The following is a 56,348-nucleotide window of genomic DNA, read 5'->3' as shown; positions in this document are numbered from 1 at the left end:
GCGGCAATCTCTCGAATCTTGCCCTGATTGTGGCTGGCGATGATCAGCCGGCCAGGTTCTAATTTTCTCATTTGCGCGGTCTTCTTCTCAATGGTTTTGGCAATCCTGAGTGGACAAGATGACCCTTGATCGCGTGGATCGTTTGATCGCTTATTGATGCTTTCACAATGGGGATGAAAATAGCCCGATTCGCATAAAGGACGATCAGACGAGGCGTTTCATCCCACATGATGAAGTCCTTCCACGAAGAGCGATAGGAACCCGATTGTTGAACCAGCTCGATGCCATCGCGCGTGACCGTCATCACACGCTCTTCCCGCATTGAGCGCTGCTCACGATAGATGCTTCGCGCAGAATGAGGGATAACAAGGAAGAATATCGTCGCGGCAAGCAACAGTCCGGCACCCAAACCGCAAAGCCCTGAAAAAAGACCGCCCTGTCCGCCCAAGAGCGAAAAGACCGCCGCAATCACAACAGCAAAGATAAGGCCGATGAGGAGGCCACGCACACAACGGCGTTGATTATACGCGACATAGTCTTCGATTGAGAGCGCGTATTTTTCCTGATCCACCTTTAGCGTCCGGTCGCCCTATCCTGAGCCGCGAAGATGTCCGTGCAGCCGATGCGCGCGAGACGGAGCAGCCGCAGCAGCCCCTCCTCGTCATAACATTCGCCTTCGGCCGTCACCTGAGCCTCGATAATGTTGTTATCGTCGGTCAGCACGAAATTGCCGTCCGCGCCGGCCGTTGAATCCTCATCATAATCGAGGTCGAGGACGGCGGTTCCGTCGTGGATGCCGCAGGAAACCGCCGCGACCTTCCGCGTGATCGGATCGTTCGCGATCAGCCCCTGCGCCATCAGCTTGTCGACCGCGATGCGCAATGCCACCCAGGCCCCGGAAATGGACGCGGTGCGTGTGCCGCCATCGGCCTGGATGACGTCGCAATCCAAAGTGATCTGCCGCTCACCGAGCTTCTGAAGGTCCACCGCCGCGCGGAGCGACCGGCCGATCAGCCGCTGGATCTCCTGCGTCCGGCCCGATTGCTTGCCCTTGGCCGCCTCCCGGCTCCCGCGCGTATGGGTCGCCCGCGGCAGCATGCCATATTCCGCCGTGACCCAGCCCTGGCCCTTGCCGCGCAGGAAGGGCGGCACCTTCTCCTCGACCGACGCGGTGCACAGCACCTTGGTGTCGCCAAAGCTCACCAGCACGCTGCCCTCGGCATGGCGGGTGAAATTGGGTTCGATGGAGATGGCCCGCATCTGATCGGGCGCGCGTCCTGAAGGGCGCATTGGGTTCCTTTCGTTTGTGTGGGAGCGCCTTAACCCAACCCCTCTCCGTCATTCCAGCGAAAGTTCCTGGGCCTGGCCAGCTTCCTCCCCTCTGCGGTCCGGTTCCATAAGATTGCAGATCCCGCCCCCATAAGATTGCCCTCTCCAATCCTCCTCATTCCGGGGCAAGGATCGCCTTATAAGAGCTCCTAATAAGGAACCCTTATAAGGTGAGATCGCGTTCGCTTTGCCTGGCAGCCCTCATCCTCGAGGGGCTCAGAGGTTAGGTCAGGATGATTGGGTTGCCCCCGGTTCCTGTCCCCGCCTGCTGCTTGCACGCCTAGGTGCATCAACTAAATAACCCCCATGACCACACCGCCCGTCTCCGAACTCACCGCGCGCGCGCGCGACGTGTTCCGGCTGGTGGTTGAGGGCTATCTTGATTCCGGCCAGCCTGTGGGATCGCGGACCATTTCGCGTATTTCCGCGCTCAACCTGTCCCCCGCCTCGATCCGCAACGTCATGCAAGATCTGGAGGAAGCGGGCCTCCTCGCCGCGCCCCATACTTCGGCGGGGCGGGTTCCGACCGAAACGGGGCTGCGCCTCTTCGTCGACGGCATGATGCAGGCCGCCCAGCCGAGCGCCGAGGAGCAGGCGCAGATCGAAGCGCGTCTCACCCACGGGCGTGGTCCGATCGAGGACGCGCTCGCTGCCGCCACCGCTGCCCTTTCCGGCCTGTCCGCCTGTGCCGGCATCGTGCTGGTGCCCAAACGCGAGCCGGTGCTGCGGCAGCTTGGCTTCGTCCAGCTTTCCGCGACCCAGGCGCTCGCGGTCATGGTCGGCAATGATGGCTCGGTCGAGAATAGGGTGATCGATCTGCCCTCCGGCGTCACCGCTTCGCAGCTGGGTGAAGTCGGCAATTATGTCAGCGCCCGCCTCGCCGGTCTTACCCTGGCGCAGGCCCAAACCCGTCTCGCCGAGGAAATTCGCGCGGGGCAGGCCGCCCTCGACGACGCCGCGCAGGAACTGATCCAGCGCGGTCTCGCCCTCTGGTCGGAAGACGGCGCCCACCGCCCGGTCCTCATCGTGCGCGGCCAGGCCAACCTCATCGACCAGGCCGCCGCCGCCGATCTGGAACGCGTCCGTCAGCTTCTGGACGAGCTGGAAGGCAAGGAGGAAATCGCCCGCCTCCTCGACAGCGCACGCGCCGGACAAGGCATGAAAATTTTCATTGGGTCCGAAAACAAGCTCTTCGCGTTATCGGGCTCGTCGGTTATCGCCGCGCCTTACCGGAGCGGCGACGGCCGGGTGGTCGGCGTGGTGGGCGTGATCGGCCCCACCCGCTTGAACTATGCGCGCGTCGTCCCAATGGTAGATTTCACTGCACAGGCACTTTCGAGATTGATGGCATGACGAACGAACAGAATCTGCACGACGAAGCCGAAGAGATCCGCGCGGACACTGCGGCGGAAGCCCCCGAGCTTCAGGAGCATGACGCGATCGCACGGCTTCAGGATGAGCTTGCCGAAGCCCGGCAGCAGACCCTCTACGCCCAGGCCGAGACCCAGAATGTCCGCCGCCGCCTGGAAAAGGACGCAGCCGACGCCCGCGCTTATGCCGCCACCGCCTTCGCCCGCGATATCTTGTCGGTGAAGGACAATCTCGACCGCGCCCTCGCCGCCATTCCCGCCGAGCTGCGCGAGGACGAAAAAATGAAGGGCCTCGTCACCGGCCTCGAAGCCACGGGCCGCGAACTCGACACCGTGTTCCAGCGCAACGGCATTACCCGCGTCGAAGCGATGGGCCAGCCGCTCGATCCCAACAAACACCAAGCGATGATCGAGATTGAGAGCCAGGACGTGGAGCCCGGCACCATCGTCCAGGAAATGCAAGCGGGCTACATGATCAAGGACCGCTTGCTGCGCCCAGCCCTGGTCGGGGTCGCGAAAAAGGGCTGATCCGAAGCTGCAAAAGGCTTCGACAAATCTGAACGGCGATTAAACCCGCCGTTCAGCTTATCGTCATTGCCGCTCGTCTTAGTCTCACTCCCAGACAAAGAATGGGGGACAAGGATGAAGCGGGCTTTCACCGTTATGACATGCGCGGCGGCGTTGGCCGCGTGCAGCGCCGATATTTCCGAAAAGTCCCGGATGCGGCTGCCGAAGACGCCGGAAGCCGAGATGGAGCAGCTGGACATTACCGGCATCGGCTTCGGCCAGCGCGGCTCGTTCCGTATCTTTAACCCAGCAACCGGCAGCGATGAGGCTGGCGGCAATTACGTGCGCAGCGCGGGCCGCGCCGAATTGTTCGACTTCGGCGGCAATGTCGGACGGGTCGAATTCACCCTGAACGGCGACCGGATCGATGGCAGGCTCGCCGCTTTCTGCGAATATGACGAGGCCGACACCGCTTTGTCCGAAGCCATCGAGATGACGATCAAGCCCTTTTCCTACCGCTGCAAGATGGAGCGCGACGGCTTTCCCATCGACGCCGGCCTGGAAATCCACGCGCGCGGCATCGGCGGCAACGAGCGGCGCGGCGAGATCGTGTTCGAAGGCGAGCGGCTGGAGCTGCGTTCGGTTCATAAGATGAAGGGCGGCGGCCTCCCGAGCGGAACGCCGGTCGGCTACGTCTTCATGAAGGACGGCCGCGAGATTGGCGGCGTCGACACGAACGGCATCCGGACCAACCGCATCTACTTGCCACGCGATCCCGGCCTGCAGGAAGCCGCGATGATGGCGAGCCTTGCCCTCGCCATCGTCTGGGATCCGCAGGACACGCTCGAAGATTGAGGGGGGAAATAACTGTGGGCGATGCGAGTCAGAGCGTACAATGTTCAGCCATCAAACCGAAGTCCGACCATCTGCATCAGAAGCAACCATCCGTCGCTCAAAACTGCCGCATCTTATAAGGAAGGTGGAATCGCCTTTTTGGACTATCCAGGTTCCAGGTAAGTGGTTTCCCCAATTGCTCTAAAGCAAGATCAGCCGATCCTCTGACCCGTCTTTTCCCAATCCGCGAGGAAGGCCTTGAGGCCGTTCTCGGTGAGCGGGTGCTTGAAGAGCTGGTGGATGACGGCGGGCGGTGCGGTCATCACGTCGGCGCCGAGCTTGGCCGCGTCGTGGATGTGGATAGGGTTGCGCACGCTCGCGACCAGGATCTGGGTCGCGAAATCGTAATTGTCGTAAATCTCGCGGATGTCGGCGATCAATTCCATGCCGGGATAGCCGACATCGTCATGCCGCCCGACGAAGGGCGAGATGTAGGTCGCGCCCGCCTTCGCCGCGAGCAGGGCCTGGTTGGCGGAGAAGCAGAGGGTGACGTTCACCGCCGTCCCCTCGCCGGTCAACGCCTTGCAGGTCTTGAGGCCGTCGACGGTAAGGGGCACCTTCACCGCGATATTGTCGGCGATCTTGCGGAGGATTTCGGCCTCCCGCATCATTTCCTGATGATCGAGGGCGACGACTTCCGCCGACACGGGGCCGTCGACGATCCCGGCAATCTCCTTCACCACGTCCAGGAAATCGCGGCCCGATTTGTGGATCAGCGAGGGGTTGGTCGTGACGCCGTCCAGCAGGCCGGTTTCGGCCAGCTCGCGAATGTCGTTAATGTCTGCGGTATCGACGAAGAATTTCATGTGCGCGGCCCCGAATCGTGAAGATGAGTCGCGGGCCGCTATAGCGTCATTATCGCAGCACGCCGAACACTCCGGACAGCAAGGGATCGTTGGCCGACGCCGGATTGGCGCGGATCGCCGCTTCTTCCCGCCCGATGGCGCGATAGATGCCCGTGGCCGCCTTCGCCGCGACATCCCTTTGCAAATTAGAGAGATCGAAACCCGTCGCCGCCTACAATGCCTGCCCCAGGATCGGGCTGTTCGCCACGCGCAGGGCATTGCCGACGCCGGGGAAAAGCGCGTTGAAGAGCGCGTCGCCCATCCGCCCCTGCAGATAGTCGGCCGCCGCCGTCGGCCCGCCGCGCACGATGGAGAGCGCGTCCAGGATGCTCATCGTGCGGATACTGTCATAGACGATCGGCGCGGCGGCGTCGGCCGCCTCCTCCGCCGCATCGTTGACTAGGCGCAGCAGCTGGTTCTGCACAGTGGACGTGCGCAGCAGCGCCGAAAGGATCGAGGTGGCACCGGGGCCGCCAAGCTGCGGTGGCACGGTGATCCGCGCGACATCGTCGCTGAAAAAACCATTGTCCTGAAGCAGGGTCGTGAACGCCCGCTGCGAGGAGATGGTGAGCAATCGCCGGATCGCCTCTTCGAAGCTGAAGCCGCCAAGGCCGGTGGCGCAGCCCGGCAGCGCGGCGAACGGGAGGAGGAAGCCGGCGCCGATCAGGGAGCGGCGGGACAAGAGACTGGACATGGAACACCTCGTTTCGCGACAGGATCGGGCCATGAACGCGACGACGGGCATCGGTTTCCCGATATGGCCATAAGCGCGGGTTTCACAGGCCTCCCACTTGCGATAGAGGGAGGCCGGGAAAGGGGCATCGAATGACATCCTTTATTGGCGGCCGCCCGTCCATCGTCGGCGATCGCGCGCCGATTTTCTGGACCGGCTGCCTCGCTATCGCGGTGGGAGTCGCGCTGCATCTGCCGATGTTCGCCGACAGCATCGCCATGGGCGGCCACATGTCCCACATGCCGATGGATCCGTGGATGGTCGTCGGCATGGCGCTGATCGGCATCGGCGCCCCGCTCGCCTGCTACGGCGCCTTGCCAAAGCACCGGAGCCGCCATTCCGCGACCGCCGGCACGCTGTACGAAGCGCCCGACAGCACGCCCTTCACCCGCAGCCATGCGGCCGTCCTGCTCGTCCTCTTCTTCGGCCTCGTCATCGACACGATGAAGCCCGCGACATTGGGCTTCGTCCTGCCCGGCATGGCGCGCGAATATGGCATCCCCCGCGCGACGGCCGCCTATCTGCCCTTCGTCGCGTTGATCGGCACTACGGTCGGCTCCTTCCTCTGGGGCTGGCTTGCCGACGTCTACGGGCGCCGCGTATCGATCCTGCTGTCGACCATCCTCTTCGTCGCCACCTCCATCTGCGGCGCCATGCCGGAATTCCGCTGGAACCTCGTCATGTGCTTCCTGATGGGTGCGTCGGCGGGCGGCATGATGCCGGTGGTCTACACGCTTCTCGCCGAAATCATGCCGCCGAAGAGCCGCTCCTGGGTGCTGGTCCTGATCGGCGGCACCGGCCTCGTCGGCGGCTATCTCGCCGCCAGCGCCGCCGCGAGCGTGCTGGAGCCGGGCCTCGGCTGGCGGAGCCTGTGGCTGCAGGGTTTCCCGACCGGCATCCTCCTCCTCGCCCTCGCCCGGTTCCTCCCGGAATCCCCCCGCTTCCTCGCCGAACAGGGCCGGGACGCGGAGCTGGAGGAAATGGCCCGCAAATACGGCATCGTCCGCCGCGAAGCCGTGGAGGCGCCCGTCGCTCCGGCCGAAATCGCGGGGCGCCATCGCGGCCTTACCACAGCCCTCGTCGTTGCGGCCCTATCCTGGAGCTTCGTCAATTTCGGCCTGCTCCTCTGGCTCCCCTCCGACCTTCAGGAACAGGGCTACAGCGCCGAGCTTGCCAGCCGCATCATTGCCAGCTCGGCCCTCCTCGCTCTCCCGACCATTGCCTTTGCGGCCTGGCTCTATAGCCGGTGGAGCAGCAAATGGACCTTGGTCGGCACCATCATCCTCACTCTTGCCGGGCTTGGCGGCGCACTGCTTCTTGACAGCACCCTTTCCTCGCGCTTCGTCATGATCCTGGTCATCGCCGTGCTGATCGTCGGCGTGAACGGCATGATCGCCGTGCTCCTCCCCTATGCCGCCGAAAATTACCCCTTGGGCAAGCGCGGCCGCGCCACAGGCCTCGTCGCGGGCAGCTCCAAGGTCGGGGGCGTCGCGGTGCAGGGCTTCGCGCTCGTCGGGCTCATCCCGACCCTGGGAGGAGCGGCGGCCACCCTCCTTCTCCCCATGGCGGCTTCCGCCGCCCTCGTCGCAATCGCCGGACGGGAAACGCGCGGCCGGAGCCTCCGGGAGCTGGAATCAAGCTAAGGCTCCACAGATCCCCCGGCTTCTCAACCTGTCATTGATCTTCAAACCCGTCATTCCAGCGAAAGCTGGAATCTCCTTTGTTTGATGGATGCGAGAAAAGTGAGATTCCAGCTTCCACTGGAATGACGGCTGAGAGGATGGCGGCAAGGTGAATATCGATCCGCTCAGAGCGCCCCGTTCCTTCCCAACAGATCGGCGTGGTAACGGTAGCGGAGGAAGATGACCCCGCTGACGAAGCCGTTCGATACGCTCTCACTCGCGCCGTCGCGGACGATCCGCCCCTTGTCGTGAAGGTAGCTCACTTCAGCCCCGACCACGAAGCGCGGAACCGGCGAATATTCGACCGCTGTCTGCGCCAATAGGCCCCGCGTCTTCCACCGGAACCGGTCGGCATCCAGACTCGTGCGATAGCCCGATAGCGTCAAAACCGTCCGTATCCTGTTCGGCCACGTGTTGGCGACCGAGGCGACAACCGCCTGCCCGCCCGTCAGCCGCATGTCCCCGTCCGCCAGCAAGGCGAAGTCGGATGGATATTCGGTGGCGTTGATATAGCCGAGCGCGCCCTTCGAAGCGCCCAGGTTGAACAGGATTTCGGTGCTCCCGATCCCGGTTTCGAACCAGCCCTCCACGCCCGCCAGCACCGCCCAGCCCGTCCCCTCGCCCCGCGCCGGGGCACAGCAGTCGAGATCGGCCTCGCCTTTGATCGGATGCACAGCCCCGGCGATCTGGATCGTACCCCAGTCCAGTCGCTTGCGCAGCATGGCGACCGGATCGATGCTCGTCTTGGTGCGATATTCGCCCCAGGCGAAATCCTCGACCCGGCGCGGCTCGCTATCCTCGAGCGACACGGTCAGATCTAGGTCACCGCCCAGCCCCGCCGTATAGGAAACGAGTGTCGTATTGATCTCCGACGCATAAGCGGTCGTGTAACTGAGGCTCGGCGTGAAGGTGAAGGCGGACGGCATATAGCCCGCCGTCAGTCCGCCCAGGCTGACCCCCGCGCGTTCGAGCAGCACCCGATGTCCCGTGCGTTCGAAGCGGCTGCGCGGCGCATCCTTTCGCCGGGGCGGCGTTTCGATCTGTCCCTTGACGCCCAGAGAAGCGAAGAGATCGCCGATATCCGTGCCCCGGATATAGTTGAGAAACAGGCGCCCTTCAAACAATGCGCGCGATGTCGGGCGCTCGCCGGGCAATGCGTCCGGGTAAAGAATGAGGTCCGGTCCAATCTCATCCCGCGCGGTTTCGGCGACGATGATGTCGCGCGTCGACCGGGCACGGTAATCGGCGCGCACGTCCGCCGTGAAGCCCAGGCATTCCGTCCCCTCCGCGAAGGCCTTGCGCGGCGCGAAAGGGCGCATGCAGGGGGTACGGGCAATATCGACGGGATGAGCCTGAACGGTGGCGTCCGGCCCTGTAGCTTGAATGCCGCCGCCGGTAGCTCCTGGAGGGAGGGGCTCGTTCGCTTCCGCCTCAGCCTCGGCTTCGGCTTCGGCTTCGGCTTCGGCTTCGGCTTCGGCTTCGGCTTCGGCTTCGGCTTCGGCTTCGGCAGCCTGATCCGTCCCGTCTTGCATCATGGCAAGAGCGGGTGTCGCGAGCGCAAGGGTCAGCAGACCGCCGCCTGCCAGAAACAGAGGCCGCCGATCAGGCATGGGCGGCCATCTGCCGCGCCGTCGGCGCTATCGCACCGGACGGCTCCTCGGCGTGCCGCTTGGCATAAGCCAGGCGCAGCCGCAGAAATTGGAGCCCTGCGAAAATCGCGATCAGCACGAACAGGCTGCCGATGGTGAGGCCGGGGGTCAGCAGGTCGGCGGGCGTCGCGTTGCCGTCGACCAGCTTTTGGAAAGCGTGAGAATCCATGAACCAGGCGATGACGCCCGCCTGCGCGCTCAAGGCCACGAGGATGAGGGCGAGGAGAAAGGCGAAATGCGCGATCGACCGCCATCGCGCCAGCCGTCCGGCGCCGCACAAGGTGTACCAGCCCTCGCGCAGGATGATCCAAAGGATGAGGAGAGCGTAAAAGAGGCCGCCGAGGCCGGTGCCGGGAAGTCCAACCATTTCAATGCCCTTTTTCGTAAACGAGGAGGGTCTTGCCGAGCACATATTCGCTCCAGACCGCGCACAGGATGAAGTAGGAATTGACCAGCCTGACGATCAGGAAGCAGGGTAGGCTGAGGAGCGCGCGTCCGAATTCGCGCCGTTGCCAGGCCTTGACCAGCACCGGGATGGCGACCGCGGGCAGATCGATGACATAAGCCACGGCCATCACCGGATGGACGATCAGCATCAGCAGCGGGATGAGGATGAGATAGGCGATTGAGGAAATGATCGCGTCCCAATAGCCGACCGCCAGGATTGAGCGCAGATAAGGCTGCGGCACCACCTCCCGCCAATGCAGGCGGACATTCTGGACGAAGCCGTGCGACCAGCGCCGCAACTGCTTGGACAGGAAATTGAAGTCGTGCGGCTCGATCGGATAGCAGAGCGCGTCGCCGACGAAGCGCACCTGGTGCCCGCGATGGTAGAGCGTCCAGGTGAGGTCCATGTCCTCCGCCATGGTGCGCGTCGACCATCCGCCGACGCTGCGCAGGATCGCGGTGCGATAGGCCGAGAAGCAGCCGGACGAGATGAGCGGCCGCCCCAGAAAATCCTGGATCGGCTTGTAGAAATTGAAGGCGAAGAGATATTCGATATAGCGCCCGCGCTCCCAGACCGACCGGACGTAGCGCGGCAGCACGAAGCCGCAGACGGCGGCGACGCCGGGTGGATTGAGCGCCGCGACCAACTTTTCCACTGCATCGGGCGCAAGTTCGGTATCGGCGTCGATCGCCATGCAATATTCGGTCGCGACGAACGGCATGGCGAAATTCTGCGCGCCCGCCTTCGATCCGGTATTCTTTGGCGGGGTGAGCACCGTGACGCCCAGCCGCCGCGCGACCGCTGCCGTGTCGTCCGTCGAACAATCGTCGACGACGATAATCTCGGCGACCGGATAGGTCTGGGCGCGTAGGCTCAGGACGGTTTCGGTGATGCTCTCCGCTTCGTCATAAGCGGGCACGATCGCGGTGATGCCGGGCATGGGCGCGGCGTCGGCGGGATCATGCGTGAATTGCGCCGGAAGCGTGGGGCGCGCCGCCGGCGCTTCGGAAATGATCTGCCGCTGGTCCAGCAGAAGCGCTGCCTCGACGGGCCGCCCCGGACTGCGGTTGATAAAATCCTCGGCCTCGATTGCCACCTGACACTCCTTCCAACGATGGAGAAACGATAGGGGAGGCATGAACGGGCGGTTTTGCGATTTCGCATTCAACCACCGATGCGCGTCGGGAAATATTTCCTATCCGCCTGTTTACACAGGGAAAAAGAAGTTACGTTTCCGGAATAAGTTTGTTTTTCAATGCCTTGTGGGAGGACAAGGATTACCCCTGCGGAACGTTTCCGGGGGCTTGTCGTTTTTTCCCTGCCAAAACCGAGGGTCGCGCCGGTCTCCCCCGCCGGGTTTTCGCCGCCCCGGTCGCACCAAGAGGGAGAAGCAACATGAAGAAGTCAGTAGTCGCATTATTCGCCGCCAGCGCCCTGTCGCTCGGCGCCTGCAGCACCACCGAATCTCAAGACGAAATGCTCGCCAGCGCGGGCACGGGCGCGGCAATCGGTGCTGCCGCCGGTGCGGGTGTCGGTGCGGTCGTCGGCGGCCTCAGCCCGATCGAAGGCGCGGCAATCGGCGCCGCCGTCGGCGGTCTGGCCGGCGCCATCTGGGCCGACCGTGACAATGACGGCCAGGCCGACGGCTATTATCAGAATGGTACCTATTATGAAGGCCGTCCGCCGGCATCCGCGACCCAGCCGGCTCCGGTCTATCAACAGCCCGCTCCGACCATGACCCAGGCCGGCGAACGCGGCTGATCGTCAGACAAAGACCGATGTATTCCCCAACTCAACGCGCTGGCCGGACCGCCCGGCCAGCGCGCCTCTTCCTGACCGCTGGCCTCGCCGCCGCTCTGGCATTCGGATCGTCCGGCGCCCAGGCACAGGCCGCCAGTCCGTCCGCGATCAGTACCGCCATCAAGGATGAAGGCGGCAAGAAGGATATCCGCGCCTTCTATAAGGCGCGCGACTATCGCCCGCTCTGGATTCGCGGCGGCGCGCTTCGTCCGGAAGCCGCGCAGCTGCTGGAAATCATCCGCAACGCCGATCTCGACGGCCTCGACCCCACCGATTACAAGCCGCGCGCGATCGCCAGTCTGATCGAAGACGCCCGCGGCGGATCGCCCGGCGCCCTCGCGGAGGCCGAAATCCGCCTGTCCCAGGCGCTGGCCGATTATGCCCGCGACGCCGCGCGTCCGGCCAGGGTCGACGTTCATTATGTCGACGCCAATCTGGCGCCGGTCCGCCCCAGCCGCCGCGACATCCTCGACGGCGCCGCCGCCGCGCCATCGCTCAAGGCCCATCTCGACACGATCGGGTGGATGCATCCGCTTTACGGCAAGCTCCGCGCCGCGCTCGCGCATGGCGGCCTCAACGGCGCGCAGCGCCGCGTCCTCCGCCTCAATCTGGAGCGCGCACGGGCCCTCCCGGCGCGGCAGGATCGCTACGTGCTCGTCGATGCCGCCGCTCAGCGCCTCTATCTCTATGAAAATGGCCGCGAGCGCGATTCGATGCGCGTCATCGTCGGCAAGGAAAGCCAGCAGACCCCGATGATGGCGGGCTATATCCGCTACACGATGGTCAATCCTTATTGGAACGTCCCGCCCGATCTCGTCGCGGAGCGGATCGCGCCGCACGTCCTGAGCGACGGCCTCTCCTATCTCGATTCGCGCGGCTATGAGATCCTGTCCGACTGGTCCGCAGCGCCGCGCGTCGTCGATCCCGCGACCATCGACTGGCGCGCGGTCTCGAACGGCGGGGTACAGCTCCGCGTGCGGCAGAAGCCGGGGCCCTACAATGCGATGGGGCGCATGAAGTTCATGTTCCCGAACGACCTCGGCGTCTATCTGCACGACACGCCGGACAAGGATATTTTCGGCAATAGCGACCGCCGCGCCAGCGCCGGCTGCGTGCGGCTGGAGGATGCCCCGCGTCTCGCCCGCTGGCTGTTCGGCAAGCCCCTCACCGTTCCGCGCGGCGGCACGGAGCAGCAGGTGAACCTGCCACGGCCGGTGCCCGTCTACATCACTTACATGACGGCGGGCCCGGAAAAGGATCGCATCGCCTTCCGCAAGGATATTTACGGGCGGGACGGCGTCGCCATGGCGGGCGTGCCCGGGTCGGGCGTCAGGGCGCGTTAAGGCGGCTTCGACGGTTTCCAATTCCGTCCCCGCCCCCTAGATGGGATGCGTGAGCCGGGCCCGCGTCGTCATCCTCAATTCCGCCCTCGGCCCGCTCGATTATCGCGTGCCGGGCGGCATGGCGGTCGAGCCGGGCTCGATCGTCGTCGCGCCGCTGGGCCCGCGCCAGCTTGCCGGCGTGGTCTGGGAACCGGACCGGCTGGCCACCGAGGAAGTCGGCGACAACCGCCTCCGCCCGCTTCTCACCTGCTATGACGCCCCCCCGCTTAAGGGGCCGCTCCGCCGCCTGATCGAATGGACGGCCGATTATTATCTCGCCCCGCTCGCCTCGGTCCTCCGCATGGCGCTCGCGTCGATGAGCGCGCTCGAAGGCGCCCGCACCGTCACCGAATATCGCCCGACCGGCATCGTGCCCGATCGCCTGACCCCGCAGCGCGCCCAGGCGCTGGAGCGGATCGCCGGACGGCAAGGCCTGATCCGCGAACTCGCCCTCGCCGCCGACGTGTCGGACGGCGTGATCCGCGGCCTTGTCAAGGCGGGCGCGGTCGAGGCCGTGGAGGTCGACATCGACGCCCCCTTCCCGCTCCCCGATCCCGACCACGCGCCGCCCGCTCTCGAACCCCAGCAGCGCGACGCCGCCGCCCTGTTCGTCGATGCCGTCCGGGCGCGGGAATTCGCCCCCTTCCTCCTCGACGGCGTCACCGGCTCCGGCAAGACCGAGGTCTATTTCGAAGCCGTCGCCGAAGCGCTTCGCCAAGGCCGCCAGACCCTCGTCCTCCTCCCCGAAATCGCGCTCACCGAACCCTTCCTGAAGCGCTTCGCCGCACGGTTCGGAGTCGAGCCCGTCGCCTGGCATTCGGGCCTCCGCCAATCCCAGCGCCGCCGGGCCTGGCGGGCCATCTCAACGGGTCAGGCGAAGGTGGTGGTCGGCGCCCGCTCCGCCCTCTTCCTTCCTTATGCCGATCTCGGCCTCATCGTCGTCGACGAGGCGCATGAGGTGAGCTTCAAGCAGGAAGACGGCGTCCAATATCACGCCCGCGACGTCGCGGTGATGCGCGCCAAGCTCGAAGCCATCCCCATCGTCCTCGCCTCCGCCACCCCCGCCATCGAGACCCGCCAGATGGCCGAGATCGGCGTCTACAAGGAAGTGAAGCTGGAAGGCCGCTACGGCGCCGCCGAAATGCCGCAGATCGAGGCGATCGACCTCATCGCCGATCCTCCGATGCGCGGCCGCTGGCTCGCCCCCCGTCTTGTCCGCGAAATCGAGGACAATCTCGAAAAAGGCGAGCAGACCCTCCTCTTCCTCAACCGCCGTGGCTATGCGCCGCTCACCCTCTGCCGCACCTGCGGGCATCGCTTCCAATGCCCCAATTGCACCGCCTGGATGGTCGAGCACCGGCTGATGCACCGCCTCGCCTGCCACCATTGCGGCCACGTCATGCCCCCGCCGCGCCTCTGCCCCGAATGCCAGGAGGAGGACAGCCTCGTTGCCTGCGGTCCCGGAGTCGAGCGCATCGCGGATGAGGTCGCGGCCCTCTGGCCCGACGCCCGCACCGCCATCGTCACCTCCGACACCATCTGGTCGCCCGCCAAGGCCGCCGAATTCGTCAGCCGCATGGAGCGGGGCGAGATCGACATCGTCGTCGGCACCCAGCTCGTCACCAAGGGCTATCATTTCCCCAACCTCACTCTCGTCGGCGTGGTGGACGCGGATCTCGGCCTCCAGGGCGGCGATCTCCGCGCCGCGGAGCGCAGCTTCCAGCAGATCATGCAGGTGTCAGGCCGCGCGGGACGCGGCGAGAAGCCGGGCCGCGTCTTCGTCCAGACCCACGAGCCCTTGGCGCCCGTCATCAGCGCTCTCGTCAGCGGCGACGTTGAAGGCTTCTACGCCGCCGAAACCGACGCGCGGCGCAGTGCCGCCATGCCGCCATTCGGCCGTCTCGCGGGCATCATCGTTTCCTCGGAGGATTTAAGCGAGGCCACCGAAACCGCCCGCCTCATCGGCAAGACCGCGCCCCACGTCGAAAACATGGCCGTCTTCGGCCCCGCCCCGGCACCGCTCGCCATGCTGCGCGGGCGCCACCGCCAGCGTCTCCTCGTCCATGCCGCTCGCTCGCTCGACGTACAGGACATCATCCGGGATTGGCTCGGCAAGATCGATTGGCCGCGCGGCGTGCGCGTCGCCGTGGATGTCGACCCCTACAGCTTTCTCTAATCCGCAGGAGCACGATGATGCTCACTGCCCGTTCGTCGCGCCCGTGCCCGTCGCATCGCTGTCGGCGGACGGCAGCGGCCGTTCGGTGTTCGTGCTCTCATCCACCGCATAACCGCAGCTCCGCACCGTCATGACGAGGATCACGAGAATGAAGATCGCGCCAACGATCCAGGCGAAGGTGTTGCGATGCCCCCCGGCCCGGTCGCCTGTTGTGCCGCCCGCATTCCGGCCCGGGGAAACGGGCCCATCCCCTGCCGCTTCCCACCGCTCGCGCGCAGTGGCGGCGGTCACGTTCAGGTGCACATGCTCGTCGACGCGCTCGATCCACTGGGCGGGGATATAATAATGACCGGCAGGCGCGGCCGTGGAATGCAGCCGCAGGCGGTTCTCCTCGATGGAATCCACCCGCCCGATCATCCCGCCGTCGGAGCCCAGAACCTGAAGCCCGTCCCTGACACCGTGCATCCCGACCATCTGCCTCTCCCTAAAGAGTGACGCCAGTGGCGCCCTTCGGCAGAAGCAATGTCCGGTCAGGACTATTGTTCCGGAGCCGCCCGGTCGATCCGTGCCACGAAACAGCCAGGCTTGGCGCTATGGACGTGAAGATAGGCGATATCCGGATCGGCGAACATGCGCTGGATCAGCGGCTCCAATTCAGAGCCTTCGATGCAATCGGCGTCCACCATCATGCCTTCTTCGTTAAAAGCGCGCACCGACAGCAATCTGACATAGAGCAAGGGCGGCACCTCATTCTCGAACACAGTTTCCGTGTTCGCCTTCTCGCGGGCAAAAACGGCATGGCGGGAGCGGAAGGGCGTCGCCGCGCCCTGATGCTCGTAATTAACGAGGATCAGCGTCTCGCCCGGTTCAGCGTCCCGCAGGGTAACACGGCAGGGAAATCCCGGCTTCTTGTCAGCGACCATACGAATGGCGCCCCGCTCCTTCAGTGCCGCCTCGTCGAGGCCGAAAAGCGGCTGAAAATCGGCGAGCGGCAAACCGCTGATCCGATAGCCCGTCATTGTCCCTTCTCCTTTTGCAGCAGCTTCACCTTGCGCTCCAGTCCGTAAGCATAACCGCCAAGCGTCCCGTCGCCGCGCTTGGCGCGATGGCAGGGGATGAGAATGGCGATCTGATTGGCGCCACAGGCGGTTCCGGCCGCGCGCACGGCCTTGGGATTGCCCGCCCGTGCAGCAAGCGCCGCATAGCTTAGCGTCTCGCCCGGCGGGATGCGGGACAGCTCGCGCCACACCGCCTCCTGAAAGGCGGTGCCGCGCACGTCGAGGGGCAAATCGTGCGGCTTTTCCGGCGCGTTCACCGCCGCGACGGCGCGTTCCGCCAAAGCGGCCATCGCCGCCCCACCCTCTTCGATTGCCGCATAGGGAAAGCGGGCGCGGAGTGCGGTTTCATCTTCATCGAAGGACAGGCGGCAGATGCCTTTGTCCGTCGCGGCGAGGAACATGGTCCCGAGCGCCGTTTCCGCCGTGGCCCAGCGGATCGTCTCGCCCTTTCCGCCATTCCGCCATGCCGAAGGATTCATCCCCAGCCTCTCCTTCGCTTCCGCATAGAAACGCGACGATCCCGAATAGCCCGCCGCATAGATCGCGTCGGTCACGCTCGCGCTGCCACCGAGCGCCTCCTTGAGCCGCCCGGCCCGCAGAGCACGGGCATAAGCGGCGGGCGTGATTCCCGTCGCGCGCTTGAAGATGCGGTGCAGGTGAAAGGGCGAATAGCCGGTCGCCTCGGCAAGGCCGTCGAGCGACAGCGCGTCTTCCGATTCCGCCAGCATGCGATAGCAAAGCGCCAGCGCCGCTTCGTCCCGGCCGACCTCGTCGGGCTTGCAGCGCAGGCAAGGACGCAGGCCGGTCGCAGCCGCATCGGGGCCGTTTGCAAAGAAGCGCACATTCTCCCGCTTGGGATGCCGCGCCGCGCAGGAGGGACGGCAATAAATACCGGTAGTAAGCACGCCGGTCACAAACCGCCCGTCCATGCGGCGGTCGCGGGACAGGACGGCGCTCCAGGCTTCGTCGTCGGTGAGAGGTTTCGTGGACATACGGGTTATTTAGGCGCTCCAGATCACCGCCGCATCCCGAACTTTGTGGTCAAACATTTTGCTACCCCACGATCAGAAAGCCCTCCCCCTTGATGGGGGAGGGTTGGGTGGGGGTGATGTCTCCGGAAACATACCGCCCTACGTCATAGATCACCCCCACCCTGCCTCCCCCATCAAGGGGGACGGGTCATCCGGCGCCAACTCACTCCAACACCCCGGTTGCATCCCTCCCACCCTCCTGCTAGGGGCCCGGCAACCCGATGAGAGGTGTGTGTCGAGACCCGTGAGGCAATGCTCCACGGAGCCCGTCCCATAACCTCTCTTTCGCATGGAAATCCGTTTCTGGGAGTGACAGGGCGCGTGGAGAATTCCGGCGGCATTCAGGCAAGTCTCGCAGGGCGCTACGCAACGGCGCTGTTCGAGCTCGCCCGCGATGAAAAGAAGATTGAGGCGGTTCAGACCAGCCTGTCGGCCCTGAAGGCCGCGCTCGCCGAATCGGCCGAGTTCAAGGCGCTGACCGTCAGCCCCCTGGTCGGCCGCGACGAAGCCGTGAAGGCGGTAGCCGCCGTGGCTGCTTCGATGAAGCTCGATCCGATGACGGGCAATCTCCTCGGCGTCCTTGCCCAGAATCGCCGCCTGGCTCAGCTCGGCAACGTCATACGCGCGTTCAACCAGCTTGCCGCCGCCCATCGCGGCGAAACCACCGCCGAAGTCACTTCGGCCCACGCGCTGACCGACGATCAGGTGACAGCGCTGAAACAGAATCTCCGTGCCCGTATGGGCCGCGACATTGCCGTCGACTTGAATGTCGATCCGTCGATCCTCGGCGGGCTCGTCGTCAAGATCGGCAGCCAGATGATCGACGGTTCGATCAAGACGAAGCTCAACTCCCTCGCGCATGCGATGAAAGGCTGAAAATGGATATCCGCGCCGCAGAAATCTCCAAGGTCATCAAGGACCAGATCGCCAGCTTCGGCACCGAAGCGCAGGTTTCCGAAGTCGGAACCGTGCTGTCGGTCGGCGACGGCATCGCCCGCATCCACGGCCTCGACAATGTCCAGGCCGGCGAAATGATCGAATTCGCCAACGGCACCAAGGGCATGGCCCTGAACCTCGAAGCCGACAATGTCGGCGCCGTGATCTTCGGCTCGGACTCCGAGATCAAGGAAGGCGACACCGTAAAGCGCACCGGCACCATCGTCGACGTGCCCGTCGGCCGTGGCCTGCTCGGCCGCGTGGTCGACGGCCTCGGCAACCCGATCGACGGCAAGGGCCCGATCGTCGCCGAAAAGCGCATGCGCGTCGAAGTGAAGGCCCCCGGCATCATCCCGCGAAAGTCGGTGCATGAGCCGATGCAGACCGGCCTCAAGGCCCTCGACGCCCTCGTCCCCGTCGGACGCGGTCAGCGCGAGCTGATCATCGGCGACCGTCAGACCGGCAAGACCGCCGTCGCGCTCGACACGTTCATCAACCAGAAGGCCGCGCATCAGGGCAGCGACGACAGCCAGAAGCTCTTCTGCATCTACGTCGCCGTCGGCCAGAAGCGTTCGACCGTCGCGCAGATCGTCCGCGCGCTCGAAGAGAACGGCGCGATGGAATATTCGATCGTCGTCGCCGCCACCGCTTCGGAACCGGCTCCGCTCCAGTTCCTCGCGCCCTACACCGGCTGCACGATGGGCGAATATTTCCGCGACAACGGCATGCACGCCGTGATCGTCTATGACGACCTTTCGAAGCAGGCCGTCGCCTACCGCCAGATGTCGCTGCTGCTCCGCCGTCCACCGGGCCGCGAAGCCTATCCGGGCGACGTTTTCTATCTCCACAGCCGCCTTCTCGAGCGCGCCGCGAAGATGAACGACGCGAACGGCAACGGCTCGCTCACCGCGCTTCCGATCATCGAAACGCAGGCGGGCGACGTGTCGGCCTACATCCCGACCAACGTGATCTCGATCACCGACGGCCAGATCTTCCTCGAAACCGACCTTTTCTATCAGGGCATTCGCCCGGCGATTAACGTCGGTCTTTCGGTGAGCCGCGTCGGTTCGGCCGCGCAGACCAAGGCGATGAAGAAGGTCGCCGGTTCGATCAAGCTCGAGCTCGCCCAGTATCGCGAAATGGCCGCTTTCGCCCAGTTCGGCTCGGACCTCGACGCATCGACCCAGAAGCTCCTCAACCGCGGTGCGCGCCTGACGGAGCTGCTGAAGCAGCCGCAGTTCAATCCGATGCCGATGGAAGAGCAGGTCGTGTCGATCTTCGCCGGCGTGAACGGCTTCCTCGACAATGTGCCGGTTGCCGCCGTCACCCGCTTCGAGAGCGCCTTCATCAGCCACATGCGTTCGGAACATGCGGGCGTCCTCGCCGCGATCCGCGACAGCAAGGCGCTGGATGACGACACCAACGCGAAGTTGAAGTCGATCCTGACGGATTTCGTGAAGACGTTCGCATAAAACTCCATTGTGTTCCGGCGAAGGCCGGGACCCAGTCTGGACCCCGGCTTTCGCCGGGGCACAAGGAAGGGTAGAATGGCCTCTCTCAAGGCACTCAAAGGGCGGATCAGCTCGGTCAAATCGACCCAGAAGATCACCAAGGCGATGAAGATGGTCGCTGCGGCGAAGCTGCGCCGCGCGCAAGCCGCTGCCGAGGCCGGTCGTCCCTATGCGGAACGCCTCCAGGCGGTGATGGCGAGTCTTGCTTCCAAGGTCAGCGTCGGTCCGGAAGGCCCGAAGCTCCTGACCGGCACGGGCAAGGTCGACACCCATCTCCTGATCGTCTGCACGTCGGACCGCGGCCTCGCGGGCGCGTTCAACTCGAACATCGTCCGCGCGGCGCGCAAAAAGGCCGACGAACTGCAACGTCAAGGCAAAACGGTCTATTTCTACCTCGTCGGCCGCAAGGGACGCGCGGTGATCGCCCGCCTCTTCCCGAAGCAGATCGTTCATCAGTACGACACGAGCGCGATCAAATACGTCTCCTTCGCGGACGCTCAAGCGATCGCAGAGGAAGTGATCGAGCGTTACAATAGCGGCGGCTTCGATGTCGCGCACCTCTTCTACGCCCGCTTCCAGTCGGCCCTCGTACAAGAGCCGACCGAACAGCAGATCATACCGGTGCCGATGCCTGAAACAGCATCAGTTTCATCAACTTCGGGTGCCGACGCCGTCGTCGAATATGAGCCGGGCGAAGAGGAAATCCTCACCGATCTCCTCCCCCGCAACATCGCCGTGCAGATTTTCCGCGCGATGCTCGAAAATGCCGCGTCCGAACAGGGCAGCCGCATGACCGCGATGGACAATGCGACGCGCAATGCGGGCGACATGATCAACCGCCTGTCGATCCAGTATAACCGGACCCGCCAGGCCGCGATCACCACCGAACTCGTCGAAATCATCTCCGGCGCCGAAGCGCTCTAAGAATTTAAGAAGGCAAGGAAGCAAATCATGGCAACCGCCGCGAAGCAGACCACCAACAATGTCGGCCACATCAGCCAGGTCATCGGCGCCGTCGTCGACGTGACCTTCGACACCGGCCTCCCCGCCATCCTGTCGGCGCTCGAAACCACGGTCGACGGCAACCGCCTCGTCCTCGAAGTCGCGCAGCACCTCGGCGAGAACACCGTCCGCACCATCGCGATGGACTCGACGGACGGCCTCACCCGCGGTCAGACCGTGACCGACACCGGCTCGCAGATCCGCGTTCCCGTCGGCCCGAAGACGCTCGGCCGCATCATGAACGTCGTCGGCGAGCCGATCGACGAGCGCGGCCCGATCGGTTCGGACCTTTCGGCGCCCATCCACGCCGAAGCCCCACTCTTCATCGACCAGTCGACCGAAACGAGCATCCTCGTCACCGGCATCAAGGTCATCGACCTCCTCGCTCCCTATGCTAAGGGCGGCAAGATCGGGCTCTTTGGTGGCGCAGGCGTCGGAAAAACGGTGCTGATCCAGGAACTGATCAACAACATCGCGAAGGGCCATGGCGGCACCTCGGTGTTCGCGGGCGTCGGTGAACGCACCCGCGAAGGCAACGACCTTTATCACGAATTCCTCGACGCGGGCGTCATCGCCAAGGATTCGGACGGCAACGCCATTTCCGAAGGCTCCAAGGTCGCCCTCGTCTACGGCCAGATGAACGAGCCGCCGGGCGCCCGTGCGCGTGTCGCCCTCTCCGGCCTCACCATCGCGGAATATTTCCGCGACCAGGAAGGCCAGGACGTGCTCTTCTTCGTCGACAACATCTTCCGCTTCACCCAGGCGGGCGCGGAAGTGTCGGCGCTACTCGGTCGTATTCCGTCGGCCGTGGGCTACCAGCCGACCCTGTCGACCGACATGGGTCAGCTTCAGGAGCGCATCACTTCGACCAACAAAGGTTCGATCACCTCGGTGCAGGCCGTCTACGTTCCGGCCGACGACTTGACCGATCCGGCTCCGGCGACCTCCTTCGCCCACTTGGACGCGACGACCGTTTTGAACCGCGCGATCGCCGAGCTCGCCATCTTCCCGGCCGTCGACCCGCTGGATTCGAACAGCCGCGTTCTCGACCCGCGCGTCGTGGGCCAGGAGCATTACGAAACGGCTCGCGGCGTCCAGGCGATCCTGCAGAAGTACAAGGCGCTTCAGGACATCATCGCGATCCTCGGCATGGACGAGCTTTCCGAAGAAGATAAGCTCACCGTCAGCCGCGCCCGGAAGATCCAGCGCTTCCTGTCGCAGCCCTTCCACGTCGCCGAAGTCTTCACCGGGATTCCGGGTAAGTTCGTGGCGCTCGAAGACACGATCCGCAGCTTCAAGGCGGTCGTCGATGGCGAATATGATCACCTGCCGGAACAGGCCTTCTACATGGTCGGCGGCATCGACGAAGCCGTCGAAAAGGCCAAGAAGCTCGCCGCCGAGGCGTAACTAACTTCCCTCTCCCTGGACGGGAGAGGGTTGCGAAGACTTGGCAGCTTGCTGCCTAGTCGTAGCTGGGAGAGGGTGAAGGCGCCGGCGAATTACCTCATACGGTGTCACCCTCTCCAACTCCGCCTAAGCTCCTTCGTCGCTAAGGCTTCGTATCCTCTCCCGTCAAAGGGAGAGGGCCAGTGGGAACAAGAGAATGGCTGACCTTCACTTCGAACTCGTCACTCCCGAAAAGCTCGTTCGTTCGGACGACGTGCACATGGTCGTCGTGCCTGGCACGGACGGCGATTTCGGCGTGCTGGCCGGCCACGCGCCCTTCATGTCGACCATCCGCAACGGCGACCTCCTGATCCACCGTACTGCAGGCGGCGCCCCCGAACGCATCGCCATCGAAGGCGGCTTCGCGGAAGTGAACGACAAGGGCCTCACCGTCCTCGCCGAAAAGGCCAGCATCGAGGGCTGATGTCCTTCACAGCCTGTTTACCATTTTCGTCCACAAACGCGCCGACAGATTAGGAAGAGTGCGCTCGCGATGAATGCTTTTGGACGGCGTGGTGGAATGAATACGGCAGGGGCGCGCCCCTCCTTTGGCAATGCCAGCCCGATGAAGGGCGGCGCGCCGGTCCGGCCGCCCGAACCCGCCGCCGACCCATTTCCGGAAGCCGAAGCCGCTGCCATGCCGGTCGCCGACGACGCGGCGAATGCTCCCCAATCCGATGCTATGTCCCGCCTGGCGGATCGCGTCGCGGCCTCCGGCGAAGCTGGATCGTCAAAGGTCGCGGGCTTCGAAGCGTCGGTTCACAAGATCAAGGAACAGGTTCTTCCCCGCCTCCTCGAGCGCGTTGATCCCGAAGCGGCCTCGATGCTGTCGAAGGACGAGCTGGCCGAGGAATTCCGCCCGATCATCGGCGAGGTGCTGGCCGAGCTCAAGATCAACCTCAACCGCCGCGAACAATTTGCGCTGGAAAAGGTGCTGGTCGACGAGCTGCTCGGCCTCGGCCCCTTGGAAGAGTTGCTGAACGATCCCGAGATCAGCGACATCATGGTCAACGGCCCCCAGCAGACCTTCGTCGAAAAAAAGGGCAAGCTGCAGATCGCTCAGATCCAGTTTCGCGACGAAGAGCATCTGTTCCAGATCGCGCAACGCATCGTGAACAAGGTCGGCCGCCGTGTCGACCAGACGACGCCGCTCGCCGACGCCCGCCTCCCCGACGGCAGCCGCGTCAATGTGATCGTGCCGCCGCTTTCACTGCGCGGCACCGCCATCTCGATCCGTAAATTCTCCGAAAAGCCGATCACGCTCGACATGATGAAGGGCTATGGCTCGATGTCGGACAAGATGGCGACGGCCCTGAAGGTCGCGGGCGCGAGCCGCTTCAACATCGTCATTTCCGGCGGCACCGGCTCGGGCAAGACGACGATGCTCAATGCATTGTCGAAGATGATCGACCCGGGCGAGCGTGTCATCACCATCGAAGACGCGGCCGAACTCCGCCTGCAACAGCCCCACTGGCTGCCGCTCGAAACCCGCCCGCCGAATCTTGAGGGCCAAGGCGCGATCACCATCCGCGATCTCGTCGTCAACGCGCTGCGTATGCGTCCGGACCGCATCATCCTGGGCGAAATCCGCGGCCCCGAATGTTTCGACATGCTCGCGGCCATGAATACCGGCCACGACGGTTCCATGTGTACGCTCCACTCGAACAGCCCGCGCGAGGCGCTGGCGCGTATGGAAAACATGGTGATGATGTCGGACATCAAGGTGCCGAAGGAGGCGATCTCCCGCCAAATCGCGGATTCGGTCGATCTCATCGTTCAAGTGAAGCGCCTGCGCGATGGCTCTCGCCGGACCACCAACATCACTGAAGTGATCGGCATGGAAGGCGACGTGATCGTCACGCAGGAGCTGTTCAAGTTCGAATATCTGGACGAAACGCCGGACGGCAAGATTATCGGCGAATATCGCGCCATGGGCCTGCGCCCCTATACGCTCGAAAAGGCGAAGCAGTTCGGCTTCGACCAACCCTTCCTGGAGGCGTGTCTCTAACCGTCAGACGTGCATGGCATAAGCGAAGGCGAGAATCGCGACGAGCCCTGCCATGGCCTGAATGAAATTCCAGGGCATCCAGCCAACACTGTCGAGATTCTTGCGGCGCTGGCGGCGATGCTCGGCAAGGCCCGCACCGACCGCCAGCGTCAGCGCACTTGCCGAGGCTGTCCATAAGAAGTGTTGCGCCGTCATTCCCAATCCCGCATCAAGCCTTCCAGCATCCATTTAGGGAGGGTTTGAAGATGCGCCAATCCATTGTCCGGGGCTTTGCGCCCCTGTTTCTTCTTGCCGCCGGCACCGCGGGAGCCGCCATCGTCCAGCATGAAGGGCATGTCGCTCCGGTTCACGAGGCGCTGGCCAAGGCGGTCGCGGCGCCGACCCGCACGCCGGCCAATCTCGCGCGGGACCAATATCGCCACCCGGCCGAAACCCTTGCCTTTTTCGGCGTGAAGCCGTCGGACACGGTAGTGGAAATCTGGCCGGGCGGCGGCTGGTACACCGAAATCCTGGCACCTTATGTCGCGTCCGGCGGCGGCACGCTCTATACGGTCGCATCCGGCCGGGGCCTGAACGGCGTCAACCAGATGAAGCAGGCCAATCCGGCCCTTTACGGCGCGGTCAAGACGGCGGATTTTCCGGCCATGACCGCCGAGGCGCCGCGCGTTCCGGACGACACGGCGGACGCGGTGCTGACGTTCCGCAACGTTCACAACTGGCAGATGGGCGAGCGTCCGTTCGCCGCCGAAGCCTTTAGGCAGATGTTCGCCATGCTGAAATCCGGCGGCACGCTGGGCATCGTCGAACACCGCCTTCCGGAAAGCGCGGACAGCGCGCTCGAACGGACCAGCGGCTATACGAAGCTCTCGACAGTGCGCCGCTTGGCCGAGGAAGCGGGCTTCCGGTTCGTCGGGACATCGGAAGTGAACGCCAACCCGAAGGACAAGGCCGATCATCCGGGCGGCGTCTGGTCGCTGCCCCCCACTCTTCAGGGCGGCGAGACCGACCGCGACAAATATCTCGCGATCGGCGAAAGCGATCGCATGACGGTGAAATTCGTAAAGCCGTAATCGATACGGCAGGCGGCGCCGCAATGCCGGCGTCGCCTGCCGTCCCATCAACTCATCTTGTCGATCTTGGCCTGCAATGAAGCGAGTTGCGCCTTCAGTTCGGCCAACTCGGCTTTCGTCTCATCATCGGGTCTGGTCGGTTGAGGCTGCAGCTGCATGCCCCGCGCAGCGGCTTCGAACATCTCCATGTTGCGGCGCGCCATCTCCGCAAATGGGCTGCCGGAAAAGGCACCGGCCACCACGTCCTTGAACTGGCTTTGATTGCGCTGGAAGGCCTCCAGCGACGCCTCGAGATATTGCGGCACCATATTCTGCATGGAGCCGCCGTACATCGCGATGAGCTGACGCAGGAAGTTGACTGGCAACATGGTCGAACCCCGCGCTTCTTCGTCCATGATGATCTGGGTCAGCACGCTGCGAGTGATATCCTCGCCCGATTTGGCATCGATCACCTGAAACTCCCGCTTTTCCCGCACCATCGCCGCGAGATGATCGAGCGTGATATAGGACGAGCTGCTGGTATCGTAGAGACGCCGGTTCGCGTATTTTTTGATGATGATCAAATCGTCGTTGCTTGTTCTAGGCATAATTTCTCTCACCCGCCTTATTATATATCGACTTAAACAAGCAACGAACCTGTCGGGCGTGGCAGCTCATAAAAAAGGGCGGTAGTTTCCTACCGCCCTCAAAGTCCTCGATGACCAATTAGAAACCCACGCGAACACCGATGTAGAACCGGCGACCAAATGGGTCGTAAACGTCAGCTTGAGTTTCCGTTCCAGTGATTGATGCCGTAAACGGCGGATTAGGCAAGAACGGCGGCTTCTTATCAAAAACGTTATTAACGCCGCCATACAAGCTAAACTCATTACCGTCACCAATATTATAGCGCAGTTGTACATCGTGATAAAGGTAAGACGGTATCTTGTTCATAGCCACGATATCTGGGTTGGAATTCGTGAACGTCGAACTTGAAACTGCTTTACTCAAGAATGTCGACTGCCAGCTCGCAGTAAACGGTCCGGTAGTGTATGAGAGGCGCGTGGTGAAACGGTCTTTGGAAACACCGGCAGTGCCAGCATTTTCTATGACAGGCGCAGACGGATTGCCCTGAGTTTTTAGATAGAGCAAGTGAGAGTAGTTGAACGTAAACGAGATACGATCACTTTCCCCAATGCGGCGATCATAACGAAGATTCGCATCGATACCGGAAGTTTTAAACGTTGAAACGTTAATCAACTGACCATTAACGGTACGAAGCCGACCATCAGTCCCACGAATTACGTTATCGCAGAATACTGGATTCCCAGTAAGAAGGCACTGCTGCACACTTGTTTGGCGACCCAGGGTTGCAATCGCATCTTCGACCTTAATCTTAAAATAGTCGACCGTGAGACTTAAACCTGGAACCTGAAGAGGCGCCACTACTGCGCCCAATGTCAGCGTCTTTGCCGTCTCTTCGTTAAGATCGGTATTTCCGCCGACAAAGCCATTAACGGACTGCTGTTGGGATAGAGTATAGCTAAACGTTCCATTTGCGGCGATATCAGCTGCAATGGCCGGAATGGCACGACAGGCTGCACCATATCCTCCCGGATTATTTGAAGCAGTCACGCCATTACATGGATCAGTAATGGATGCAAAGGTCTCGTTTGGCGGGGTGAACAGCTCGCTGATGTTAGGAGCCCGGTTTGCATTAGCATATACACCGCGGAAGCGCAGACCTGTAAATGGCTCGAATTCAGCACCAGCGTTCCAGCTCACGACGGTTCCAATTGTCGAATAATCCGACACCCGGATTGCACCAGTAAGACCCAAGTAATTGACGAACTGGTCCTTTAAAAGAGGAAGATTGACTTCACCAAAGCCTTCAATGACGTCAAATTGACCTTTAAGATCTTGAGTAACGTTGCCAATATTCAGACCCGCGTTAGTCAATACGTCGTTATCGGCAAAAGTTTTTTCCTTACGATATTCCACACCCAAAGCGATACCTAGATCGCCGGCCCACAGGGTTACAGGCGAGCCGGAAATGCTAGCACTGACGACATGCTGCGTGTTGGTGATATCCAAACTACGAGGAGTATCAGATTGAACGTAAGCCGAAGCCGCTTCACTCGCTGTACCAGCTCCGAAGAGGTTAAGCGGTGCACAACCTTCGGCGCGAGCGGCTACACTGCGGCAAACGATTTCACCGGAAGGCAAGCGAATGGCATCAAGGGCGTTTGCGATACGGCTTTTAACAGCCGTTTCGCTCTCCGTGTAATCCTTAAACTGGCCAAAGACATAGCTGAGATCGTAGTTCCAGCCACCAGCGAAGTCGCCACGTAAGCCGGTAGCAATACGATAAACATCGCGATCATTTTTGTTGCTGCGGTCGAACACCTCATTGAAACGACGCTGAGCTGCAATGCCAGTAATATCATTAGCAGGATTGGCGTCTGAATTCCTCGCGGCAATAACCGCCTGAATAGCTGCTGGGATGAAGGGGTTATCAATCGCAATAACTTGCGGGATGTCTTGCGTTGCGATTGGGCCAATCGCAATTGCAGACGGTTCCAGTCGTGACCTTGACTTAGTCTTGGCATAGGTACCCTCGGCAAAAAGCTCCAGGTTGTCAGTCAGGTCATATCTGACGATAGCACTGCCGAGCAATCTCTCAACCGGCACTGCGATGTAGCGCTCAGCGTTACGATTGAACCCGGCTCCACGACCTGTAATCAGATTATTATTGGGATCAAAACTGAAGTTCGGGGTACTCCCCACTGCACCTGCAGTATTCACATAATAAAACTGGCCTTGGGGACCATAAATGCTGTATGACGCGGGGCCACAGATAATGCCGGCGGCATTTCCCAAGGGCGTACCGCAGTCTTGATCTGAAATGTCACGCTTGCGGGAAAGCAAACCTGTATCCTTATCATAGGACAAGTGAGCGATCACTGAGCCCCTGTCACCCATGAAGGTTGTCCCACCGGTCGCACCCACATAATAACGAGGATTATCCCCCTCATCTGTAATATTATACTGCGAACGGATCGAGATGCCCTCAATCTTATCCCTGAGGATAAAGTTCACGACACCAGCTATAGCGTCCGAACCATAGACGGAAGATGCACCGCCGGTTACGGTTTCGACGCGTTCGATGAATTCAGCAGGGATGTTGTTGACGTCAACAGCAGACGTACCAGCAAGACCCGCAATAAAGCGTCGACCATTGACAAGGGTCAACGTACGATTACCACCAAGGTTACGCAGATTGAGGGTAGCGACACCATTGCCTGAGGTCAAGAAATTGGTGTTAGTACGAGTGTTGCCTACGCCAAATTGCGGCAACTCTGTAAGGGTATCCTGGATATTCGTCGCCGCATCGGCTTGAATGTCTTGTGATCCAATGACAGTTACTGGGACGATTGAGTCCAGGTCTGGCCGTGCGATACGAGAGCCCGTAACCACGATGGCATCAGGCTCGTCCTGGGCAGCCTGCTCCTCCGTTGCAGAAGGCGCTTCTTGCGCAGCCAGCGGAGCAGCGGCAAAGGCGCATCCGGCAATAACCGTTGACGCCAAAAGAGAGCGCGTCATTTGCATTTTCATTCTGGTATCCCCCTAAACACATAACTGATAATGGAGAGCGGCAGGTTATCCGCTGGCTCAAAAGTTACAATTGCTTCGCTGCAATGGAACCATATTTGGATGGAGTGTAACTTGTTTGTCACACCCTCACTACAGAGATAACCAAAATTCAACATCTATCCTGTTGAGTGCATTGGGTATATCTCTTACCAAGAGTAGTCAGCAACTCATACTGCGACAAACCCGATTGCATTGAGGCTCTCAGCAAGTTCAGATCAATTTCCACCCAGTTGTTTTCGTACGGATCTGTAGCTCGATCGACTAAAATTGTAGTGAGGTCCATAGAAACCGTCCCTGCAACTGGAAGCAATTCCCCCATGATTCTCGCATGCCCATTATTGGAGAACCTCCTTGAATATCCGTCTGCATAACCAAGGTTGAGGATCGCCACTTCCATATCGTGTGGTGCAGTGAAGGTAGCATTGTAGCCGATCGTATCACCTGCTTTCACTTTACGACGCTGGACCACTTGTGCCTCCACCGTGAAGACCGACCGGACATACCCTTCCGCCTCCCGCCGCGGAATGCCGCCGTATAGGGCAAGGCCGGGGCGGGTGAGGTTGAAATGGTAATCGGGGCCCAGGCAAATGCCTGCGCTGTTGGCGAGACTGTAGCGGCGGGCGTTTACTTTGTTAGCGGCAGCGCGAAAGACTGTGAGTTGTCTTTCGTTTTGCGGCACGTCTTCGTCGGCCGAGGCCAAATGGCTGTGCAGGGTCTCGATCCTTAATCCATCCAGCAGCCCGCTCACCGCCTCCTCCGGCGTCAGGCCGAGGCGGTTCATGCCGGTGTCCACCATCACGTCGCACGGGCGGTCCGGGGCGATCTCCTTCCAGCGGCGCACCTGCTCCGGGCTGTTGAGGACGGGGCGAGCGGGAAAATCCGCGGCGTAGGCGGCGTCTTCGCGCGATACGCCGTGCAGGATGCATAGGGATGCATCCCCGCCAATCAGCGGCAGCAGGGGCTGGGCTTCGGCGTAGGTCGTCACGAAAAAATCGCGGCATCCCGCCTCCAGCAAGGCTGGAACTACCCGCTCCGCGCCGAGGCCATAGGCATTCGCCTTCACCGCCGCGCCGCATGCGGCGGTGCCGCTCATTTTGTCCAGCCATCGCCAGTTGGCCTGGATGGCGGAAAGGTCGATGGTCAGGCGGAGCGGTTTATGGGGCTGGATCACAGGGGCGGGAATAGCCGGTCCAGGGCCCTAGTCCAACTCCCTTCCAGCGGTTTCGGGCAGCCAGAAGAAAGTCACGGCAAGCGCCATCGCGACCACGCCGATCGTATACCAGAGGCCTGCAAAGGGATCGCCGGTGCGCGCCACGATATATTGGCTGATGAAGGGGAGGAAGCCGCCGAAATAGCCGGTGCCGATATGATAGGGGATCGACATGGAGGTGTAGCGGGTGCGCGCCGGAAAAAGCTCGACCAGCAACGCCGCGACGGGACCGAACGTCATGCCCGACAGGAAACCGATGACGGTGATGGCAAGAACGAGCTGCCACAGCCGCCCGGCCGGGGGGACGATCTTGTCCAGCGGGTAGCCGGCGGCCTTCAGCGCCGCATCCAGCGCGGCAGGGTCGGACGCTTGAACTTCGGTTCCGCCGATCGTGACGGCAGGCGCGGCGCGCGGGGCTTCGACCTTCGCATAGGCGACGCCCTTTTTCGACAGAATGTCGAGGATTCGGCCGCATGCCGTCGTCTGCCCGCCCGTCGCGAACGGATCGTAGCGGCAATCCGATCCCGTCACCACCACGGGGCTCCGCTCCATTGCCGCGGAGAGGCCAGGATTGGCGATATTCGCCATCCAGTGGAACAGCGGGAACATGAGGAGAATGGTGAGGGCATAGCCGATGACGATCGGCTTCCGGCGGCCGACCTTGTCGGACAGCCAGCCGAACAGGAGGAACCAGAAAACGCTGATCGCGGCCGCGATGCCGATTACGATGCGGGCTGTCGTATCGTCGATGCGCAGCGTGTTCTGGAGGAAATAGAGCGCCTGGAACTGGGCCGTGTACCAGATGACGGTCAGGCCCGCCGCGATGCCGAACAGGGCGACGAGAACCATCTTCACCTTCGGCCAGCTGTCGAAGCTCTCGCGCAAGGGATTGCGCGCGACTTCGCCCGCTTCCTTCATCGCCTGGAAGACCGGGCTTTCCTTCAATTTCAGCCTCACCCAGAGCGAGATGGCGAGGAGGACGAGCGAGAAGAGGAAGGGCACGCGCCAGCCCCAGGCTTCCCATTGCACGGGGTCGACGAAGGCACCGGAGACGAGCACGACGGCGAGGCTCAAGAGGAAGCCGCCGATCACGCTCGCCTGGATGAAGCTGGTGTAGAAACCGCGCTTGTCGCGGGGCGCATGCTCCGCGACGTAGACGGCGGCGCCGCCATATTCGCCGCCGAGCGCAAGTCCTTGCGCCAAGCGGCAGATGACGAGCAGGATCGGCGCGGCGATGCCGATCTGCGCGTAGGTCGGCAGCATGCCCACCGCCGCGGTCGCGACGCCCATCAGGGTGATGGTGACGAGGAAGGTGTATTTCCGCCCCAGTCTGTCGCCCAGATAGCCGAAGAAGATGGCGCCCAAGGGCCGAACGCCGAAGCCCGCGCCGAAGGTGGCAAGAGCGAGCAGGAATCCCGCCGTTTCGTTCGCGGCCGGAAAGAAGAGCTTGGCGATCAGGACCGCAAGCGTGCCGTAGACGAAGAAATCATACCATTCGAACACGGTGCCCAATGCCGATGCAAAGATCACCAGGCGGTCGCGCTTCGCGTCCACGACGAAATCGCCGGCCACAGCTGTTGCCATATCCCCTGCCCTCTCCCGTTCTTTCCGGCGAGATTGGCGGGCCGTTCCGCTTTAGGCAAGCGTCAGCCGAGCGCGGCGTGCGCCTTTTCCCAATTGCGCCCGTCGAAAGGCTGCGCGGTGACGGTCAAGCCGCCCGGATTGCCGACCGCATTGAAGTTCACGCTCCACGCGTCCGGGTGGGAGCGCGGCTGGTAAAAGCTTTTCACGCCGCATGTGCCGCAGAACAGATGGTCCGCGGCGCCAGTGCCGAATTTATAGCTGGTCAAGGCGTCCACGCCGGACATAAGCCGGAAATCGGCATGCGGCACGATCAGATGCCGGAATCCCGTCATCCCGCAGATCGAGCAATTGCAATCGAGAATTTCGACCGCGCCTGCAACCTCCGCCTCGAAACGGACGGCGCCGCAATGGCATCCGCCGGTGATCCTCATCGCACGCATCCCGTCAGAACAGCCGCGCGCCGTTCGGCACCGGGCGGTCGGGGCGGGTCAGGACAACGGCGCCATTGTCGTCGGGAAAGCCGACGGTCAGCACTTCGGACATGAACGGGCCGATCTGCCGCGGCGGAAAATTCACCACGGCGGCGACCTGCGTGCCGATGAGGTCTTCGGCCCGGTAATGGTCGACAATCTGGGCGCTGGATTTCCGGATACCGATGCCGGGACCGAAATCGATCTTGAGCTTCCAGGCGGGCTTGCGCGCTTCCGGGAAGGATTCGACCTCGACGATCGTGCCGGCGCGGATGTCGACCTTCAGAAAGGCATCGAAATCGATGAGGCCGGCCGGAGGATCGGAGGACTTATGCATCACTCCACCGTGACGGATTTCGCCAGGTTCCTCGGCTGGTCGACATCCGTCCCCTTCGCCACGGCGACATGATAGGCGAGGAGTTGGATCGGGATGGCGTAGACGAGCGGCGCGATCAGCGGGTGGACCTTCGGCATTTCGATGGTCGCGATCGTGCCTTCGCTGGCTTGGGCAAGGCCTTCGGCGTCCGAGATCAGCACCACCTTGCCGCCGCGCGCCTGGACTTCCTGCATGTTCGATACGGTCTTTTCGAAAAGCGGGCCGGAGGGCGCGAGGACGATGACGGGGACGTTGTCGTCGATGAGGGCGATGGGACCGTGCTTCATCTCGCCCGCCGCATAGCCTTCGGCATGGATGTAGCTGATTTCCTTCAGCTTCAGCGCGCCTTCCATGGCCATCGGATAATCCGGGCCGCGTCCGAGATAGAGGACGTCGCGCGCTTTGGCGATGAGGGGAGCCATCGCCTCGATATCCGGATCGTGGGCGAGCGCGGCATTCATTGCGGCGGGTGCTTCGGTCAGGTGGAGGACGATGTCTTTCTCTTCCTCTTCGCTGAGCTTGCCTTTTTCGCAAGCGACGCGGGCGGCGAGGGCGGCGAGAACGGCGAGCTGGCAAGTAAAGGCCTTGGTCGAGGCGACACCGATTTCAGGGCCGGCATGGGTGGGCAGGAGAAGATCCGCTTCGCGCGCCATCGAGCTGGTGGGGACGTTCACGACCACCGCAACCTTCTGCCCTTGTTCGCGGGCATGGCGGAGAGCGGCCAAGGTATCCGCAGTCTCGCCCGACTGCGAGATGAAGAGAGCAAGACCGCCCGGCTCCAGTACCGGCTGGCGATAGCGGAACTCCGAAGCGATATCGAGCTCGACCGGCACGCGGGCGAACTGTTCCAGCCAATATTTGGCGACCATGCCCGCATAGAAGCTCGTGCCGCAGGCGACGATGGTGATGCGCGGCACGTCGGCGAAGCTGAACGTCATGTCCGGCAGCGCGACCTGCTGCTCGAAGGGGCGGATGTAGGTCTGGAGCGTCTGGGCGACCACGATCGGCTGCTCGTAAATTTCCTTCTGCATATAATGGCGGTGATTGCCCTTCTCGATCGCCGCCGCGCTGGCCCCGGAGAGCGTGACCGGGCGTTCGACGGGATTGTCGTCGCGGTCGTAGATTTGCGTGCCGTCGCGGGTGATGACGACCCAATCGCCTTCTTCGAGATAGCTGATCTTCTGGGTGAGCGGCGCCAAGGCGAGAGCGTCGGAACCGAGATAAGTTTCGCCCTCGCCATAACCGACGACGAGCGGCGAGCCGAGGCGCGCGCCGATCAGCATGTCCGGATGCTGGCGGAACAGGATCGCGAGGCTGAAGGCCCCGTGAAGGCGCTTCAGGATCGTCGCGACCGCGTCCTTGGGCGAAGCGCCGCGCTCGACTTCGCGGCTGACGAGGTGGGCGACGACTTCGGTGTCGGTCTGGCTGGTGAAGGTGCGGCCATCGGCGATCAGTTCTTCGCGAAGCGGACGGAAATTCTCGATGATGCCGTTGTGAACGAGCGCGACTTCGTCCGTCGCGTGCGGATGCGCATTGTCGCGGGTCGGCGCGCCATGGGTCGCCCAGCGCGTGTGGGCGATGCCGACCGTGCCGGGCAATGGCGCGGCGTCCAGTTCGCGGGCGAGATTGTCGAGCTTCCCTTCGGCACGGCGGCGCTCCAGACAGCCATCGACGATGGTACAGAGACCGGCCGAGTCATAACCGCGATATTCGAGGCGGCGGAGACCTTGCAGCAGGCGATCCGACACTTCTTCCCGGCCAAGAATACCGATGATCCCGCACATATTTTCATTCCCTGATTGTGTTCCGGCGAAGGCCGGAACCCAGCTAGGCCCCGGCTTTCGCCGGGGCACAACGATGTGATTACTTGCTCTTCTTCGCCGCCATAGCCGTGCGGAAGCGGGCCGCCCAGCCGCTTCTTTCTTCCTGTTTGCCGCGTGCGATGGCGAGGGCGTCTTCGGCGACATCCTTCGTCACCACGGAGCCCGCACCGACGATGGCGCCCTTCCCCACCGCGACCGGCGCGACGAGAGCGGTGTTGGAGCCGATGAACGCCCCCTCGCCGATCACGGTGTTGTATTTGAGGAAGCCGTCATAATTGCAGGTGATGGTGCCCGCGCCGACATTGGCGTTCGCGCCGACATCGGCGTCGCCGATATAGGAAAGGTGATTGGCCTTGGCGCCCTTGCCGAAGCGACTCTTCTTCACCTCGACGAAATTGCCGATCTTGGCCTTTTCGCCGATCTCAGCCCCGGGGCGGAGGCGGGCATAGGGGCCGATCTCCGCGCCGGGTGCGACGGTCGCCCCCTCGACATGGCTGAAGGCGCGGATGGTCACGCGCTCGCCGATGCGGACGCCGGGGCCGAAAACGACGTTCGGTTCCACCACCGTATCGCGGCCAATTTCCGTGTCGTGGGAGAAGAAGACGGTTTCGGGCGCGATGAGGGTGACGCCGTCGGTCATCGCCTGGAGGCGGCGGCGGTCCTGCCACTGGCGCTCCACCTCGGCGAGCTCGGCGCGGCTGTTGATGCCCGCCACTTCCCACGGTTCGGCCTCGATGGCGGCGGAGCGGCGGCCATCAGCGGCGGCGAGGACGACGACGTCGGGAAGATAATATTCGCCCGCCGCATTGTCGTTGCCGATGCGGGCGAGGAGCGGCCAGAGATCAGCCGAGCGGATGGCAATAAGGCCCGAATTGCAGAGAGTGCAGGCGCGTTCTTCCTCGCTCGCATCCTTATGCTCGACCATTTTTTCGATGGTGCCGTCCGCGCGGGTGATGACCCGGCCGTAGGACAGGGTGTCGGCGGGACGGAAGGCGAGGACGACGCTGGCGGGCCTGTCGTCTGCGTGGAGCCGAGCCAGCATCCGCTCCATCGTCGCGCTGGTAACGAGCGGAGCATCGCCGAAAAGGATCAGGACGTCACCATCGAAACCGGCAAGGCTCTGCTCGGCTTGCTGCACCGCATGGCCTGTGCCGAGCTGCGGTTCCTGCACCACGACCGTGCCACCATGGCGCTGGGCGACCGGCTCCACCTGCTCGCGACCGCTGCCGACGACCACGACGGTGTGCGCGGGCGACAACGTGTCCACGCTGGCCAGCAAATGCTCCAGCATCGGGCGTCCGGCGATAGGGTGCAGCACTTTGTGAAGATCGGATTTCATGCGCGTGCCCTTGCCCGCGGCAAGGACGATCGCGGCGACGGCGCGTGGATTCGGCATAAGGCTCCCTGACTTGGGCCTCCATTGGCACGACAGCCTTGCCATTTCCAGAGGCGCCTATAAGCCGCGCGACCATGGTTTTTCCGTTCAACGTGGTTGCCTTCGATCTCGACGGCACGCTTGCCGACACGGCGCCCGATCTGACCGACGCGCTCAACCATGTGCTGGGGGAACTTGGGCGGCCTGGCATTCCGGCGGAGACGGTTCGGAACCTCGTCGGGCATGGGGCGCGGGCTTTGCTCCGCAAGGGCCTCGCGGTGACGGGCGGGTCGACGGAAGAACTGGTCGAACGGGGTTTCCCGCTCTTCATGGATTTTTACGGCCGCAACATCTGCAAGGGCACGGCGCCTTATCCGGGTGTGGAGGCGGCGATGGACGCGCTTGCGCAGCAAGGCGTGGCGCTCGCCCTGTGCACCAACAAGCCTGAGTCCCTCGCCGTCCAGCTGATCGACGCGCTCGGCTGGCGGGGGCGCTTTCGGTCCATCGTGGGCGGCGACACGCTGCCGGTGCGCAAGCCGGATCCGGCGCCGCTCTTCAAGGCGATCATGGATGCGGGCGGCGGACGCGCCGCATTCGTCGGCGATTCGATCACGGATGCCGATACGGCGCGGGCCGCCTCGCTGCCGCTGGTGGCGGTGAGTTTCGGCTTTTCGGATCGGCCGGTGGCTGAACTTGGCGCCAGTGCCGTGATTGATCATTTCGACGAACTGGTACCCGCTCTTTATCAGGTGAAAAGATAGGTTGTGCTCCGGCGAAGGCCGGAGCCCAGCGGCACCGACGGAAGGATTGGGCTCCGGCTTTCGCCAGAGCGCAACTGTTCACCTAACATGAAAGGCTCTAGAAGAGCCGCCATGGGGCGATACCAGCCGAAGACTGTGCTTTTGGGCCTGGCCGTCGCCATGGCGGCGATCCTGCTTACCGTTGCGCTCGGTGCATCGCTCCTCCTTTCCGTGCTGGCGCTTTTCGCCGGTGCAGCTTCGGCCCTGTTCATTACGCGCCGAGCCAGCGGCGAGGCCGAAGTGGCCGATGAAGCGCCGATCATCGCGGCACCGCCGATCGAAGCCGCGCCGATCCTCGATGCGGTGGAGGATCCCCTCCTCCTCGTCCGCGAGCGGCGCGTGGTGCTGGCGAATGCGGCGGCGCGGGCGGTGCTGGGGGAGCATATCGCGGACGCCGACGTGCGGCTCGCCATCCGGCATCCGGCGGCGGCGGAGCGGCTCGCCAATGTGGCGGAGGCGGAAGCGTCCGGCATCGAATTGCTCGGCATCGGCGGGAGCGAGCGGCGGTGGGAAATGTCGGTCGCCAGGTTGCCGGACGGTGCGCGGCTGGTGCGGCTGACCGACCGCAGCCGGGTCCATGCGGCGGAGCAGATGCGCACCGACTTCATCGCCAATGCGAGCCACGAGCTGCGGACGCCGCTCGCCACCGTGCTCGGCTTTCTCGAAACGTTGCTCGACGATCCGGATGCGCCGCCGGAAGCGCGCAATCGCTTCCTGAAGATCATGTTCGACGAGGCAACGCGGATGCGGCAGATCGTCAACGACCTTATCTCCCTCTCGCGCATCGAAGCGGAGCGTTACACATTGCCCACCGAGCCCGTGGACCTGCTTCCGGTCTTGTCCGAAGTGGACAACACCCTCGAAAATGTCGTGAAAGATCGCAAGTCCGAGATCAGGATCGAAAATCTCGCGGGTGAAACGCTGATCCCCGGCGATCCTGCGCAGCTTCACCAGCTTTTCAGCAACCTCGTCGCCAATGCGCTGAAATATGGGCGCGAGGGGCGGCCGGTGACGGTGCGGATCGAAAATTCCGGGCCGGAAATGCTGAAGGTCGACGTGATCGACGAAGGCGAAGGCATCGCGCCGGAGCATCTCCCGCGTCTTACCGAACGTTTCTACCGCGTCGATGCGGGGCGGAGCCGGTCGGTGGGCGGCACCGGCCTTGGGCTCGCCATCGTGAAGCATATCGCCGGACGCCATTTGGGGCGGCTCGATATACGTTCCACGCAAGGGATCGGAACGACTGTCAGCGTCTATTTGCCGCGCTGGACCGGAGCATTGTCATAAAAGAGTCACGCAAGTGTCACAGTAAGTGAGCCGAACGGTCTTAGGGACGCCACCAATCTCGAAGAGCGGGATTGCATGGAGGCAATATGAAGAAATCGATTCTTGCGGTCGCGACGCTGGCGCTGGCAGCCTGCGGTCAGAATAATGGCGGAGAAGGCGCGGCCGGGGACGCGCGCAACCAGATCCGCATCGTCGGATCGTCCACCGTCTATCCGTTCGCCAAGGCGGTCGCCGAGCGCTTCGCCCAGGTGAACCCGCAATTCGGCGCTCCGATCCTCGAATCGACGGGCACCGGCGCGGGCATGAAATTGTTCTGCGCGGGCGTCGGCGCTCAGCATCCCGACATCACCAACGCCTCCCGCCGCATCAAGGCGAGCGAGCTGGAAGACTGCAAGAAGAACGGCGTCAACCAGGTGGTCGAAGTGCAGGTCGGCATTGACGGCCTGGCGCTCATCGAAGCCAACAATGCCCAGCCGATGAAGCTGACCCTCGAAGACGTCTACAAGGCGCTCGCCGCCAACCCCTATGGCAAGCCGAACACCGCCAAGACCTGGCGCGACGTGAACCCGGCGCTCCCCGCTATCGCCATCCAGGTCTATGGACCGCCGCCGACTTCCGGCACCCGCGACGCGCTCGCCGAGATGATCCTCGAAAAGGGTTGCAATCAGAACGCCGAGATGAAGGCCCTGAAGGACAGCGATTCCGACAGGCATAAGGACATCTGCACCAAGGTCCGCGAAGACGGCGCCTATGTGGAAGCGGGCGAGAACGACAACCTGCTCGTCCAGAAGGTCGCTGCCAATCCGGGCGCCATCGGCGTGATGGGCTACAGCTTCCTCGAGGAAAATGCCGACAAGGTGCGCGGCCTGCCGCTGAACGGCGTCGCGCCGACCGCGGCGACCATCGCCTCTTTCGACTATCCGGGCGCCCGTCCACTCTTCATCTATGTGAAGGGCGAGCATGTGAACGCCATTCCGGGCATCAAGGAATTCCTCGCCGAATTCGCCAAGGCCTGGACGCCAAGCGGTTACCTCGCCCAGCACGGCCTCATCCCCTCGCCCGCCGACGCGCAGGCGAAGGCGCTGGCGGCATCCACCGGCCTGACGCCGGTTCAGGCCAGCGAATTGAAGTAAGCATGGAAGCAGGCCTCCGCCACACTCCCTTAATGTGCTCCTGCGAAAGCAGGAGCCCAGAGGATGGCGCCGACTGGGCTCCTGCTTTCGCAGGAGCACGGAAAGCGGCGGAGGCCTGCTGACATGTCGCTTATTGCCATCGCCTTGATGATCCTTGGGCTGGGCCTCGTGGCCTGGCTGACGGCACGGGCGCGCGCTTCCGCCCTAGCGCGGACGGATGCAGGGCGGCTTCATTCCCTTCCCTCCTATCACGGCTGGTATGTCGCGCTTTGGGCGATCGTCCCGGCCCTTCTGTTTCTCGCCGTCTGGAGTTCCTTTTCCGGCGGCCTGGTGACGCAGGCGGTGCTGGACAGCCCCGCTGCCGTTGGGCTTCCCGCCGAACCGATGCAGCGCGGCGCGATCCTCGCCGAAGCGCGGGGCGTCGCCGAAGGCACGGTACCGGGCGCTTTCAACCCGATGTCGAACGCGCTCGCTCCGGCCTATAAGGACGCGATCTTCCAATATGGCCTGATCGGCGCCGGCGCGGCCCTTTTGCTCGCCTTCGCGGGCGGCGCCTTCGCCTTTACACGCGTGTCGCCGCATTTCCGGGCGCGGACGAAGGTGGAGCGGCTGGTGATGGGCGCATTGCTCGTCGCCTCGCTGGTCGCGATCCTGACGACGCTCGGCATCGCCCTGTCGCTGCTGTTCGAATCCCTGCGTTTCTTCGCACGCGTTTCGCCGGTCGAGTTCCTGTTCGGCACCACCTGGAGCCCGCAGACGGCGATCCGCGCCGATCAGGCGGGATCGTCCGGTGCGTTCGGGGCGGTGCCGCTCTTCTGGGGCACGATCTTCATCGGCGCGATCATCGCGATGATCGTTGCCATTCCGCTCGGCCTGATGAGCGCCATCTTCCTCACCCAATATGCCGCGCCGCGCACGCGCAAGGTGATGAAACCCTTGCTCGAGGTGCTCGCGGGCGTGCCGACCGTAGTCTACGGCTATTTCGCGGCCCTGACCGTCGCGCCCGCCATTCGCGATTTCGCCGTGTCGGTCGGCATTCCGGGCGCTTCGTCGGAATCGGCTTTGGCGGCAGGTCTCGTGATGGGCATCATGATCATCCCGTTCGTCTCCTCCATGGCCGACGACAGCATCGCCGCCGTGCCCCAGGCCATGCGCGACGGGTCTCTGGCGTTGGGTGCCACGAAGTCCGAAACGATCAAAAAGGTGCTGCTGCCCGCAGCCCTCTCTGGCGTGGTCGGCGGCGTGCTGCTCGCCGTTAGCCGCGCGATCGGCGAGACGATGATCGTGGTGATGGCGGCGGGGCTTGCCGCGAACCTCACCGTCAATCCGTTCGAAAGCGTGACGACGGTCACCACCCAGATCGTCCAGCTGCTGACCGGCGACCAGGAGTTCGACAGCGCCAAGACCCTGTCCGCCTTCGCGCTTGGGCTGGTGCTGTTCATCGTCACCCTGCTCCTCAACATCGTCGCGCTGCGCGTCGTGAAGAAATATCGGGAAGCGTATGAATAAGCCCGTGGCCATGAACGGGCCGCAGCCCACCGACTGGCGGAGCGACGCGATGCAACGCCGCATCCGGCGGCGCTATGCGGCCGAGCGGCGCTTCAAGGCGGTCGGCTTCGGCGCGGTTTTGCTGTCGGCCGCGTTCCTCGCCTTCCTGCTCGTCACCATGCTGTCGAACGGTCTTAGGGGATTTACCCAGACCGAGGTGCGGCTGGACATGAACTTCCCGGCCAGCACTTTGATCCTCGATCCGCAAGTGCTGCGCGGCCCGGGCGCCGACGCGGCGTTGGCGGCGGCGGATATCGACGGCGCGGTGCGTGCGGCCGCCACCGCACAATATGGCGCGGACGGCGCGAACCTGCTGTCGAACGGCGCATGGCTGCGCGTGCGCGAGGCGATCAAGGCCGATCCTTCCGTGCTGGAGCGCACCGAGACACTTTGGCTTCCGGCCTCCAGCGGCCTTGACCTCGCCGCCAAGAGCGACGGCACTCCGGAGGACGAACAACGTTATCGGACGCTGGACGCCCGCGATGCGGTCAAGACCGGGATCAACTGGGGCTTCCTGACCGGCGCCGACGCGACCGATCCGACGCTCGTCGGCATCTGGGGCGCGTTCAAGGGATCGCTGCTGACCATGCTGGTGACGCTGGCCCTCGCCTTCCCGATCGGCGTGCTCTCCGCCGTCTATCTCGAAGAATATGCACCCCGGAATCGCTGGACCGACCTCATCGAAGTATCGATCAACAACCTCGCGGCGGTGCCGTCGATCATCTTTGGCCTGCTCGGGCTCGCGGTGTTCCTCAATTTCATGCACCTGCCGCGTTCGGCGCCGCTGGTCGGCGGCCTGACGCTGGCCCTGATGACCATGCCCGTCATCGTCATTGCGGGCCGCAACGCGATCAAATCGGTGCCGCCGTCGATCCGCGACGCGGCGCTCGGCATCGGCGCGAGCCCGGTGCAGGTCGTGTTTCACCACGTCCTGCCGCTCGCCCTCCCCGGCATCCTCACCGGCACGATCATCGGCATGGCCCGCGCCTTGGGCGAGACGGCGCCGCTGCTGATGATCGGCATGCGCGCCTTCATCGCCTCGCCTCCGGGCGGGATCAGCGAGCCCGCGACCGTGCTGCCGGTGCAGATCTTCCTGTGGTCGGACGAGGTCAGCCGCGGGTTCGTGGAGAAGACGTCGGCGGGGATCATCGTCCTCCTCGTCTTCCTGCTCGCGATGAACGGCCTCGCCATCTACCTACGCAACAAGTTCGAGAGACGCTGGTGAACGCAATGACCGACATTTCCACGCCGAAGATGACCGCGCGCGGCATCAACGTCTTTTATGGCGACAAACAGGCGATCAACGATGTCTCAATCGACATCACTCAGGAGGACGTGACCGCCTTCATCGGCCCGTCGGGCTGCGGCAAATCGACCTTCCTGCGCACCTTGAACCGCATGAACGACACCATCGCCAATGCCCGCGTCGAGGGGCAAATCGCGCTGGACGGCGAGGACATTTACGCCTCGTCGATGGATGTGGTGCAGCTCCGCGCCCGGGTCGGCATGGTGTTTCAGAAGCCCAATCCCTTTCCCAAGTCGATCTATGAGAATGTCGCCTACGGGCCACGCATCCATGGCCTCGCGACGGGCAAGGCGGAACTCGATCAGATCGTCGAAAAGTCGCTGCGCCGCGCGGGTTTGTGGGATGAAGTGAAGGACCGCCTGGCCGAAAGCGGCACCGCCCTCTCCGGCGGCCAGCAGCAGCGCCTCTGCATCGCGCGCGCCATCGCGGTGAACCCGGAAGTGATCCTGATGGACGAGCCTTGCTCGGCGCTCGATCCGATCGCGACGGCGAAGATCGAGGAGCTGATCCACGAACTGCGCGGCCGCTACGCCATCGCCATCGTCACCCACAACATGCAGCAGGCGGCGCGCGTATCGCAGCGCACGGCCTTCTTCCACCTCGGCACGCTCGTCGAATATGGCGACACGTCGGAAATCTTCACCAATCCGCGCGAAACCCGCACCAAGGATTATATCACCGGCCGCTACGGCTGAGAAGGATCACGACCATGGCCAGCAGTGGACATACGATCAAGGCGTTCGACGACGAGCTCGACCAGTTGCGCGGCAGCATCGCGCAGATGGGCGGCCTTGCCGAGGAAGCGATCAAGGAAGCGATGCGGGCGCTCGTCCAGCGCGACACCGAGGCCGCCGCGCGGGTCGTCGAAAACGACAAGAAGATCGACGCTCTCGAAGCAGAGGTGGAGCGCACCGCCGTCCAGATCATCGCCCTCCGCGCGCCGATGGCCGACGACCTGCGCGATGTGGTCGCCGCGCTGAAGATCGCGGGCGTGGTCGAACGGATCGGCGATTATGCCAAGAATATCGCCAAGCGCGTGCCGGTGCTGGAGCAGATGGGGAAGATTGCCCCCCTCGCCCTCCTCCCCGAAATGGGCCGGATCGCGGGCGAGATGGTCGGCAACGTGCTGAACGCCTTCGCCGCGCGCGATGCCCAGGCCGCGCTTGCCGTCTGCGAGCGGGACGAGGCGCTCGACAATTTCTACAACAGCATCTTCCGGACGCTCCTCACCTTCATGATGGAAAATCCGAACAACATCACGCAGGCGACCCATCTCCTCTTCATCGCGAAGAATCTGGAGCGGGTCGGCGATCACGCCACCAACGTCGCCGAAATGGTCTATTTCGCCGCGACGGGCGAGAAGATGGCCGAGCGCTCCAAGGGCGCGGACCCCGCCGAGGGCTGAAGAGATGGCCAAGGGGCGCATCCTTCTCGTCGAGGACGACCAGAGCCTGGCCGAGCTTTTGACATACAATCTTGAGCGCGAGGAATTCGAGGTCGAGCATACGACGGACGGCGACGAGGCGCTGATGCTCGCCCAGGAAAGCCCGCCCGATCTCGTCCTGCTCGACTGGATGATCGAGGGTGTGTCGGGCATTGAGGTCTGCCGCCGCCTCCGCCGCTATCCGGAAACCGCCAACGTGCCGATCATCATGCTGACGGCGCGCGGCGAGGAACCGGACCGGCTACGCGGTTTCGAAACCGGCGCCGACGATTATGTCGTGAAGCCCTTCTCGCCCAAGGAATTGGTCGCCCGCGTCGGCGCGGTGCTGCGCCGCGTGCGGCCCGCATTGGCGGGGGAACAACTTGCTTACGCGGACATCGAAATGGACATCGTCAGCCACAAGGTGAAGCGCGGCGGCGAAACAATCGCCCTTGGTCCCACCGAATTTCGACTTCTGAAGCATTTCCTGGAGCATCCCGGCCGCGTCTTCTCCCGCGAGCGGTTGCTCGACAGCGTCTGGGGGCGCGAAAGCGACATCGAAGCCCGGACCGTCGACGTCCATATCCGCCGCCTCCGCAAGGCGATCAACGAAGGGGGCCGGGCGGACATCATCCGCACCGTCCGCTCGGCGGGCTATGCGCTCGACAGCGAAGACAGGCTCTAGGGGATAAAATCCGCGCCAGCATCGTTGGAGGCACGGAGGGGCTGAATGGCCGGCCCTCGGGCCGCTAGGAGGTCTGATGAAGACGATGCTTTTCACCGCCGCGCTGCTGATCGGCGGCGCCGCTCTTGCACAGGATACGAAGACAAGCGAAATCAAATCGGAAACCGAGGCCGAGGTCCAGACCACGGCCGAGACACCCCCCGCCACCACGGACACCACGACACGCATGACCACGCGGGAAGGCATCACCGCCGAAGGCACCGATCCGTCAGGCGTTGCCGTAGCGCCTCCGGGCACCAACATGGTCGCTACCCCCGCCGGTGGTGGCGTCGTGGTCGATCCAAATCAGAGCGCGGCCTTCACGACGCGGGCGGCAACCAAGGATTATCCGCGCTGTTCGCGCACCGTGACCGATAATTGCGTGCAAGGACGGCCGCGTCGCTGAGGCAAAGCGGAGTATATCAGCCAGCTGTATTGCCGTTATATAACAGCAATGCTATGATGCGCCTTCCTTAGGGAGGAAAGCATGTATAGCGAAAGCGATCTGGAAGCGGCTGTAGCGGCGGGAGCGATGAGCCCCGATGCCGCCATTCGCCTGCGCAACTTCGTGGCCGAGAGCCGCGCCATGCCAGCGGTGGACGAGGAACATTTCCGTCTCCTGACCGGCTTCAACGACATCTTCGTGTCCATCGCGGCGGCGATCCTGCTCGTCGCCATGGGCTGGATCGGCAACGCGATCCCGCCGCAGGTGGAGGTGGGCGGCCCGTCGCCCTTTACCGGCCTGCTCGTGGCGGCGACCGCGTGGGGCCTCGCCGAATTTTTCACCCGCAAGCGGCGCATGGCGCTGCCCAGCATCATCCTGCTTATCGCCTTTATCGGCGGCATCTTCGGCGCCACGGGCTTCACGCTCGTCCTGGCGATCGGCGAGGAGACCCTGCAAAACAACGAGCCACTCGTCGCGCTTGTCGCGGCCGGAGCGGCGGCGGTCGCGGCGGCGGGCGCCTGGCTGCATTGGCGGCGATTCCGCGTGCCGATCACCGTCGCTGCGGGGGTGCTGGCCCTTGTCGGCCTGGTATTGGCGCTGATCGCTTATGTAGTTGGCGATGTGCCGGAACTGCAGAACATTCTGCTTGGCTTTGGTCTGGCGCTCGGCGTCGGCGTATTCCTACTCGCCATGTGGTGGGACGGGTCCGACCCGCGCCGGGAGACGCGGCGGTCGGACGTCGCCTTCTGGCTGCATCTTCTCGCCGCGCCGCTGATCGTCCATCCGGTCTTCAGCCTGCTCGGCCTCAACGACGGTCATGCCACCACCGGCGAAGCGGTCGTCGTGCTGGCGGTCTATGTCGCGCTTGGCCTCACCGCCATCGCGATCGACAGGCGGGCCCTGCTCGTATCGGCCCTCGCTTATGTTCTCTGGGCATTGAACGATCTGTTCGAGCGGTTCGGGGCGGTGGAGCTGAGCTTCGCCTTCACGGCGCTCATCATCGGATCGGCCCTGCTTCTGCTTTCCGCCTTCTGGCATACGGCACGGACGAATGTGGTGCGGGCATTGCCGGGGGGCCTTCAGGCCCGGCTGCCGGTGCTGGATCGGGTCAGCCCGCTACCAGCTTCATAAGGCGGCGTTCGATCGGTGCGAGAACGGGGCCGAGTTCATGGCCCCGTTTGAGCACCACGCCATGTTCCCCGATCAGCGCCCACATGCCTTGCCGGTTGCGCAAGGCCGGGCGCTTTTCGATTCTGACCTCCGGATGCTCGGCGGAGCGGCGGAAGGCGGCGAAGGACGCCGCTTCCTTGCCGAATTCCATCGCATAATCCTTCCAGTGACCGGCGGCGACCATGCGGCCGTACAGATCGACGATGCGGTTCAGTTCGCGTCGTTCGAAAGCGACCTGGCTTAGCGGCGCGGATGCGGGAAATGAGGTGATGTCGCCCATCAGGCGCGATCCCGCCTTCCTTCATCGCGCGCATCAATCATCTCCTGCAATTTTTTTCGCAACTGCTCGATCTCGCATTGCAGGATTTCCAGCTTCTGGGTGGCGGGATCGAAGGCTTCGGAGCAGGGGGTGCCATAAGGCACGAAATTCTTCGCATAATCCTGCGCGTCGAGCAGGGTGGAGCGCGCCGGAATGCCGATCATCGTCGCGCCTTCCGGCACGTCCTTCGTCACCACCGCATTGGCGCCGACCCGGGCACGGTCGCCGACATGGATCGGCCCCAGCACCTGCGCGCCCGAGCCGATGATGACATTGTCGCCGATGGTCGGATGGCGATGCCCCGCCTCCCCGCCCGCCGGATTGGTGCCGCCGAGGGTGACGTTCTGATAGATGGTGACGTTATCGCCGATCACCGCCGTCTCACCGATCACGGTGAAGCCATGATCGATAAAGAAATTGCGGCCGATCTTGGCGCCGGGATGAATGTCGATGGCAGTGAGGAAACGGGCGAGATGGTTGATAAGCCGAGCGAGGAAATAAAGCTCGCCCTTGTAAAGCCAGTGTCCGACGCGGTGGAAAGCCAAGGCCCAGACGCCAGGATAGAGCAGAATTTCCCAACGGGACCGCGGGGCGGGATCGCGCGCCTTAACAGAATCGAGATAGGCGACGAGTCCAAACAGCATAGATCAACCCGCGATGGTTTCGGTCTGGATCGAAGATAGGATGAGGCCCATCCGATTGCCAGCGGCACGATCAGGGCTGCATTTCATCGATAGAATTGATAAGTTGCAGCGATCTGATCGAGGCCGCCGATGAACACCTATCTCCCGACCCTGAAACAGTTGCAATATCTCGTTGCGCTAAAGGATCACGGCCATTTCGGCCGCGCCGCCGAAGCCTGCTTCGTCACGCAATCGACCCTGTCGGCGGGCCTTCGCGAGCTGGAATCGCTGATCGGCATCACCCTTGTCGAACGCACGCGCCGCGTCGTGCGTTTCACGCCGCTGGGCCTGCGCATCGCCGAGAAAGCGGAGCGGGTGTTGCGCGAGGTGGACGAACTGGCCGACATGGCGCGCGCCGCCGGAAAGCCGCTTGCCGGTGAATTGCGGCTCAGCGTCATTCCGACCATCGCGCCTTTCCTGCTGCCCCGTCTCCTTCCGCGCTTGCGCCAGCAATGGCCGGAGCTGAAGCTGTTCTTGCGCGAGGAAACGAGCCAAGCCGCGTGCGATTCCCTGCATCGCGGCCATGTCGACTGCGTCCTTCTCGCCCTTCCTTATGCATGCGGCGAGGTTGAAAATGCCGACCTGTTCGAGGATCGGCTATTCGTCGCCTTTCCGCCGGGCGAGCAGCCGCCCGCCCATGTCACGCCCGCCAGCATTGACGAGCATCGCCTGCTGCTGCTGGAGGACGGCCATTGCCTGAAGGACCACGCGCTTGCGGCGTGCAACCGGCCCGAATTGCGGGCGGAGGCGACCATGCTCGGCACATCGCTCCACACGCTGATTCAAATGGTCGGCAATGGCCTTGGCATGACGTTGGTGCCGGAAATGGCGGTGCAATCGGGCCTGCTCGACAATACAGGGGCGACGGCGCGGCCGCTGGAGGCGGATCACCCCAGCCGCCGCATCGCCCTCATCTGGCGCAAGGGCAGCCCGCGCGTGAAAGAGTTCCGGCTGTTGGCGCAGGCTCTGAAGACGATCACTAAGGAAGGTATGGGCCGCGCAGCCTAACTTGTTCCCCGGCGAAAGCCGGGGTCCAGCCGTTCGGTCTGTGCCGCTGGGCTCCGGCTTTCGCCGGAGCACAACAGGCTTAGGCAGCCTGCGCTGCCTCTTCCTCTGGAACCTGCCGGATGAGATAATCGAAGGCCGAAAGCGCCGCTGCCGATCCCTGTCCCATGGCGATGACGATCTGCTTGTAGGGCACGGTCGTCGCGTCGCCTGCCGCGAACACGCCTTCGATCGACGTGTGGCCGCGATGGTCGATCTCGATCTCGCCGCGCTGGGTGAGCGCGACGGAGTCGGTCAGCCATTCGGTGTTCGGCACGAGGCCGATCTGAACGAATATGCCTTCCAGTTCGACGAGATGCGTGTCCTCGCTATTGCGGTCCTTGTAGGTGAGGCCGATCACCCTCTCGCCATTGCCATGCACTTCGGTCGTTAGGGCCGACGTGACCACTGTCACGTTGAGGAGGCTGTAGAGCTTGCGCTGCAGCACCGCGTCGGCGCGGAGCTGGCTGTCATATTCGATCAGCGTGACATGCGACGCGAGGCCCGCAAGGTCGATCGCCGCTTCGACGCCGCTATTGCCACCGCCGATCACCGCGACGCGCTTGCCCTTGTAGAGCGGTCCGTCGCAGTGCGGGCAATAAGCGACGCCGCGATTGCGATATTCGTCTTCGCCCGGCACGTTCATCTGCCGCCAGCGGGCGCCGGTGGACAGGATGACCGTCTTCGCCTTGAGCGACGCGCCGTTTTCCAGTTCGACAGTGGCAAGGCCGCCCGGACGATCCGCCGGAATGAGCTTGGCCGCCTTCTGAAGGTTCATGATGTCGACGTCATAATCCTTCACATGCTGCTCGAGATGCGCGGCGAGTTTCGGGCCTTCCGTGTGGGAAACGGAAATAAAATTCTCGATCGCCATGGTGTCGAGCACCTGGCCGCCGAAGCGTTCGGCGACGATTCCGGTGCGGATACCCTTGCGCGCGGCATAAATGGCCGCTGCGGCGCCCGCCGGGCCGCCCCCGACGACGAGGACGTCGAACGGCTCCTTGGCCGCGATCTTCTCGGCCGCGCGCGCCACGGCGCCGGTGTCGAGCTTGGCGAGGATCTGCTCCAGCTCCATCCGGCCCTGGCCGAAGGGCTCGCCGTTCAGGAACACGCTCGGCACCGCGAGCACCTTGCGGCTGTCCACTTCTTCCTTGAAAAGCGCCCCGTCGATGGCGACGTGGCTGATCCGGGGATTAAGGACGCTCATGAGGTTCAGCGCCTGCACCACGTCCGGGCAGTTCTGGCAGGACAGCGAGAAATAGGTTTCGAACCGGAAGTCGCCGTCCAGCGCCTTCACCTGTTCGATCACATCGTCGCTGACCTTGGGCGGATGACCGCCGACCTGCAGCAGGGCAAGAACGAGCGACGTGAATTCATGCCCCATCGGAATGCCGGCGAAGCGGACCGCGATGTCGGTTCCCGCGCGGCGGATGAGGAAAGAGGGCTTGCGGGCATCGTCATCCGAACGGATGAACGAGACGAGATCGCTCAGTGAGGCGATATCCTCGAGAAGGCTCTGCAGCTCCTTAGATTTGGCGCCATCGTCCAAGGACGCGGCCAGCTCGATCGGCATCTTCACATTGGCCAGATAGGCCTTCAGCTGCTCCTTGAGATTTGCGTCAAGCATGATGGTTTCCTGTTGCTTTGGAATGTTCCGGCGAATTGATCACTTTCGTTCCCCGGCGAAGGCCGGGGTCCAGCCGCTCGATCTGTGCCACTGGGCTCCGGGCCTTCGCCGGAGCACGCTTAAATCCAAGTGTTGCAGGCCCGGAAAGCCAGGGGGAGGGGGAGAGGCTTTCCGGGCCTACGTTCGCGGCAGAGTTAGATCTTGCCGACGAGGTCCAGCGACGGAGCGAGCGTGGTTTCACCCTCTTCCCACTTGGCCGGGCAGACTTCGCCCGGATGCGCGCGGACATATTGGGCGGCCTTGATCTTGCGGATCAATTCCTCGGCATTGCGGCCGACGCCTTCCGAGGTGATTTCGACGAGCTGTATGATGCCATCCGGGTCGACGACGAAGGTACCGCGATCGGCGAGGCCCTGGCCTTCGCGCATCACGCCGAAATTATTGGTGACGGTGCCGTTCGGGTCGCCGATCATGGTGAACTTGATCTTGCCGATGGCGGGCGAGCTGTCGTGCCATGCCTTGTGCGAGAAATGCGTGTCGGTCGAAACGCTGTAGATTTCGACGCCCAGCTGCTCGAACGTGGCGTGATTGTCGGCCAGGTCTTCAAGCTCGGTCGGGCAGACGAAGGTGAAGTCCGCCGGATAGAAGAAGAAAACCGACCATTTGCCGCGCGTATCGGCGTCCGTGACGGTCACGAACTTGCCGTCGCGGAAAGCCTGGGCGGTGAACGGTTTGATCTCGCTGTTGATGATGGACATGAGGCCTCCTGTTATTGCCAGGCCCATGTAGGAAGCGCCATGCAATCGACCAAGCGAATAAGTGCGGTTAAAGTGATCGATTTTTTCGATCAGGGTTGGCAGGCACTATCAATAGCGCAGGCTCAGCTTGTTTCTTTTCCCGTAGAGGCATAGAAATTTCAGGTGAGGAGAGTCGAGATGAAGCAGGTTTTTCGCTTGATGCCTGGCGTCGCGGCGCTCCTTCTCGCCTTTCCGGCCTTGTCGCAATCCTCGGACACCCTTACTCCGGCGCCTTCCGAAGATCCTTATGACCTCTCCCTCGGCCACAATCGTTCGCGCCTCACCGTGCCGGTCAGAGTCGATGGCCAGGGCCCTTTCAATTTCGTGATCGACACAGGCGCGGAGCGCACCGTCATCGGCTCGAGCCTTGCCGAAAAGCTCAGGCTGGCGCCGGGCCGGGGCGTCACCATGCACAGCATGAGCGGCGTCGATTTCGTGCCGACCGTTATCATCCCCCGCCTATCGGTGAGCGACAGAAAGACGGTGACCGGCATTCAGGCGCCGGCGCTCAAGGAAGCGCATCTTGGGGCGGTCGGCATGCTGGGCGTCGACAGCCTGCAGGCGCAGCGCGTGACGTTCGATTTCAAGAATAGCCGGATGACGGTGATGCCGTCGAAGGAAGCCCGCAAGAAACGGTATGGAAATGCCATCGTCGTCACGGCCCGCAGCCGCTTCGGGCGACTCGTCCTCGTCGATGCCAAACTTGACGGCCAGAAGGTTTGGGTGGTGATCGATACGGGATCGGAAGTATCGGTCGGCAACAGCGTTTTGCGCGCCAGGCTCGAAAAGCGGAAGCGGCTGAAGGAAACCGAGCCCGTCGAGATGGTGAGCGTCACGGGGGAGCGCGTGATGGCCGATTATACCCGTGCCGACGAACTCGTGTTGAGCGGCGTCACCGTCAAGGACATGCCCATTGCCTTTGCGGATGTGGCGCCTTTCGAAAAGCTGGAGCTTACCGAAAGGCCCGCTTTGCTGCTCGGCATGGACGCGCTCCGGGCGTTTTCCACAGTGTCCGTGGACTTCGCCGAGCGGAAAGTGCGCTTCATCACCTCCCAGCCGGGCGAGGACGGGAATTTCAGGCTGGCCGCCCTTCCCTGATCAATCCATGTGCTTCAAGCCGACGCGCAGATAATCCCAGCCGGTGACGAGGGTCAGCACGGCGGCCGCCCACAGGCTGACGAGGCCCGCGTCCTTGACCCACGGCCATTGCGGCACGGCGCCCGCGAAGATGAGCGCGCCGAGAGAGACAAGCTGGAACGTCGTCTTCCACTTGGCGAGCCGGCTTACGGGGACGGATACCTGAATGCCGGCAAGGAATTCGCGGAGCCCCGACACCATGATCTCGCGCAGCAGGATGATGAGCGCGGCGATGGCGTGGACGCCGGAAAGGGTGCCGATGAAGACGAGCATCAAGATGACGGCGGCAACCATGATCTTGTCGGCAATGGGATCGAGGAAGACGCCAAGCCGCGACACCGTGCCCCGTGCGCGGGCGAGATAGCCGTCGAAATAATCGGTGATGCCCATCATGCAGTAGACCGCGAAAGCCAGCGCATAATCGAACCAGCCGCCGCCCGGCCACAGCAGGAAAACCAGGATCGGCACGGTGACGATGCGCGACAAGGTCAGGATGTTGGGCAGGGAAAGCATCGAAGACAGGTCTTAGCCGCTTTTGGCGTGAAATGAACCGGATTGTTGAAGCCTTCCGTCATTGCGAGCGAAGCGCGGCAATCCAAGTGCCCCACCGATCGCTTCGTCTGTTCGCCATGACGGCCAGCCTGGGAAGCGCCTCGCCATTGGACGACCCTGAAAAGGACGCTATGAGCGGCGCCCATGATCCCTCATTCCAGCCAGTTCTGACCCATGCAGGCTTCGTTTCAGCTTCTGCGCCGCCGCCGCTTTCTGCCCTTGTTCGCGACCCAATTTCTCGGCGCGTTCAACGACAATCTCTACAAGTCGGCGATGGTGATCCTAGTCACTTATGCCATTTACAGCGACCCCACGAAGGAAGCGACGTTCAACGCCATTGCGGGCGGCCTCTTCATCCTCCCTTTCTTCCTGTTTTCCGCGCTCGCCGGGCAGCTCGCGGACTCAAGCGACAAGGCGAAGATCATTCGCATCGTCAAGACGGCCGAGATTTTCATCATGATCGCGGGCGCGGCGGGACTCTTGCTTCACAATATTCCGCTGCTGCTCACCGCCCTCTTCGCCATGGGCGTCCATTCCAGTTTCTTCGGGCCGATCAAATATGCGATCCTGCCCCAGCACCTCAAAAGCGACGAGGTCTTGGGCGGCACCGGCCTCGTCGAAGCGGGCACCTATTTCGCCATTCTGATGGGCACGATCGCGGGCGGCCTCCTCGGTCGCAATCATTATGAAATCGCGGCGGCAGGCGTCCTGTGCGTCGCGATCGTCGGCCGGATCGTCGGCGGCATGGTCCCCCCCGCCCCTCCGGAAACGGACGCCCCGCCTTTGAAGATGGACTGGCATATCGTCCGCTCGTCGATCGCGCTCGTGTCGGCCACGCTCCACATTCCCCGCCTGTTTCTGTCCATCGCCGCGATCAGCTTCTTCTGGGCGCAAGGCGCGGTGCTCGCGGCCCAATTTCCACCACTCGTCAAGAATGTGCTGGGCGCCAACGAGGAGGTCGCCACCCTGTTCCTCGCCATTTTCTCGGTCGGCGTTGCCGTGGGATCGGTGCTGATCAACCGCCTGCTCGCGGGCCGGGTGCTCGCCAAATATGCGCCCGCTGCGGCGATCGCGATGGGCCTATTCGTCCTTCATCTCTACTGGAACGTCACCCAGTGGACGCAACCCGAAAACGGGCTGATGGACCTTCATACCTTCATCCGCATCCCGCTGGCGGAATGGGTCATGTTCGACCTGTTCGGCGTCGCGGTGTCCGGCGGCATGTTCGTCGTGCCGCTTTATGCCTTCCTCACCACCACCGTGCCCAAATCGGAGACGGCGCGGACGGTGGCGGCGAACAATATCGTCAATTCGGGCGCCATGGTGCTGGCGGCGATCCTCCTTACCGTTCTCGTGCAAGCAGGCGTGTCCGTGGCCGAAACCTTGCTGATGGTTGCCATCGCCAGCATCGGCGCGGCCTGGATCGCCTGGAAGCTGCACAAGGCCTGCGACGACGAAGCCTGCCGCATCGGCTGACGCGTTAGGCGAGATAGGTGCTGAAAAAAACGAGACCGCCAAGCAACGTATAGCCGAACAGGCGCGCGTCCTCGCCCATGCTCATGGCTATTGCCCCCAAAGGCGGGTCGCGACGGGACTTGCGCCCGAAAATCAGCGGCGAACGTGTCATGCCGCTATGAATTAACGAATTATTTACCTTGTTCCCGCCGCCTCATCCATTGATCGCAAGGCGGGTGCGAATTGTCGTCAATGTCAGCGGCGCGCCGTCAAACTGAGGCGAATGCTTCTTCGCAACACCCGATCGAGCAATTCCGAACGTTGAGCGACCCAGGCATCGCTGTCGAAAATATTGACGATCCGCGCTCGAAGCGAAAAATCCGTGCCGCCCACCCTGAAACTTTTGAGCGCGCCGACGTCGAACGTCGCATAACCGGGCGCGCGAAGGCCGTCGCTTGAACGGACCCGGCGGGAACTGGCGTAATTGGCCTGGCCGTCGATCGACAAGCCATTCATGCCCGGCACCGACCAGTTCAGATTGGCCAGAGCCGTCACGTCCGAAACACCAGGCACTTCCCTCGACTGAATTCCCCGTCGAACCTGCTCGCCGGACCGGCTTGCGTCGAGATAGGCAAGACCCGCGACCATACGGAGGCTCGGCACCAATTTGCCGGTCAGCGACAATTCCAGCCCGCGGTGGCGCAAATTTCCCGAAAGCCCATAAGCGCCGTTGGCGTCGAAACCAGCAGCAGGCTTGCTGATTGTATATGCCGACGCAATCAGCGTGAAATCCGGCGTGATTGCGCCACGCGCTCCGATCTCCTGTTGCACGGCCACGACAACCGGCAAGACATCATTGGCGTTGGCCGCATTCCCGGGCGCCACGCCCGAATCCTCCAGGCCGCGCGTCCATGTGGCAAAGGCGGTCCAATAACGAGAAAAGGCTGCGGCCGCCGATAAATCATAAAGCCACGGGGATTGCACGGAGGCCGATTCGGGCAAGCCGGGGGGGCTGAAGGTGCGCTTGTTGTGGGCCTTTTGCAGGCTTCCCTTCAATCGCAGCCGGGCAAAAGAATGTTCATAGCCGATCCCGGCACTGATTTGCCGGGTGCGATCCAGGGTTTGCGGGAGGAATGGAAGCGGCGGCGGCGCGACGTCCGGCAAGCCCAGATCCTGATCGAGGATGGGAACCCTGACGGATGCTGCCGGGGCGAAGGCGGTGTAGGTTCTCCGCATCCTGATTTCGCCGAAGAACCGCCCGCTCCCGCTCGCTTTCCAGCTCGCGCCCACGGCGCCGGCATAAGCATCTGCATCGCGGGGACGATTAACGGTGATCGATGCCGATCCGGTGCCGTCCTCCTGAAGGGAGTAGAGAACGAAATCGGCGGCATTGAGGTCCAGCCTGGAATATATGAGGGAACCCATGAGGGACAGGCGATCCGTCGGCGCGAAGCGAGAGACGATTCCCGCATTGATATCCTGGCCGTCATGATCGCCCCATGCCGGGAATAATCTATTGGGATGCTTCAGGCGTGGCGGAAGGCGCTCGCCCCGCACGGCGACATTGTAATTCCCGTCGAAGTCGAAATCGTTGATACTGAAGAAAGCGGCGATCGAGCTATCCGCCACCGGCCGCACCTCGCCGATCACGCCGAACCGATAGCTTTGACCGCGAGCCCCGGACGAGCTTCGAAAATAGCTGGATTGGCCGCCGATCAGCAGGCCGCGCCGGGAGCCATCGGCCAAGGCGATCGTGCCTTCGAGCAGATTCCCGCCATAAGGCATCAACGACGCCGATACGCTCGTTTGCGGTGAATCGATCGGCGAACGAAGTCCATATTCGACGAGGCCGGTCGGCGAGGCGAAATCCGCGCCTAGAGCATTATAGCCCACCCGGGTCGTAACCCCTGACAAAAGGGGATCGACCATGTTTCCGACCCGCACGAAATAAGAGCCGGCGAGCCGGTAATTGCCCGACACTTGCAAATTGAGACCCCGAACGAGCGTTTCGGAATAAAGGCCGATCTGCTCAGTTCCAATTCGGACGCCGAATGCATCATCCGCTCTGTCCGCAGCGCGCGCGTCGCCCGTTCCGGTCGGACCGGTCTGGACGGTGCTGGCCGAGGCTATAGGCGGATTGACCAGGATGTAGAGAGGAGCAGCAAAGCCGATCAATTTGGTAGCGCTGAACAATGAACCCCCCGGTCTTCTGTCGATTTCGAAGCGGGCCGATGCCATTCAGGCACAGGGGCGAAAAGCGGCCAATCGACGAACATGCCTTTTGCGTCGATAAATCTCATCCTGTTTAATCATGGGGGGGGTAGCGCAGCGGCAAATCAAGCGAACAGGATACAATCCTGATTGGCCTCACTCGCGACCATTTCGGAAGTGTGGGAAAAGATGGTGGAGCCGAGGGGGATCGAACCCCTGACCTCTACAATGCCATTGTAGCGCTCTCCCAGCTGAGCTACGGCCCCGAACCTTTTCGCGCCGCCGGCTGGGAGCCTGACGGGCTTTGGAGGCGCTGCCTTTAGTGTAGCTGGCAGCGCCCCGCAAGTAGGCTTTTAGATTTCTTCGTCCTCGTCGCCCGGGCCGGCGACGCCGATATCGTCATCGCCGCCCAGATCGACCTCGTCGTCCGGATTTTCTTCGGCGTCCTCGTCGATTTCCAGTTCCTCGGCGGCGAGATCGGCATCATCGACCTGGCTTTCGGCGGCCTGTTTCTTCGGCGCGTCATAAGGAAGCGGCTGCTTGGACTTCAGGACAGGCTCGGGCTCCCACGATACGCCGCATTCGATGCAGGTGACCGGATCGTCCTTGCCGAGATCGTAGAAGCGGGTGGCGCATTTGGGACAAGTGCGCTTGGTGCCCCATTCAGCTTTCACCATGGGTGAGAGAGCCTCCGAAAAAGAGTGAAAAAAGCGGCCATTCCATTGCGGCACGGCCCTGTTGCGGGCGCCTTGCCATAGCCCGGACGCGCTGTCAAAAGCCTTGGCTTCCTTTCCGACGTCAGCCGGATCAAATGTACAGCGTCACAAAGCAACAAATGTCCTTCCGCAGCAGCGGCCCCTTGTCCGGGGAAACCGTCGTTCCAGGCGATAAGTCCATCTCCCACCGGGCCCTGATGCTTGCCGCTATGGCGGATGGGCAGAGCCGGATCCAGGGGCTGTCACCGGGCGGAGACGTGCGCTCGACGGCCTGCGCGCTCCGCGCCATGGGCGCCAGGATCGAGGCCGAAGGGCCGGACACGTGGCACGTGGACGGGGTCGGAACCGGCGGCCTTAACACCCCTCACGCACCGCTCGACATGGGCAATAGCGGCACGTCCGCGCGCCTTCTCATGGGCCTCATCGCCAGCCACCCGGTCACTGCGACCCTCACCGGCGATTCGTCGCTAAGCCGCCGGCCGATGGAGCGGGTCGCCGGGCCGCTCCGCACCATAGGCGCGACAATCGCGGCTTCACCGCAAGGCACATTGCCGCTGACGATCGAGGGCGCCGCCGCCGCCGTGCCGCGCCATCACCGGCTGACCGTGGCGTCGGCGCAGGTG

General features: G+C 63.1%; 55 protein-coding genes, 1 tRNA gene and 1 pseudogene (2 of these 57 only partly in view). 28 read left to right on the top strand and 29 right to left on the bottom strand.

The genetic code is table 11. The features are described from left to right. The 3 genes in view from rdgB to rph are tightly spaced (at most 2 nt apart) and all read right to left on the bottom strand, a layout consistent with a single transcriptional unit that may run on beyond the window. Positions 1–71, bottom strand: partial view of an RdgB/HAM1 family non-canonical purine NTP pyrophosphatase gene (gene rdgB / locus IC614_RS01180; protein WP_200971936.1) — the beginning only. The gene continues 586 nt to the left of window position 1, outside the view; 71 of the gene's 657 nt are visible here — the first part of the coding sequence; its start codon is at positions 69–71; its stop codon lies beyond the left edge, outside the window. Then, on the bottom strand, positions 68–571 hold the full coding sequence (locus tag IC614_RS01175; RefSeq protein ID WP_200971935.1) for a YcxB family protein: 504 nt from the start codon (positions 569–571) through the stop codon (positions 68–70). Before IC614_RS01175 ends, rdgB begins: the two co-directional genes overlap by 4 nt. Before the next feature lie 2 nt (positions 572–573). After that, positions 574–1,290 carry a ribonuclease PH gene (gene rph, locus IC614_RS01170; protein ID WP_200971934.1) on the bottom strand — a complete coding sequence of 239 codons (717 nt, stop codon included), beginning with the start codon at positions 1,288–1,290 and terminating at the stop codon, positions 574–576. Positions 1,291–1,635: 345 nt separating this feature from the next. Between rph and hrcA the strand changes: the two genes are divergently transcribed. From hrcA to IC614_RS01155, 3 genes are all read left to right on the top strand, one after another. Further along, positions 1,636–2,682: a heat-inducible transcriptional repressor HrcA gene (gene hrcA, locus IC614_RS01165; RefSeq protein WP_200971933.1), complete on the top strand. Its 1,047-nt coding sequence runs from the start codon at positions 1,636–1,638 to the stop codon at positions 2,680–2,682. After that, positions 2,679–3,227: a nucleotide exchange factor GrpE gene (gene grpE / locus IC614_RS01160; protein ID WP_200971932.1), complete on the top strand. Its 549-nt coding sequence runs from the start codon at positions 2,679–2,681 to the stop codon at positions 3,225–3,227. The genes hrcA and grpE overlap by 4 nt, the downstream gene beginning before the upstream one ends. Before the next feature lie 114 nt (positions 3,228–3,341). Continuing rightward, entirely contained in the window at positions 3,342–4,061 is a 720-nt protein-coding gene (locus IC614_RS01155; protein ID WP_200971931.1) for a hypothetical protein, read from the top strand. Between the two features lie 191 nt (positions 4,062–4,252). On the opposite strand, the gene fsa is transcribed toward IC614_RS01155, so the two are convergent. Together fsa and IC614_RS01140 are read right to left on the bottom strand one after the other, a co-directional pair. Beyond that, complete coding sequence (gene fsa, locus IC614_RS01150) at positions 4,253–4,906, bottom strand: fructose-6-phosphate aldolase (RefSeq protein WP_200971930.1); 654 nt, start codon at positions 4,904–4,906, stop codon at positions 4,253–4,255. A gap of 49 nt (positions 4,907–4,955) precedes the next feature. Further along, positions 4,956–5,639 (bottom strand): annotated as a pseudogene (locus IC614_RS01140) (DUF4197 domain-containing protein). 131 nt (positions 5,640–5,770) lie between these two features. Here IC614_RS01140 and IC614_RS01135 point away from each other — a divergent pair. Further along, positions 5,771–7,321 (top strand): MFS transporter, encoded by a 1,551-nt coding sequence (locus IC614_RS01135; RefSeq protein WP_226372681.1) that lies wholly within the window; start codon positions 5,771–5,773, stop codon positions 7,319–7,321. Between the two features lie 164 nt (positions 7,322–7,485). Here the strand turns inward: IC614_RS01135 and IC614_RS01130 are convergent, their stop codons facing one another. The 3 genes from IC614_RS01130 to IC614_RS01120 are packed head-to-tail and all read right to left on the bottom strand — an operon-like array spanning position 7,486 to position 10,553. Continuing rightward, on the bottom strand, positions 7,486–8,970 hold the full coding sequence (locus IC614_RS01130; RefSeq protein ID WP_200971927.1) for a porin: 1,485 nt from the start codon (positions 8,968–8,970) through the stop codon (positions 7,486–7,488). Beyond that, positions 8,963–9,376, bottom strand: coding sequence for a hypothetical protein (locus IC614_RS01125; protein ID WP_200971926.1), 414 nt, complete (start codon positions 9,374–9,376; stop codon positions 8,963–8,965). The genes IC614_RS01130 and IC614_RS01125 overlap by 8 nt, the downstream gene beginning before the upstream one ends. Before the next feature lies 1 nt (position 9,377). Next, a complete protein-coding gene (locus tag IC614_RS01120; RefSeq protein ID WP_200971925.1) occupies positions 9,378–10,553 on the bottom strand; it encodes a glycosyltransferase family 2 protein in 1,176 nt (391 codons plus the stop codon). A 299-nt stretch (positions 10,554–10,852) separates the two neighbouring features. On the opposite strand from IC614_RS01120, the gene IC614_RS01115 reads away from it, so the two are divergent. From IC614_RS01115 to IC614_RS01105, 3 genes are read left to right on the top strand one after another with little or no spacing between them, the layout of a single operon-like run. Continuing rightward, the gene (locus tag IC614_RS01115; protein WP_200971924.1) at positions 10,853–11,218 is read left to right on the top strand and encodes a YMGG-like glycine zipper-containing protein; all 366 of its coding nucleotides are present in this window, start codon (positions 10,853–10,855) and stop codon (positions 11,216–11,218) included. Positions 11,219–11,235: 17 nt separating this feature from the next. Beyond that, complete coding sequence (locus tag IC614_RS01110; RefSeq protein ID WP_200971923.1) at positions 11,236–12,600, top strand: L,D-transpeptidase scaffold domain-containing protein; 1,365 nt, start codon at positions 11,236–11,238, stop codon at positions 12,598–12,600. A gap of 49 nt (positions 12,601–12,649) precedes the next feature. Then, positions 12,650–14,815: a primosomal protein N' gene (locus tag IC614_RS01105; RefSeq protein ID WP_449697105.1), complete on the top strand. Its 2,166-nt coding sequence runs from the start codon at positions 12,650–12,652 to the stop codon at positions 14,813–14,815. A gap of 21 nt (positions 14,816–14,836) precedes the next feature. Here the strand turns inward: IC614_RS01105 and IC614_RS01100 are convergent, their stop codons facing one another. From IC614_RS01100 to ada, 3 genes are all read right to left on the bottom strand, one after another. Then, positions 14,837–15,289, bottom strand: coding sequence for a DUF2171 domain-containing protein (locus IC614_RS01100; RefSeq protein ID WP_200971921.1), 453 nt, complete (start codon positions 15,287–15,289; stop codon positions 14,837–14,839). Positions 15,290–15,351: 62 nt separating this feature from the next. Further along, a complete protein-coding gene (locus IC614_RS01095; RefSeq protein WP_200971920.1) occupies positions 15,352–15,834 on the bottom strand; it encodes a DUF1203 domain-containing protein in 483 nt (160 codons plus the stop codon). After that, on the bottom strand, positions 15,831–16,865 hold the full coding sequence (gene ada / locus IC614_RS01090; RefSeq protein WP_200971919.1) for a bifunctional DNA-binding transcriptional regulator/O6-methylguanine-DNA methyltransferase Ada: 1,035 nt from the start codon (positions 16,863–16,865) through the stop codon (positions 15,831–15,833). Before ada ends, IC614_RS01095 begins: the two co-directional genes overlap by 4 nt. A 360-nt stretch (positions 16,866–17,225) precedes the next feature. On the opposite strand from ada, the gene IC614_RS01085 reads away from it, so the two are divergent. The 6 genes from IC614_RS01085 to IC614_RS01060 all read left to right on the top strand — a co-directional run bounded on the left by IC614_RS01085 (position 17,226) and on the right by IC614_RS01060 (position 23,807). Beyond that, on the top strand, positions 17,226–17,780 hold the full coding sequence (locus IC614_RS01085; RefSeq protein WP_200971918.1) for a F0F1 ATP synthase subunit delta: 555 nt from the start codon (positions 17,226–17,228) through the stop codon (positions 17,778–17,780). A gap of 2 nt (positions 17,781–17,782) precedes the next feature. After that, entirely contained in the window at positions 17,783–19,312 is a 1,530-nt protein-coding gene (gene atpA, locus IC614_RS01080) for a F0F1 ATP synthase subunit alpha (RefSeq protein ID WP_200971917.1), read from the top strand. Between the two features lie 75 nt (positions 19,313–19,387). Further along, positions 19,388–20,275, top strand: coding sequence for a F0F1 ATP synthase subunit gamma (locus IC614_RS01075; protein WP_200971916.1), 888 nt, complete (start codon positions 19,388–19,390; stop codon positions 20,273–20,275). Positions 20,276–20,302: 27 nt separating this feature from the next. Next, on the top strand, positions 20,303–21,760 hold the full coding sequence (gene atpD / locus IC614_RS01070; RefSeq protein ID WP_200971915.1) for a F0F1 ATP synthase subunit beta: 1,458 nt from the start codon (positions 20,303–20,305) through the stop codon (positions 21,758–21,760). A gap of 196 nt (positions 21,761–21,956) precedes the next feature. After that, a complete protein-coding gene (locus tag IC614_RS01065; RefSeq protein WP_200971914.1) occupies positions 21,957–22,223 on the top strand; it encodes an ATP synthase F1 subunit epsilon in 267 nt (88 codons plus the stop codon). Between the two features lie 69 nt (positions 22,224–22,292). After that, on the top strand, positions 22,293–23,807 hold the full coding sequence (locus IC614_RS01060) for a CpaF family protein (protein ID WP_200971913.1): 1,515 nt from the start codon (positions 22,293–22,295) through the stop codon (positions 23,805–23,807). Between the two features lie 3 nt (positions 23,808–23,810). Here IC614_RS01060 and IC614_RS01055 read toward each other — a convergent pair whose 3' ends face one another. Continuing rightward, positions 23,811–24,002 carry a hypothetical protein gene (locus IC614_RS01055; protein WP_200971912.1) on the bottom strand — a complete coding sequence of 64 codons (192 nt, stop codon included), beginning with the start codon at positions 24,000–24,002 and terminating at the stop codon, positions 23,811–23,813. A 50-nt stretch (positions 24,003–24,052) separates the two neighbouring features. Here IC614_RS01055 and IC614_RS01050 point away from each other — a divergent pair, with 50 nt between their 5' ends. Then, positions 24,053–24,877, top strand: coding sequence for a class I SAM-dependent methyltransferase (locus IC614_RS01050; RefSeq protein WP_200971911.1), 825 nt, complete (start codon positions 24,053–24,055; stop codon positions 24,875–24,877). A gap of 47 nt (positions 24,878–24,924) precedes the next feature. On the opposite strand, the gene phaR is transcribed toward IC614_RS01050, so the two are convergent. From phaR to glmU, 8 genes are all read right to left on the bottom strand, one after another. Continuing rightward, positions 24,925–25,464 carry a polyhydroxyalkanoate synthesis repressor PhaR gene (gene phaR, locus IC614_RS01045; protein ID WP_200971910.1) on the bottom strand — a complete coding sequence of 180 codons (540 nt, stop codon included), beginning with the start codon at positions 25,462–25,464 and terminating at the stop codon, positions 24,925–24,927. A 118-nt stretch (positions 25,465–25,582) separates the two neighbouring features. Beyond that, positions 25,583–28,471, bottom strand: coding sequence for a TonB-dependent receptor plug domain-containing protein (locus IC614_RS01040; RefSeq protein ID WP_200971909.1), 2,889 nt, complete (start codon positions 28,469–28,471; stop codon positions 25,583–25,585). 148 nt (positions 28,472–28,619) lie between these two features. Continuing rightward, positions 28,620–29,681 carry an alanine racemase gene (alr, locus tag IC614_RS01035; RefSeq protein ID WP_404829135.1) on the bottom strand — a complete coding sequence of 354 codons (1,062 nt, stop codon included), beginning with the start codon at positions 29,679–29,681 and terminating at the stop codon, positions 28,620–28,622. 27 nt (positions 29,682–29,708) lie between these two features. Continuing rightward, the gene (locus IC614_RS01030; protein ID WP_200971908.1) at positions 29,709–31,304 is read right to left on the bottom strand and encodes an MFS transporter; all 1,596 of its coding nucleotides are present in this window, start codon (positions 31,302–31,304) and stop codon (positions 29,709–29,711) included. Positions 31,305–31,366: 62 nt separating this feature from the next. Further along, positions 31,367–31,735, bottom strand: a complete 369-nt coding sequence (locus IC614_RS01025) for a GFA family protein (protein WP_200971907.1) — start codon at positions 31,733–31,735, stop codon at positions 31,367–31,369. Between the two features lie 13 nt (positions 31,736–31,748). Further along, positions 31,749–32,111 carry a tRNA-binding protein gene (locus IC614_RS01020; RefSeq protein WP_200973038.1) on the bottom strand — a complete coding sequence of 121 codons (363 nt, stop codon included), beginning with the start codon at positions 32,109–32,111 and terminating at the stop codon, positions 31,749–31,751. Beyond that, positions 32,111–33,934: a glutamine--fructose-6-phosphate transaminase (isomerizing) gene (gene glmS / locus IC614_RS01015; protein WP_200971906.1), complete on the bottom strand. Its 1,824-nt coding sequence runs from the start codon at positions 33,932–33,934 to the stop codon at positions 32,111–32,113. Before glmS ends, IC614_RS01020 begins: the two co-directional genes overlap by 1 nt. 79 nt (positions 33,935–34,013) lie before the next feature. Next, positions 34,014–35,369 (bottom strand): bifunctional UDP-N-acetylglucosamine diphosphorylase/glucosamine-1-phosphate N-acetyltransferase GlmU, encoded by a 1,356-nt coding sequence (gene glmU, locus IC614_RS01010; RefSeq protein ID WP_200971905.1) that lies wholly within the window; start codon positions 35,367–35,369, stop codon positions 34,014–34,016. Positions 35,370–35,443: 74 nt separating this feature from the next. On the opposite strand from glmU, the gene gph reads away from it, so the two are divergent. From gph to IC614_RS00960, 10 genes are all read left to right on the top strand, one after another. Further along, positions 35,444–36,109, top strand: coding sequence for a phosphoglycolate phosphatase (gene gph / locus IC614_RS01005; RefSeq protein ID WP_200971904.1), 666 nt, complete (start codon positions 35,444–35,446; stop codon positions 36,107–36,109). 111 nt (positions 36,110–36,220) lie between these two features. Beyond that, positions 36,221–37,435: an ATP-binding protein gene (locus tag IC614_RS01000; protein ID WP_200971903.1), complete on the top strand. Its 1,215-nt coding sequence runs from the start codon at positions 36,221–36,223 to the stop codon at positions 37,433–37,435. Positions 37,436–37,521: 86 nt separating this feature from the next. Beyond that, positions 37,522–38,568 (top strand): substrate-binding domain-containing protein, encoded by a 1,047-nt coding sequence (locus IC614_RS00995; protein WP_200971902.1) that lies wholly within the window; start codon positions 37,522–37,524, stop codon positions 38,566–38,568. Positions 38,569–38,691: 123 nt separating this feature from the next. Beyond that, a complete protein-coding gene (gene pstC, locus IC614_RS00990) occupies positions 38,692–40,077 on the top strand; it encodes a phosphate ABC transporter permease subunit PstC (RefSeq protein WP_200971901.1) in 1,386 nt (461 codons plus the stop codon). 10 nt (positions 40,078–40,087) lie between these two features. Further along, positions 40,088–41,341 (top strand): phosphate ABC transporter permease PstA, encoded by a 1,254-nt coding sequence (gene pstA, locus IC614_RS00985; RefSeq protein WP_200973037.1) that lies wholly within the window; start codon positions 40,088–40,090, stop codon positions 41,339–41,341. A gap of 5 nt (positions 41,342–41,346) precedes the next feature. Further along, positions 41,347–42,117: a phosphate ABC transporter ATP-binding protein PstB gene (pstB, locus tag IC614_RS00980; RefSeq protein ID WP_200971900.1), complete on the top strand. Its 771-nt coding sequence runs from the start codon at positions 41,347–41,349 to the stop codon at positions 42,115–42,117. A 14-nt stretch (positions 42,118–42,131) separates the two neighbouring features. Then, positions 42,132–42,827, top strand: a complete 696-nt coding sequence (gene phoU / locus IC614_RS00975) for a phosphate signaling complex protein PhoU (RefSeq protein ID WP_200971899.1) — start codon at positions 42,132–42,134, stop codon at positions 42,825–42,827. Between the two features lie 4 nt (positions 42,828–42,831). Continuing rightward, on the top strand, positions 42,832–43,530 hold the full coding sequence (gene phoB, locus IC614_RS00970) for a phosphate regulon transcriptional regulator PhoB (protein WP_200971898.1): 699 nt from the start codon (positions 42,832–42,834) through the stop codon (positions 43,528–43,530). Between the two features lie 76 nt (positions 43,531–43,606). Further along, positions 43,607–43,975, top strand: coding sequence for a hypothetical protein (locus tag IC614_RS00965; RefSeq protein ID WP_200971897.1), 369 nt, complete (start codon positions 43,607–43,609; stop codon positions 43,973–43,975). An 81-nt stretch (positions 43,976–44,056) separates the two neighbouring features. Then, positions 44,057–45,145, top strand: a complete 1,089-nt coding sequence (locus tag IC614_RS00960) for a hypothetical protein (RefSeq protein WP_200971896.1) — start codon at positions 44,057–44,059, stop codon at positions 45,143–45,145. Here IC614_RS00960 and IC614_RS00955 read toward each other — a convergent pair. Next, the gene (locus tag IC614_RS00955) at positions 45,123–45,464 is read right to left on the bottom strand and encodes a DUF2794 domain-containing protein (RefSeq protein WP_200971895.1); all 342 of its coding nucleotides are present in this window, start codon (positions 45,462–45,464) and stop codon (positions 45,123–45,125) included. The two genes, IC614_RS00960 and IC614_RS00955, sit on opposite strands and share 23 nt — an antisense overlap. Beyond that, the gene (epsC, locus tag IC614_RS00950; RefSeq protein ID WP_200971894.1) at positions 45,464–46,147 is read right to left on the bottom strand and encodes a serine O-acetyltransferase EpsC; all 684 of its coding nucleotides are present in this window, start codon (positions 46,145–46,147) and stop codon (positions 45,464–45,466) included. The genes IC614_RS00955 and epsC overlap by 1 nt, the downstream gene beginning before the upstream one ends. Positions 46,148–46,276: 129 nt before the next feature. Between epsC and IC614_RS00945 the strand changes: the two genes are divergently transcribed. Continuing rightward, positions 46,277–47,194: a LysR substrate-binding domain-containing protein gene (locus tag IC614_RS00945; RefSeq protein WP_200971893.1), complete on the top strand. Its 918-nt coding sequence runs from the start codon at positions 46,277–46,279 to the stop codon at positions 47,192–47,194. A gap of 79 nt (positions 47,195–47,273) precedes the next feature. On the opposite strand, the gene ahpF is transcribed toward IC614_RS00945, so the two are convergent. Further along, complete coding sequence (gene ahpF / locus IC614_RS00940) at positions 47,274–48,857, bottom strand: alkyl hydroperoxide reductase subunit F (RefSeq protein ID WP_200971892.1); 1,584 nt, start codon at positions 48,855–48,857, stop codon at positions 47,274–47,276. A gap of 194 nt (positions 48,858–49,051) precedes the next feature. Continuing rightward, positions 49,052–49,615 (bottom strand): alkyl hydroperoxide reductase subunit C, encoded by a 564-nt coding sequence (ahpC, locus tag IC614_RS00935; RefSeq protein ID WP_200971891.1) that lies wholly within the window; start codon positions 49,613–49,615, stop codon positions 49,052–49,054. A gap of 177 nt (positions 49,616–49,792) precedes the next feature. Here ahpC and IC614_RS00930 point away from each other — a divergent pair, with 177 nt between their 5' ends. Then, positions 49,793–50,752, top strand: coding sequence for a retroviral-like aspartic protease family protein (locus tag IC614_RS00930; RefSeq protein ID WP_200971890.1), 960 nt, complete (start codon positions 49,793–49,795; stop codon positions 50,750–50,752). Here the strand turns inward: IC614_RS00930 and pgsA are convergent, their stop codons facing one another. Further along, entirely contained in the window at positions 50,753–51,304 is a 552-nt protein-coding gene (gene pgsA / locus IC614_RS00925; protein ID WP_200971889.1) for a CDP-diacylglycerol--glycerol-3-phosphate 3-phosphatidyltransferase, read from the bottom strand. It abuts the gene before it with no gap. A 213-nt stretch (positions 51,305–51,517) separates the two neighbouring features. Between pgsA and IC614_RS00920 the strand changes: the two genes are divergently transcribed. Beyond that, entirely contained in the window at positions 51,518–52,819 is a 1,302-nt protein-coding gene (locus IC614_RS00920; RefSeq protein WP_200971888.1) for an MFS transporter, read from the top strand. A gap of 4 nt (positions 52,820–52,823) precedes the next feature. Here IC614_RS00920 and IC614_RS00915 read toward each other — a convergent pair whose 3' ends face one another. The 4 genes from IC614_RS00915 to IC614_RS00900 form a co-directional block, all read right to left on the bottom strand. Continuing rightward, positions 52,824–52,970 (bottom strand): hypothetical protein, encoded by a 147-nt coding sequence (locus IC614_RS00915; RefSeq protein ID WP_200971887.1) that lies wholly within the window; start codon positions 52,968–52,970, stop codon positions 52,824–52,826. A gap of 83 nt (positions 52,971–53,053) precedes the next feature. Continuing rightward, positions 53,054–54,991, bottom strand: coding sequence for a TonB-dependent receptor (locus IC614_RS00910; RefSeq protein WP_207791131.1), 1,938 nt, complete (start codon positions 54,989–54,991; stop codon positions 53,054–53,056). A 208-nt stretch (positions 54,992–55,199) separates the two neighbouring features. After that, positions 55,200–55,275, bottom strand: a tRNA-Ala gene (locus IC614_RS00905). A gap of 87 nt (positions 55,276–55,362) precedes the next feature. After that, a complete protein-coding gene (locus IC614_RS00900) occupies positions 55,363–55,686 on the bottom strand; it encodes a TIGR02300 family protein (RefSeq protein WP_200971885.1) in 324 nt (107 codons plus the stop codon). Positions 55,687–55,844: 158 nt separating this feature from the next. Here IC614_RS00900 and aroA point away from each other — a divergent pair, with 158 nt between their 5' ends. Beyond that, positions 55,845–56,348 carry the start of a 3-phosphoshikimate 1-carboxyvinyltransferase gene (gene aroA, locus IC614_RS00895; protein ID WP_226372680.1) on the top strand. It continues 804 nt past the right edge of the window, so 504 of the gene's 1,308 nt are visible here — the first part of the coding sequence; its start codon is at positions 55,845–55,847; the stop codon falls past the right edge of the window.

It is taken from the genome of Sphingosinicella flava, assembly GCF_016025255.1.
GTDB lineage: Bacteria > Pseudomonadota > Alphaproteobacteria > Sphingomonadales > Sphingomonadaceae > Allosphingosinicella > Allosphingosinicella flava.
This window is presented reverse-complemented; position numbering and strand designations above follow the sequence as displayed.

Coding starts and splice junctions, on each gene's coding strand:
- IC614_RS01100 (WP_200971921.1), bottom strand. CDS start 15,289: ATGGTCGGGATGCACGGTGTCAGGGACGGGCTTCAGGTTCTGGGCTCC.
- IC614_RS00945 (WP_200971893.1), top strand. CDS start 46,277: ATGAACACCTATCTCCCGACCCTGAAACAGTTGCAATATCTCGTTGCG.
- IC614_RS01020 (WP_200973038.1), bottom strand. CDS start 32,111: ATGCATAAGTCCTCCGATCCTCCGGCCGGCCTCATCGATTTCGATGCC.
- IC614_RS00920 (WP_200971888.1), top strand. CDS start 51,518: ATGCAGGCTTCGTTTCAGCTTCTGCGCCGCCGCCGCTTTCTGCCCTTG.
- ada (WP_200971919.1), bottom strand. CDS start 16,865: ATGTCCACGAAACCTCTCACCGACGACGAAGCCTGGAGCGCCGTCCTG.
- IC614_RS01135 (WP_226372681.1), top strand. CDS start 5,771: ATGACATCCTTTATTGGCGGCCGCCCGTCCATCGTCGGCGATCGCGCG.
- IC614_RS00995 (WP_200971902.1), top strand. CDS start 37,522: ATGAAGAAATCGATTCTTGCGGTCGCGACGCTGGCGCTGGCAGCCTGC.
- IC614_RS01125 (WP_200971926.1), bottom strand. CDS start 9,376: ATGGTTGGACTTCCCGGCACCGGCCTCGGCGGCCTCTTTTACGCTCTC.
- IC614_RS00965 (WP_200971897.1), top strand. CDS start 43,607: ATGAAGACGATGCTTTTCACCGCCGCGCTGCTGATCGGCGGCGCCGCT.
- hrcA (WP_200971933.1), top strand. CDS start 1,636: ATGACCACACCGCCCGTCTCCGAACTCACCGCGCGCGCGCGCGACGTG.
- IC614_RS01095 (WP_200971920.1), bottom strand. CDS start 15,834: ATGACGGGCTATCGGATCAGCGGTTTGCCGCTCGCCGATTTTCAGCCG.
- pstC (WP_200971901.1), top strand. CDS start 38,692: ATGTCGCTTATTGCCATCGCCTTGATGATCCTTGGGCTGGGCCTCGTG.
- IC614_RS01040 (WP_200971909.1), bottom strand. CDS start 28,471: ATGAAAATGCAAATGACGCGCTCTCTTTTGGCGTCAACGGTTATTGCC.
- atpA (WP_200971917.1), top strand. CDS start 17,783: ATGGATATCCGCGCCGCAGAAATCTCCAAGGTCATCAAGGACCAGATC.
- rph (WP_200971934.1), bottom strand. CDS start 1,290: ATGCGCCCTTCAGGACGCGCGCCCGATCAGATGCGGGCCATCTCCATC.
- fsa (WP_200971930.1), bottom strand. CDS start 4,906: ATGAAATTCTTCGTCGATACCGCAGACATTAACGACATTCGCGAGCTG.
- IC614_RS00900 (WP_200971885.1), bottom strand. CDS start 55,686: ATGGTGAAAGCTGAATGGGGCACCAAGCGCACTTGTCCCAAATGCGCC.
- IC614_RS01075 (WP_200971916.1), top strand. CDS start 19,388: ATGGCCTCTCTCAAGGCACTCAAAGGGCGGATCAGCTCGGTCAAATCG.
- phoB (WP_200971898.1), top strand. CDS start 42,832: ATGGCCAAGGGGCGCATCCTTCTCGTCGAGGACGACCAGAGCCTGGCC.
- IC614_RS01030 (WP_200971908.1), bottom strand. CDS start 31,304: ATGGCAACAGCTGTGGCCGGCGATTTCGTCGTGGACGCGAAGCGCGAC.
- IC614_RS00915 (WP_200971887.1), bottom strand. CDS start 52,970: ATGACACGTTCGCCGCTGATTTTCGGGCGCAAGTCCCGTCGCGACCCG.
- ahpF (WP_200971892.1), bottom strand. CDS start 48,857: ATGCTTGACGCAAATCTCAAGGAGCAGCTGAAGGCCTATCTGGCCAAT.
- epsC (WP_200971894.1), bottom strand. CDS start 46,147: ATGCTGTTTGGACTCGTCGCCTATCTCGATTCTGTTAAGGCGCGCGAT.
- IC614_RS01060 (WP_200971913.1), top strand. CDS start 22,293: ATGAATGCTTTTGGACGGCGTGGTGGAATGAATACGGCAGGGGCGCGC.
- pstB (WP_200971900.1), top strand. CDS start 41,347: ATGACCGACATTTCCACGCCGAAGATGACCGCGCGCGGCATCAACGTC.
- IC614_RS01110 (WP_200971923.1), top strand. CDS start 11,236: ATGTATTCCCCAACTCAACGCGCTGGCCGGACCGCCCGGCCAGCGCGC.
- IC614_RS01025 (WP_200971907.1), bottom strand. CDS start 31,735: ATGAGGATCACCGGCGGATGCCATTGCGGCGCCGTCCGTTTCGAGGCG.
- pstA (WP_200973037.1), top strand. CDS start 40,088: ATGAACGGGCCGCAGCCCACCGACTGGCGGAGCGACGCGATGCAACGC.
- pgsA (WP_200971889.1), bottom strand. CDS start 51,304: ATGCTTTCCCTGCCCAACATCCTGACCTTGTCGCGCATCGTCACCGTG.
- IC614_RS00930 (WP_200971890.1), top strand. CDS start 49,793: ATGAAGCAGGTTTTTCGCTTGATGCCTGGCGTCGCGGCGCTCCTTCTC.
- phaR (WP_200971910.1), bottom strand. CDS start 25,464: ATGCCTAGAACAAGCAACGACGATTTGATCATCATCAAAAAATACGCG.
- IC614_RS01115 (WP_200971924.1), top strand. CDS start 10,853: ATGAAGAAGTCAGTAGTCGCATTATTCGCCGCCAGCGCCCTGTCGCTC.
- IC614_RS01130 (WP_200971927.1), bottom strand. CDS start 8,970: ATGCCTGATCGGCGGCCTCTGTTTCTGGCAGGCGGCGGTCTGCTGACC.
- ahpC (WP_200971891.1), bottom strand. CDS start 49,615: ATGTCCATCATCAACAGCGAGATCAAACCGTTCACCGCCCAGGCTTTC.
- phoU (WP_200971899.1), top strand. CDS start 42,132: ATGGCCAGCAGTGGACATACGATCAAGGCGTTCGACGACGAGCTCGAC.
- IC614_RS01050 (WP_200971911.1), top strand. CDS start 24,053: ATGCGCCAATCCATTGTCCGGGGCTTTGCGCCCCTGTTTCTTCTTGCC.
- atpD (WP_200971915.1), top strand. CDS start 20,303: ATGGCAACCGCCGCGAAGCAGACCACCAACAATGTCGGCCACATCAGC.
- IC614_RS01065 (WP_200971914.1), top strand. CDS start 21,957: ATGGCTGACCTTCACTTCGAACTCGTCACTCCCGAAAAGCTCGTTCGT.
- glmS (WP_200971906.1), bottom strand. CDS start 33,934: ATGTGCGGGATCATCGGTATTCTTGGCCGGGAAGAAGTGTCGGATCGC.
- IC614_RS00960 (WP_200971896.1), top strand. CDS start 44,057: ATGTATAGCGAAAGCGATCTGGAAGCGGCTGTAGCGGCGGGAGCGATG.
- glmU (WP_200971905.1), bottom strand. CDS start 35,369: ATGCCGAATCCACGCGCCGTCGCCGCGATCGTCCTTGCCGCGGGCAAG.
- gph (WP_200971904.1), top strand. CDS start 35,444: ATGGTTTTTCCGTTCAACGTGGTTGCCTTCGATCTCGACGGCACGCTT.
- IC614_RS01155 (WP_200971931.1), top strand. CDS start 3,342: ATGAAGCGGGCTTTCACCGTTATGACATGCGCGGCGGCGTTGGCCGCG.
- IC614_RS00955 (WP_200971895.1), bottom strand. CDS start 45,464: ATGGGCGACATCACCTCATTTCCCGCATCCGCGCCGCTAAGCCAGGTC.
- grpE (WP_200971932.1), top strand. CDS start 2,679: ATGACGAACGAACAGAATCTGCACGACGAAGCCGAAGAGATCCGCGCG.
- IC614_RS01055 (WP_200971912.1), bottom strand. CDS start 24,002: ATGACGGCGCAACACTTCTTATGGACAGCCTCGGCAAGTGCGCTGACG.
- IC614_RS01000 (WP_200971903.1), top strand. CDS start 36,221: ATGGGGCGATACCAGCCGAAGACTGTGCTTTTGGGCCTGGCCGTCGCC.